This is a genomic window from Blautia sp. BIOML-A1, assembly GCF_009883055.1.
Taxonomy (GTDB): Bacteria; Bacillota; Clostridia; order Lachnospirales; family Lachnospiraceae; genus Blautia_A.
The window spans coordinates 121,396-169,132 of record NZ_WWVR01000011.1 but is presented as its reverse complement, the minus strand read 5'-3'; the positions used below and the strand labels follow the sequence as shown (position 1 = coordinate 169,132).

Sequence of the window (47,737 nt, the reverse complement as noted above, 5' to 3'; positions counted from 1 at the left end):
GCTTACATCCGCCAAGATGCAACTCAATCATACCTTGAGGTTCTTTTTTATTCAATTGGCGCTTTTAATGAATTACAGGAATGCTCCTTTTGCATCTTCAAATACATTTGTTGCTGCAGTATTATCTGATGCTCTTTTATTTTCTCCCTCATATACTACATCAGCATCTGCAGTATAAGTTTTCTGATCCAGCACAGTGTGTGAATCGCTGTTGATAGAGATCACATAATCGCCTTGTTCAAGAACATACGCTTTTGCATTATTCTCATCATAAGAGGCCATATCTTCTATACTAAATGTAACTGTAACGGTCTGAGATTTTCCCGGCTGAAGCAGCTCTGTTTTTGCAAACTCGATCAGATTTGCAGAAGATTTCTCAATTCCGCCATTTGTATATGGTGGATTATAATACACTTCTACTACATCTTTTCCGGCAACATCTCCGGTGTTGGTTACTTCCACATCTACAGAAATCTGTCCGTCTTTTTCCTCCAGTTCGCCCATTTTCTGTTCAAATTCTGTGTAACTCAGACCATATCCAAATGGATACTGTACAGTCTTGTCGTAATCAATCGCACCTTCCTGTGCAGCTGTTTCATAGTATTTATATCCTACATAAATACCTTCCACATAATTGGTAAATGCTGGAGCATACACCTGAGCAGTTCCTGCATTCATTCCCTCAACTGCCATATCTGCCAGATTTGTATACTCGATTTTTTCTGCATTATTCCACCACGGAGCAGTCGTCATATCATAAATAAATGTATCCGGTGTTTTTCCGGAAGGATTGACTTCTCCTGAAAAAACTTTACCAAGTGCATCAAATCCCACATTTCCAGTTCCGGGACACCATACAACAGATTTAATCTGTGGATATTCATCTACGAAACCAAGTTCAAACTGATTTGCTCCATTATAAATCACAATCACATTATCAAAATTTGAGCAAACCATATCCACCATATCTCTCTCAGTTTGTGAAAGCTGTAAATAATGCTCTCCCTCAGGAAAATCATCATATTCATCTGAATTATTATCATAGGCTGCTTTTTTTACATCCATAGGAATATCATTATGACCTTCACCTGCTTTTCTGGAAAGAACCACAACTGCCACATCAGAATACTCTTTTGCACCTTTAATAAGCTCATCACTATACGTATCTACAGGTGGCTCCGGTAATGTCCAGCTCTGTTTCTGGATAGACATTTCCGGATTATCTGCACCATAATTGTTATAAAAATCAACCAGTTCCTGGTTAATAGAAAATCCGGCATTTTCAAGTCCCTGATTCAGACTGACAATATCATACAGATCATTAATTCCACCGGAACCAGCTCCTCCGTAAGCCGGATTGATAGATTCCCAGCCAAAAATATTCAGTTTATTTGTTTCATTTAAAGGAAGCAGGCTTTCATTCTTCAGAAGAACAATTCCGTCTTCCATAATTTCTTCTGCCACTTCCGCAGCTTCTTCATTTGTTTCATCGCTTAAAGTTCCATTTCCCGTTGCAAGTCCAATCAACGTAGCCATTGGTCCAAAACAGATCATATTCACGCAGACAACAACTGCAAGAACCATTGCGATCGCAGCTTCCCTTCTTATCAGAAATCTTTTGTCCCTGGACATCCTGCGGCATGCGGTCATAATTACGATTCCAATTACAAGTGCAGCAATAATACCGATAATATACGGTTTGCATAATTGTAATACCGCCAGAACATCTTCCATTTCAACACTGATCATTCTCTTTTTCCTCCTTTGACTCTCTCGTTTTTTTCAGGTATCATTTCCTGTTGGCATTACTATAACATGGATATTATTTCGTGCCGCTTTTGGCACAAGATGCAGCAAATATGGCACAAAATACTAAAAAAGGTCCACCGGACCTTTTTGTCGTATGCTTGGCAACAAAAATACCCAGAGCATTACAATACTCTGGGTAAAAGAATCTTTAATTCAAACCAATTCTGCTGTACTCCAAATACTACAGAACCATCATATTTTTCTACAGCTGTACGAATACTCTTCAATCCAAAACCATGGTTTTTACTATCCTTTTTTGTTGTTGTAATCAGATCCTCCTCATTTTTGGAAATTTCTGCTTCACAATAATTCTCTATCTTGATGAACACAAATCCTTTTTGGGCGGATACTGTCAGATGGATCAGTCTTTTTTCCGGATCTGGAATCAAAATTACATGTTCAATCGCATTATCCAAAGCATTTCCAAATATAGAACATATATCGGTTACATGCATATGATCCAATAATTTTCCATCTGCCACACAGGTAATCTGTATATGATTTTTTCGACAGTGGAAAATCTTAGCTGCCAAAATCGTATCAAGTACCTGATTCCCCGTTCTGCTTATATTTTCAAAAGCAGCGATTTCATTTTCCATGGAATCAATCCATTTTTTTCGTTTCTCTTCATCTGATTCCGCACGAAGTCCCGTTATCTGGTGTTTCAGATCATGGTATTTCATTTGTATGAGATCCAGGCTGTCCTGATAATTTCGGTATTGTTCATACTGGCTTTTCAACATCACGTTCATCACTGAAAGTTCTTTCTCGGCAACATACTCACTTATCCTGCTCTGATAAGCATGCAGGATTGCAATACCTCCAAAATCAATCAGTGTTCTGATAGAAAAAATATCTGCACGTTCTCTGCTCGCAAATGGTGCATTTTCATTTAAAAAGCTCAGATTACTAAAAGCAAAGATTGCAACAGCCATGATTGCCGCCGCTGCTACTTCCTTTACTGTCATCTGTTCAAGATAATTCTGCTTCAGAAGATCTTTTTCTAAATAAATATCAATAGTAAAGCAGCCTCCAAAAATAACCATCGTGATCAGAATTTCAACCCAGATGCTCTGATTTCCCCATGTCTGTACACCAGATACCATCTGCCACTGCAGCGAAGCTGTAAACTCAGCAAGAACAAATGCGCGAGCACAGCAATAAGCCGCTCCCAGAGGCTTCATATTTCCTCCGACCATAAGAAATATATACATCATACCTGCAGCGGTCATCATACAGGGAATCCACAAAATTTCAGTTACATTGCCTGTTAAAGTCAGAAAGATACTCTGCATTGCCAGCATGAAAAGACTGCCTGCCAGAAAATGTACAGATTTCATGTTTTCTTTTTTTAGGATATAAAGATAAACCAGACATGATCCCCACTCTGCTATTGCCGTATAAATTCTCGGAATATCCTGATATAACATAGTATCCTCCATTTCACATGAAATCATTCCATATTGAGGTTTTGCAGAAGCAGATTCATGAATTCTTTTTTTCTGGTTCTGCTGACAGGTATATGTACATTATGAATCACACAATCAGAACCAACAAACCCCTCTACATGATTCATATTTACCAGATATCCCTTTGCACATCGAAAAAAATTATGTACTGCAAGTTTTTCTTCGAGTTCTTTCATTGTAATTCTTGAACAGTAATCTCCTCTCGAAGTATAATAGATTACATTATGTCTCTGCCCCTCAATATAATAGATATCTGCTATATCTATCTTTACAACTCCTTCTCCAGTCGGAATCGTAAGAAATTCTTTAACCTCAGAGCGCATACGTCCAACTGCTTTATCCAATTTCTGCGAAAAAGAAAAGTACTCAACTGGTTTTACTACATAATCCATTGCATCAACTTCATATCCACGTACTGCATATTGAATCATATTTGTAATAAACATAATAATTACTTTCTGATCCATCTGACGGATTTTTTCTGCAGTTGTCATACCGTCCATGAACCGCATCTGAATATCCATCAGAATAATGTCAAAACCACCACTGTAATTCTCAATGATATCTTCTCCATCACCAAATACCGTAACCTTTATTGATCTTCCCCTTTCCGTTTGATATTTCCGGATATACTCTGTTAATTGTTTTACGTAAATTTCTTCATCTTCCACAATTGCAATCTGTATCATCCTATACCCTCCACAAGAATTGCATTCTTTGTAACTGTTCAATCACACAATACAATTCCAGGTTTTTATTATTTTATAAATACCTTTTGTTTCAGTATATCACTGCTTCTTTCTTGCATCAAGCGGATCTAATTTTACAAATTACAGCTGTATAATCTGGTTATCTTTTATCATATATCCACATTAAATAGAAAGTAGAAATTCTGTTAAGTTTTCAATAGCATCTGGTTTTTCTGATAGTTCTTTCCCCATCAGTCCCTCTCCCATAATACCAGGATCCGCACCAAGAGATACAGCGACTCGACTTGAATTCCATACAGCTTCATACATCATTTCCTGATTCTCTTTTGTTACTTTATTGAAAACGTAATAAAATGGTTTTTGAATACTTTCCGATAATTCCCCGATTTTTTTGAAGTGTTCAATACCAGCCTCCATATCCATTAATGCAAATTGGTCTTCTGTAAGCCTAAGATTTTGGATAAATTGAGTCATAACAGTTCCCATAGCACATGAACACCCTTCATTTGCTTGATGAATTTTTCCACTGCTCATCAGTTTTACACCGTCCTTCAGACTATAATAATCTTCCGGTATATCATCTATAGTCCAGGTTTCCTCAAAAAACTGATGAGTAAATTTTGATAACATCATATCATTTAAAACATTTTGCTTACCACCGAAATAGTCTGTAAAATCTCTGGGAAGCTTCATACCTAGCTGTCGGTGTAGACCATAATTAGATTCATCGGAATCAATTACCAAAATTTCTTTTCCGCGTCTGGCTAAAGCCTTAGCCAAAAGACTGGTTACTGTACTTTTTCCACATCCACCTTTTCCGCAAACTGCTATTTTCATCTCTTATCTCCTTAAATGCTTCTTACTCCACTTCCTCCAGTTCTGTTCCTTCTGGAAGAATATATCCGCAGTTATCACATACTCCGTCCTCTGCAAGTATCCCGTCTTTCACAAAGGCTTCAATGCCTCCCGGTTCATGACAGCGTGGACAGTCTAATTCCTGTATCTTTTTCTGATTTCTTACATCCTGACAATTGGAAAATTCAATTTTACCCATAGTGATTCCTCCATTTTCATTCCATATCAATTTGTCTTCGCAAAAAAGTTCCTACTATACGGGAAAAATTGCTGATATTACGAATATAGGCGAAGTCTTTTCCATAGATTCTCTTTTCCACGGAAAGTTCTTCTTCATTCCCTACAAAAATACCAATTACGAAAATTCCCTGATTTCTGGCCCGACGCACCTCAGATGCAGTATCTTTCACAGCTCCTTCTCCGTCATAGATCTTGGGCTGGCGGGTTCCTGGTCGTTGTATGCTCATATCACAGGGTTTTCCATCACTTAATACGATTAAAATCTTATTTTTTTCCGGTCGCTCCATGAGAGAGGAACAGACTGTTTTCAGTGCAAGCCCATCTCTGTTATTGGCATACGCCCGAAATTGAAAGATTCTTTCATTTGTTTCCCTTGGATCTTCATAATCCCGAAATCTCTGAAGTACTGTATATCCCCAGAAAGCACAGTATCCTGTCACCCGATGAGGAATTCCTGCCTGGCTTAATGCTTCACTGATAATATATCCCTGAGCCGCTACCTGAGCCTGTCTGTCAGCCTGGGAACCACTGGAATCAATCAGGACGTCTATTACAAACTCAGAATCATCAGATCTTTTTTTTCTATTAAATAGCTTGTCATCGTCTGTTCTTCCAATTTTCCATAACCTCTCAGGAACAAGCTGCCCTGCATCAGATCTGCTGACAAAATCATCCTTTCGGATTATAAATGCCCGTTTCAGTGACTCTGCCAACACAGAAATATTTCTTTTGATGATCCAGTGATTATTTCCATAATAGGCTTTATTTTTTTCAAACTGCAGCTGAGAAAAACGGTATTGATTATTTTTTATCACAGGGCTCTGTAAAATTCCATCTGTAAGATACAGGATACAGTTTTTGTGGATTCCTGTACAAATTTTCCGGTTGACCCTGGCCTGCTCCGATTCACTTAGATACGATTTTCCGTAATTCAGTTCCACATATTCCCGTATCCGTCGCACTGCCTGTGGATTTATATTCTCCGAGCTTTTCGGAACTTCTTCATTTTCCGGCGAGAAATAAAATCTTTTTTTCTTTTTGTTTCTGATATCCAGACTCATCATCTTTTTTTTGAGATTAGAAAGATATTTTTGAATAATGTCTTCCATCTGTTCATCCGTCATGCATTCCTGCCACGCGTCATTGGCCAATGCCATATTCGGTAAATTCAGAATCTTCTCCAGATTTCCATTTCTTTTTTCAAAAGAGGGATCCAGAACATGATTATAAATCTCATCTATCACGTTTATGACATCTTCCGTATTTTCCGCATCCTTCAGAGAAAGAATCTTGTACAATGCAATCTCTGCCTGTGGATCCATTCCCTTATCGTCTGTGTTCTCCAGAACATGCCTTATATACAGAAGCCTAATCCTGTGAATCAGGTCTGTTCCAGCTTTGTCTGATACCTGCTCTTCCTCGGCCTTTTCCAATTCTCTGAACGCCTGTTCTCTGATTTCCTTTGTTCCCAAACGTTCTCGAATGATAAAACGATTCACTGCGGCATCCATGCATAATCCAGCAAGAGGCAACAGCATATCTTCTCCAGCAGAAAAATGTAATTTTTTCATCAAATACATGCCAAGTTTTTTCTGATCAAAATATCGTGCAAAGGCACCCTGCTTCACTGCCTCATACAGAACCGTTTGTTTTGAATAAACATATTTTTCTGTGTCCGGTTCAAATTCCGTATCATAATCACCACTGACTGTCCAAAAAAGATTTCTGATACGATTGCTGATCTCCAGACGATGTTCTTCCAGTTGTTCCGCCGGCCATCTGACATCCTCCATACAAGTTTACCCCCATATGTCTTTTCCGGTCCAGGAAGATGGGATTCTTGTAGAAACCACATCTTCTACGATTTCTTTTTCAAATACATCAAAACTTTTATTTATGATCCCCATCCGGACTGCATCAATTGGAGAAAGTCCGCTTCTTGTTGCTTTTACAGCAGAAACCAATCCTCTCAGGTCAAGAGATTTTGTTGAGATTTCTCCATGATAAGCTTTGATCTGCAAATCCAGAAACAGTCCTGCAAAAGCTTTCAGTGCACTTTTTTCCCCATCTGGAAAATGTTGTCTTAATACAAAAAGGACACTATCCTCATCCATTTCAGGCATATCAATTACCATAAACCTTGAAACCAATGCTTCATTTAGCTCTCTGGTACCTGCGTAACCATAATTCATCGTGCCGATAAATCGTGTTGCCGGATGAAGTAAAATCCTGTTATATCCTGGAATATCGATTCTGCGCCGATGATCCAGTGTGGCATGCAGTACAGAAACCGCATCATTTTTTGCCATATTGATTTCGTCCAGGATTCCAAATCCTCCAAATTCCGCGCATTGGTAGATGGGGCCTTTCCGAAGGCGAACCTCATTATTTATAAAGGTATCCGTTCCAATCAGATCGGCACTGTCCGTATTTACATGAAAAGAAATGTCGTATTCCGGTCTTCCGAATATCCATGCCAGTGTCTCACATAGTACATTTTTTCCTGTAGCTTTCGCACCGGAAAGTAACAGGTTATCTCCCTGAAGAAGCGTTGCTATTGACATTTCCAGAATCTTTTTCCCATAAAATAGGATATCCGGTTTTTCTACCCGTTCTTTTACCTGATTCTCTACCTCATAACGCATGTGAAAATCTCTCAGTTCTCCAATCAATTCCTGCGCTATCTTCTGGTCTTCTAAATATTTTTCTATTTCTGTCCAATGATTTCTCATGAAGATTTTCCTTTCTTTGCAATTGGTTATACCAAATCAGATGATATTTCTGCTTACTCAATCTTCATACTTTCAATCCTCCAACTCACAATCCTAACTTCTTTACAATTTCTCCCAGTGCACTTCTTACAGGAGAATCTTTCGGAAGCTGTATGATCGGCTTTCCATCACAGTCATACTGATATACCTGGTCATCATGTGGTACAACACCTAACAGTTCCAATCCCTGATTTCGGATTTCTTCCAGAGTTCCGGCATCCAGTTTTCCATCTGGAACACGATTCACAATTAATCCAGTTTTCTGTGGTTTAAAGTTTAATTCATTCATCAGCTTTGCAATACGTCCGGCTGCCTGAACACCTCTTCTGGAACAGTCACTCACAAGAATCGCAACTTCCATCATTGGCAGGATTCCTCTGCTGATGTGTTCCATACCCGCTTCGTTATCAACCACAATATATGGATAATGGCTTTGCAGTTTCTGAACCTGGGTCTGTACAAGACCATTTACAAAACAATAGCAGCCCTGTCCCTGGGTTCGCCCCATTACCATCAGATCATAATCATCTTCTTCCGCAATCGCATCAGAAAGACGCATTTCCAGATATGCCTGCTTTGTCATACCAGATGGGATCTGATATCGTGGATCTACGCCTGCCCGCTCAATTTCTTCTCTCAGCTCTCCAAGTGTGATCTCCGGCTCCACACCAAGCACTTCATTTAAATTGGCATTCGCATCTGCATCCACGGCCAGAACCGGACGTTTCCCACTTTCACACAAATACTGGATCAATAATCCACAAAGTGTAGTTTTTCCTACGCCGCCTTTTCCTGATATCGCAATTACATGTCCCATATTTTTCCTCCTAAAATTCTGAACAACCTGTTGACTTTTTCTTTAAATCTCATTATAGTTGTTACTATATAAATTACAATAATCAATCTGTGAGATTTGTATAGCTACTCAACACATCAAAAAAATTGTTGAGAAATCATATGATACCAAATAATACAGGAGGATATAATGTCAGAAAAAACGAGAAAACAAGATCGCCGTACCCGCTATACCAGGCAAACCATAAAAGATACGTTCTTAGAATTGTTAAAGCAGAAAAGTTTTACAAAAATTACAGTTACTGAGATCTGCAAAAATGCTGAAATCAACCGTGGCACTTTTTATCTTCATTACTACGATATCCATGATGTATTAACAGATATTTTTGACGATATGACTCAGGATATGTTAACAACTGTAGATCATTTATTCTGTCCTAATAAAAAAAGCTGTTCTTATCCATTCTGTCAGAAAATTCAAATGGAATCACAGTACAGGGCACTGTTCCTGGATGACACGATAGCTCCCATCCTTCTGGAAAAAATAGCAGAAAATACAAAAGAAGGCTATGTGACCTGGCTTATGTCACACAGCCTCCTGACCTTTGAACAGGCAGAGTCTGTCTTTTATTTTCAGATGAATGGATGCCTTTCCATAAACAGACTGATGCTTAGAAATCACTGCAATGACTGGAAACAGATTCAGACAACAATTGACAAATTTATCAAAGCCGGACTGGAAAGTTTTCTGATTCATGATCAGAGAGAAGAAAATGCTTCCGATAATTTTTGCAGCAAAATTTCTCCAACTGTTACCGCATCTTCTACACTCAGATAATGATCGGCATGATCCTGAAGAAATATTTTGCCAGATACAGGAAATTCTTCATCTGCAAACCATATCTTTAAAGTTACCGGATATCTTGGCAGAACTGGAAAAACAGCACACAGATCCGCCTTTGTCTCTGTGAATTCTGCACCCAGGTTTTTACATGCTTTCTGAATTTTCTCAGGATCTTTATCCTGCAAAAGCTTTTCCAGTTTCTGCTCTGCAGCCCGGTCAAACTTGGTTCCTCGAATCAATCCATCTTTCAGGTTACCAAAAGTAATGAGCTTCTGTGAGCCTTCTGTTCCATCGGCCATATCCAGATAATGCAGCAATATCAGATAATGCCATTCGTCCATTTTTGAGTTAATACGAAACTCAGGGAGTTGAATTTCAATCGTTTCATAAAAACTCAGTACTTCAAGCACATTTCGGCTGCTATGAAAAACAGCCCCACTTTTTGCTGCAAGATCCTCTCCGGAACGATTTTGCAGCCGTTTTACTGCTGCCTGCAACATTTCCTGAAATGCACGATTTTCTGTTTGATTTTTGTATTCCATAAACTCTCCTTTGTGAACATTTATAGTATCATATAATAATCAATGTTTATACAAGGATTTTAGTATTCTCATAAATCTAACTTTGTCCGGATCCTCTTTCATCCATTACCTCAGTCATAGTTTCATAATCTTTTCCCTGTTTTCACGATAATAAAGGTGATACATTTTTTTAGTCATATGTTTTTTGATTCTGGTGTATAAATAGCATATGATACAATCCTCCGTAAGTTTCATTACTGTGTTGACTTTTCCTTTAATCCCCATTATAGTTGTAATTATATTATTTACAATAATCAAACATTAAATTATTTTTTATCTCTTGTCAATATCTATATTTTTATACTTTCGACACGCTTCCTTTAATATTACTGTTCACTCCGTTCACAGCAACTTGACTATGACTCACGCCTCGGTTATTTGCTGCATTCCACTATTATCTTCTCACATCTGTCATATCCAAGCTGTGAACTGTTCAGACACAACGTATAGTTGCTGGCTTTTCCCCATTTCTGATCCGTGTAAAAGTTGTAATTTGTCATACGTCTTTTATCTGTATCTGCCATCATTTTGACAGCTTCCTTCTCTTCTACATTATATAAGCGAATGATACGCTGCGTTTTCTCTGGCATATCCCCATGGATAAATACATTCAGCACATCATCCCTGTCCTTCAGGATGTAATCTGTATTTCTTCCAATGATCACACAGGGTCCCTTCTCAGCCAGATCTAAGATAACTTTTCTCTGTGCCTCATATACCATATCTTCTACAGATTTCCCTGTGATGTCACGTCCGGCAAGTGCATATGCAAGTAAACCTTTCTTCGGAGATAACTCTGCATTTTCCTGAATATATTCCGGAGATAAACCAGACTTTTCTGCAATCTCGCTGATGATATTTTTATCATAATAAGCAATTCCAAGTTTTTTTGCAACTTCTTCTCCTATAAAACGTCCACCGCTTCCAAATTCTCTGCTGATCGTAATAATTCTTTTCGCCATCTCTGAATCCTCCTTAACGCAAGGCATTAACCTTATTTTTTCTGATTTTCTTTAAGAACATATATCCTACAAAGCATGAAATTATTTCAGTAATCGGAAATGCCCACCAGATCAGCGAAACTCCCATCTGACCATTTCTTACAAATATAGAAAAAATTCCCGCCAATGGTAAAATAATCACAAGCTGTCTCAAAAGTGAAATAACCAGCGATTCCATACCTCCATCCAGTGCCTGATAAATGCCCTGATAAGCAACATTGATTCCGGCAAATAAGAAGCTTACTGAGATCACTCTCATCGCACTGATAAAATATTCTCTTGACTGTCCCGCATTAAACAGATTGGCAAATGCTCCAGGGAAAATCTCTGTGATTGCAATTCCCAGAATCATTAATACAATTGTATAAATCAGACCATATTTGATTCCATCCTGGATTCTCTTTTTGCTTCTCATTCCATAAGCAAACGCAAGGATCGGGGTGATTGCATCTCGCAGACCAAATGCAAGGAAGAGAACAAACTGCTGTACCTTATAGAACAGGCCATATGCTGTCTGTGCTGATGGATTGAACTTCAGGATCAGGTTCATCACATAAACCATAATAGACATCAGAGCCTGAGCGATAATTGCCGGAAGTCCGATTGCATAAATTTCCTTGATAATTCCGCTATCTGGTTTCATGTACTTCGCCCCATGCTCAAATTCTTTATTCAATTTCATATGGAAAATGAATAATAAAACTGCTGATGCTACCTGACCAATTACGGTTGCGTAGGCTGCACCCTTCACGCCCATTTCAGGGCAGGGTCCAATACCATAGATCATGATCGGATCAAGGATAATATTTACAACCGCACCTACTACCTGACCAATTGTAGAATAAAGAGAACGACCTGTTGCCTGGAGTAACTTTTCAAATAGAGAAAAGAAAATAATTCCAAAAGAAATCACACAGCATATCTGCAGATAGCTGACTCCCATCTCCAGTACTTCTGCATCTACTGTCTGTGATGAAATATATGCTTTCACCCCAAAGATAGCAAATAATAAGCAGACCACATAAATGATCACGCCCAGGAACAGACTGTTACCTGCTACTTTTGCAGCTTTTTTACTATTCCCCTGTCCAAGTGTCCTTGCAAGAAGTGCATTCGTTCCGACACCGGTTCCGATTCCAACTGCTACCATAAGCATCTGAACCGGAAATACCAGTGTCAAAGCATTTAATGCCGCTTCACTGCCTTCTCTCATATTTCCTACAAATGCACTGTCTACAATGTTATAGACCGCCTGCAATGCCATGGATAAGATCATTGGGATTCCCATCTGAATCATCAATTTATTCACCGGCATATCCTTCATCTTGTTGCTTTCCGCCATTGTGTTTTAACTCCTCTCTTTTCTGCACAAAAAAAGTGCACACCCTGTCTTATAAGCTGGACTTACGCTGACAGGCTACACACTTTTTCATGACGATATTGTATTTTAATAAAATAAAAACGAGCAGCAGGTAAACTGGATTTACGCTTACTTGCTACTCGTTTGTTGTAATTATATTGCCTGTTATTCAAAAAGTCAAACAAAATTTTATTAGCAGTTGTCTGTAATGTACTCAATAATCGTCTCACATACTTCTTTTTTGGGTTTTCCAATAGCAGCTCCCAGTTCCATATATAATAAGTTTTCTGCTATCTGGAAATACCTTGCATCCGTTGCAGTACACTTTTTCCCCTGTGCAAGTCTTTTCTGTTTCCGCTGATAAATCATTTTTATGATCGCAACTAATGCTTCCGGATCATTCGCTTTTACTGCTTCTTTATAATTTTGCTCTCTCATTTTTTCATTGTTTATCCATGCTGTCGGAATCTCCGGAATTCGTTTGATCAGATTCCATGCTTCTTCTTTTGTCAGACATAATCTCAATCTTGAATCTGAATTTGAAACTGGAACATATATTTTATCCTTTTCATCTTCTATTGGCTTCATCAGATAATATAATTTATTGTTTTTTTCGTCCTGAGGAGTCAAATATAAAATATCTTCTATTTTACAGATACCTGTGACTGGTTTACTGACAAGATCTCCAATTTCATATTTCACAAAATTCTCTCCTTACTGACCGGTCCTTTTATTCCGTAAAAGTATATCGTACAAAAGAGCCGTTATTATCTCCTGTTACAATTACAACATCTCCACTCTCATTGCTTGTAGTTTCCAGAATTGGGAATCTTCCATTTTCTTTTACATAAGCTTCCGGGCTGGCTGCTTCTGCCTCTATCAATGTTTTTTTACTGTATTGTTCTCCACCACATGGATTTATATCCTCAATAAAAATTTCATACTCATGCATATGTGCTTCCTCCTGAAATTAATTTTATAAAGGCGAGTAACGTATATTTTGCTTTTCTGCATGATTACGCCACTCGCCGCTATCTTTATTATAAAACTATTTTATTCTGGTTGCAAAAGCAGTTTTTACTAAAAAAACACCTTCTGTTTTTGGTCATTATTACCATGAGTTTACATGTACGCAAACTTCCGTCTTCTATTCCAGTATTACCGTCTGCATCACTTTTCCAATACTTCTTCTGTAAATTCATACAGGCTCTCATAGATTCCATCAACAAACTTTTTTATCTCCTCTGACGGTGCCAGAACATCCGGAATCATAATTGCAGTACATCCTGCTGCTTTTCCGGCACGGATACCATTCTCACTGTCCTCAAAGACATAGCAGGTTTCCGGTGTACAATGGATTCTCTCTGCTGCGAGAAGAAGAATATCCGGTGCCGGTTTACCATGTTTAACCTCTTTGCCGCTGACAACTGCATCAAAATATTCTCTCATTCCCGCCAGTTTCAGATTACTTTCTATCTGCTCCGGATAACTGCTACTTGCTACTGCAAGACGTATGCCTTTATCACAAAAAGCCTTTACAATCCGCTCTGCTCCTGATTTCTTTGGCACATGAACCTTAAGTTTCTGTCGCACCCGCTTTATGCACTCTTCCATGATAACGCTTCCATCTGCAACTCCATAATGCTTCTCAATCACTCTGCACATATGTGCACCGCTGGTTCCACAAATATCACCAACAAAATCTATTCCAAGAGTCACACCATTCTCCGCTGCCAGCTCGTTCCACGTTTCCTGATAGATGTTCTCTGTATCAAACAACAGACCATCCATATCAAAAATTGCACCTTTCATTTCCATTTACTATCCTCCACTTTCTACATTCCGGTTCTTCTGTTATTTCGCTTATCCATGCAATTCAGGATTGCTCTTTTTATCTGGATATTTGCTCGTCATGTGTAACTCACGCTATTCTCTTCTACAACACCAAAGCCTCCATCACCGCATAATAACATTCCACTGCTCCATAAAGCTGTGTAAGTTCCACATACTCATCCACCATATGTGCCAGATCTTCTCTGGATGGACCAAGACCAATGGTTGGAATTCCTTTTTCACCGGCATAGTGACTGCCGTTGGTACAAAAGCTGTATTGGGTCAGTTCAGGATCGTAGCCTGCTTCCCGGATTTTCTGGAGAATTTGCTGAACATACTTCTCTTCCGGGGCATAGTACCATCCTGGAAAAAATCGCTCACCTTGAATTTCAGCACCTGTGTAACACCTCTCACTGCCTACGGAAAAAGAGGCCTTCGCAGAAAATTCCGAATCTTCTTTTTCCAGCGAATCGATCAGCTTCTGAATAGGAGCCAGAATACTCTCCCTGGTTTCTCCGGTAAGAAGTCTTCGATCCAGAGTTGCCCGACAATATTCAGGAACTACGGAGGCTCCGGGATATGGGGAAGAAATAATATCTGTAACTTCCAGAATTCCCTTTCCCAGCTGCTCATGAATCGGAGGCTGGATCCTGTCAATTTCACCAAGCAATTTACACATCTTCTTCACTGCATTGATACCCTTCTCCGGATTGGCAGAATGGGCTGCTTTTCCGAAAGTCTCCAGAATAATCTCCGCACGTCCGCGTTGTCCGGTTTTGATGTTCAGTTCAGATGCTTCACCAATCACCACATAATCCGGATTCACCAGCTCACTGATGTTTCTGGCAGCCACGCCCTCGAAACATTCCTCATGAACCACTCCTGCCGTATAAATTTCTCCGGCAAAATCTTTCCCATGGTCTTCCATAAAGTAAGCTACTGCACAGAAAAATGCAGCCACTGCACCTTTCATATCTGATGTTCCCCGACCGTATAATTTACCATCTTCCACTACCGGTACAAAGGGATCATGTTTCCAGGTTTCTTTATTATCTGCCGGAACAGTATCCATATGCCCGTCAAACAGAACCTTGTTTCCAGTCCTGTCGCCTTTGATCTTTCCGATCACATTACCATATTTATCTGTGCAAAAATCATCAAATTGCTTCTGACGCATAAAACATTTCAGAACATCGGCTACTGCATTCTCCTCACCGGAATAACTTCTGTTGGAAACCAGCTTTTTGCAGAGGGCAAGAACCTCTGCTTTTCTTTCTTCTGTTAACTTCATGGCGTTCCTTCCTTTTTTGATTTCACAAAATTCTCTCAAACATTTATTTGTTACATCCCCGCACTATCCTGCCGCTTTGAGGGTTCCTGTACTCGTCCTGTTTTACTGCAATCTCGCCGCCCACCAGCACATAATCAAATCCCGTGCAGTACTGATCCGGATTCTCAAAGTCAGCATGAACCTTCAGTTTATCCAAATGGAATATATTGATATCCGCCGGCATTCCTTTTTCCAGGATTCCCCTGTTTATTCCCAGAACCCCTGCCGGTTTCGCTGTCATTTTATATATTGCATCTTCAATGGAAAACACCTTTTTATCCCGCACATAATCCGTCAACAGCTTGGGAAATGCACCATATACTCTGGGATGATATTTTCCACCAGCCGGATAGATTGCATCCGAGATCAGATTTGCCCGGCTATCCTTCAGAAAATGCAGCATATCCTCTTCAGAAGCAATGGTATCCAGCATGGTAACCTGGCATCGTTCTGCAAGCAAAATGTCGTACAAAGTATCATATGGATCCTGTTTAAATTGTTCTGCGATTTTTGCAATGGACTGTCCTGCATAGCTTCTGAATTTCTCTGTATGCAAAGTACTGGCATAAATCATATCAAATCCAGCCAGTTCCACAATATTTTCAAAAATGTCTGAGGGCTGCTTCAGCACCTTTGTAATTTTTCCTCTGCAGGATTGGTCAGCCAGTCTGGCACAAATCGCCTCTGTACCGCCTTCCTGGAACTGTGGCGGAAGAAGATGTACCAGCTGGGTGGAACCTGTAAGATAAGGATACAGATCAAAATCTACTTTCACATCTCTCGCTGCTGCCTGATCAAAAAGCTGCAGTATTCTCACTGGTGTCTCACCCCAGTTTTTCTTTCCAATGCATTTCAGATGGCTTACATGCAGTGGTATCTTAAGTTCCTCTGCCACAGAGATTACCTCCTGCAGAGCCAAAAGAATCCCATCACCTTCATTTCGGATATGAACAGTTACAGGAATATCCGTTCTTTTCAGGGGCTGCAGTGCTTCTACCAGCCCACCCCTGTCATATTCAAATTCCGGAGCATAAGCAATTCCAAGGCTGATTCCAAGGACTCCGGCTGCCAGAGATTCCTCCACGGCATCCCAGACCTGGTGTACCTCCTCTTTTGATAGCTTTCCGGATGCATATCCCTTTACTCCGGCACGGATTGTGCCATTTCCTGCAAGCATTCCCGTATTGACGCTTCGCCCTTCTTTCTCTAAAGCGGACATATAGGAAGACATGGTTGACATAATCTCAGCTCCTCTGTTTCTTGAATCCCCTGTCACACTACTGAGAAATCCCGCGATTTCTTTCTCGAACTTTTCTCCGGCCGGAGCCACCGAAAGCCCACAGTTTCCATTTACCACAGTCGTCAGTCCCTGCCTGTTCAGAAGCTGGTCATCCCCATTCCCAAAGGCCTGCCAGTCTCCATGCCTGTGAATGTCAATGAAGCCGGGAGTTATATAACCACCGGCCGCATTCAGAATATTCTCTTTCGGAAAGTCCCCGGGAATCTCAATATGTGTTCCCACTTCCGCAACTTTTCCATTTTTTATTACCAGATCGCCATAAAAAGGTTTCTCCTTTTTTCCATTTACAATCCATCCGTCTTTAATAATGTAATCCATTCTGTATTATCTTTTCTCAACTTTCCTGATAAACTGGCGAATGCGCTCGTTTTTCGGATGCTCAAAAAATTCTTCCGGAGGCGCATCCTCCACAATAACTCCATCTTCCATAAACAAAATCCGGTCTGCTACCTCTCTGGCCCGGGTCAATAGCATGGATACCGGAACGTACTATCTCTGCAATATATTGCACCTGTATTCAATGACATGGAAAGTGTACCCGCCGTCATAGCACTGAGGGTAATACCCAGATTTGGCAATCCGAAGTAGATCAGAAATGCCTGTACCATCAGTGGGGTTCCTCTCCAGATCCAGATATACAACTGAGCGAGCCTTGCAATCACTTTTATGTGACTGTCCCTCATCAGTGCAAGTATCACTCCCAGAATCGTACCAAATATAAGTGTCAGAACCGATATTTCCATCGTCACCGCACATCCATGGAGCAGTGACGGTATTTTGTCAAATACAAGTGACCATTTTAATGTTACCATACTATTTTCCCTGTGACCAGTAATTATCGCCGGTTTATCCTTTCTTCCTTACTTTTCCGGTTACTGTTCACCTTGTTCACAGCAACTCGTTTCCTGAATAGAAGTATTTCTGCATCTCTGTTTTATTCAGCAGCCTTTGCATCTTCTGCTGCTATAGATTGATAAATGCCAGCAGGTCATCTTTGCCTTTCTGAACTGCGATGGCGTTCTCTGCATGAGTAAATGGGTCACATACAATCTTGGTTCCATCATATTCCTTGGAAAGGATCTTCTGGTTCAGAAGGTCGTTTACTACTACATCCACACGACCTGCCAGAAGATCGGAAACACAGCCAACTGTATCTTTATACTGAACAATCTCATAAGAAACATCCGGATTTTCATCCAGAAAACTCTGTGCCACATTGTAGGAAGTTGCACCCTCTTTTACAGCAACCTTCAAACCATCGCAGTCAGCCAGACTCTTAATTGTGTCTGCATACTTGGAATCCTCTTTTACAGCAAGAATCATACCACTGTCACAGTAGGATTTTGACATGTCTACAACCTCACATCTCTCGTCTGTCTTATACATTGCTGCGATGGAAAAATCATATTCACCATTCTGGATAGATGGAACAATTGACTGAAATTCCATGTCTGTCACTTCCATGTCGACTCCCAGCTTATCTGCAATGTACTGAGCCAGATCAATGTCAAAGCCTACGATATTATTATCATCATCACGATGTTCAAATGGTACATAGGTACCGGTGGCTACGGTGATCACACCTTTTTCCTCTCTGACTCTCGCCAGTGCAGATAACCTGCAATTACTGTTTACAGATGACGCTGTACACATTCCTGCAAGCATTATTTTCATCCGAATTTCCGGCTTTAATAAAGCAAAAAGAGCCGCCTTACGGCAGCCCTTTCTGCGTGATAGAAAAAACGGAGCAAACTACTTAATGAGTTTGCTCCGTTGCAACTTATGGCGAAACTATAACAAACAGATTCCTGCCTGTAAATCCATAAATCCAACAATTTTTTTGTATGGTTTTTATATTTTTTGTACATTTCGCAAATCAGTGGTCTTTCCTCTTTTCAGATCCTCTACGATTTCATTATAACGTTTTTTGTTTAATCTATAAAAGAACAAAACAATTGCCGTAACAATCCACAGAATTCCCGGAATTGTCGAAAATGCATGCTTCATGATTGCGATTACTGCCGAATTCTGTGTCTGATTTGCTGCATATCCATATTTTCCAAGCAGTGCTGCAAGAAGTGCTGTTCCAACTGCCATTCCGATTTTATTTCCAAGAGAAACAAAAGCATACTGAAATCCATCATTTCTAAGTCCAGTCTTCCATTCACCATATTCCACACAGTCTGGAATAATTGCGTAAATTGCCGTATTAAATCCAGAAAAAAAGAACTGCGTGATTCCGGCAAGAGTATAAAATACAACCGGCGATTCTTTAACATTAAAGAAATACATTGCCAGCATTGCGATACCAGTAAACAAGGCAAAGATAGATGCCGTTCTTCCTTTATTATTCAGCTTCCGAAATACTGGCTGAAAGCATGCCGCACCAATAATGGACGGAATGATAATACACATCGAATATGTTGTATAATAGGATGCATTTCCCTCTACATAAGTAAAATAATATAAGATATCTGCATTTCTTCCATATAATGTAAACCCAAACAACACCTGACCAACCAGTGCCAGAAGATATGGTTTATTCTGCATAACTGCTTTCAGCTGTACTTTAATTGAAATTTTTTCTTTCTCAGGAATTACTACCTGTTCTTTTGTCTTTGCAAAACAGAAGAAATGACAGGCAGCAAAGATGCATCCATAAATGATTGCAACGAACAAATATCCATTCTTTGCACTGCTGCTTCCCAGCTTACTGATCAGCGGTACTGTCACAATATTAATAATTCCAATCGCGATCATGGCTGACACCGATCGCGAGGTATTAATTTTGGCACGCTCATCAATATCCTGTGTCATAGCACCGCAGAGTGTTCCATATGGAATATTTACACAGGTGTATCCTAACACGAGAAGGCAATATGTTATTACCATATAAATAATCTTCGCTGTATTTGACCAGTCCGGATGTGCCCAAAAAGAAAGGACGAGAAGAATTGCTGTAATCGGAGCAGCTATAAGAAGCCACGGACGATATCTTCCCCATCTTGTATGAGTCTTATCTGTCAGACCACCTACGATCGGATCATTGATTGCATCCCAGAATCTTGAAAAAAGCATCAAAGCTGATACCGCTGCCATACTGATTCCAAACACATCTGTATAAAAAATCATCAGAAAATTACTGACAAACATCCAGCTGAAATTACATCCCACATCTCCAAACCCATATGCGACCTTACTGATCAGCGGTACTTTTCCATTATTACTTTCGTTCCCCATATTTTTCTCCCCTATCAGAATATTGCTGGAATTCTATTTTTCCTGAACATTAATAATTACTTTCATGGTTGTCTCGCGGTTGTCATCAATATACTGATATGCTCTCAGATAATCCTTAAATGCAAATGTTTTGGAAATTAAAGGTCTTAGATGTACCTTTCCATCATTTACAAGTGTAATTCCATCGATATAATCATCATGTCGGTACATCATCGTACTCTTGATATCCAATTCATGATCATTGGCAACTGCAAGATCAATCGATGCCATACCAGCAAATACAGCTACCAGAACGATTACGCTTCCTTTTCTTGCATACTTGATTGCCTGCCCCATTGTAATATTATTTCCTGCACAATCATAGATCACATCTGCTTTATCAGGGCCAAACGCTTCAATCATTGCCTCTCCAAAATCTTTCTCTTTTGTATTTACGCATACATCAATTCCACACTCTTTTGCTTTATCCAGACGAAGATCACTGACATCTGTGATCATAACGTTTGCTGCCCCCATTCCTTTCGCTGACTGAGCCACCAGATTTCCAATTGGACCTGCTCCGAGAACTGCAATATTCATTCCCTTTACATCGCCCATCTGTTTCACAGCATGTACTGCTACGGCAAGAGGCTCGATCATTGCACCTTCTTCATAAGACATCTCTTCCGGAATCGGTGTTACTTTAGATGCATCTACTGCAAAATACTCAGAAGCAGTTCCTGTTGTCTGGAATCCCATAACCTTCAGTTCTTCACAGAGATTGTATTTTCCATGACGACATGGATAACAGTGTCCGCAATAAACCTGCGGTTCAATTGTTACTTTCTGTCCTGTATGGAATCCTGAAGTATCTTTTCCTACCTTCACAATTTCTCCTGATACTTCATGTCCCTGTGTAACCGGATATTTGGTAAATGGATGTTTTCCATGGTATACATGAATATCGGATCCACAGATTCCAATGTTCATGATTTTAACCAGTACCTGATCATCTTTTATTTCCGGAACCGGTACTTCTCTGAAAATAATCTCTCCTGGATTTGTCATTACCTGCTGTAACATAATAAGTTCCTCCTTTATTTATCATCTTTTATTAAATGTTTTATTAAAGTAATTACATTATTATCCATCAAACTCAATTTGTCAATATATCTTTGTTAACTTCTGCCTATTGCACAAGATTATTTAAATGAATTTATGCATTTTGACAACAAAAAATCCAGAGAGAAAACATTTTTCCGTGTTTCCTCTCTGGATTATAAGCTCTTGATACTAAGATCATAATTATATGTTTTTTATAAACTCCTGCAGAAAATATTTCGCCACACCCACTGCAGAGGCCTCTTTCTTGTAAGAACAGGTTTTCAGATATCTCACATCATGATCAAATCCATTGTATTCCATTACTTTCTCTCCCAATGGTATCATATACTCTGACAGATATCCTCCGACTTCACCTCCAAGAATAATATCCATATCGTATGCCATTCGCAAATTCGATATCAAAATCGCCAGATTTTTCAGATACTCCTGCCAAATCTCTTCTGCACTTGCTTCCTTTTCTTCTAAATGTGCCATAAACTGTTCTAATGTCTGGTGTGTTTCATCTGTTAACACACTTGCTGCACAATAAGCATCTGCACATCCCAGCTTTCCGCAATAACATTTCTTTCCTCCCGGAACCAGGATCATATGCCCAAATTCTCCAGCCTTCTGATTCTCTCCCAGTATTAATTTTCCATCAATACAAAATGCTCCACCAAGAGTATTATTCAGTGACAGGTACAATGCATTTTTATATCTGTCTAAGTCTTCTGCCATCATTGCTGCATTAGCATCGTTTTCAAAGTATACTGGCAGTGAAAATGCCTGTTCCAGGAAACTGAGACTGTAATTCTCTAGTTGAAGTGCATGTGACTTGATCAGCATTCTCTCTCCTGACCTTATAATTCCTGGAACAGAGATACCGATTCCAAGAATTCTGTCCTGATTTTCTACATCTATCAAAAAACGTTTCAGTTCATCCCTGATCTGCGAATAGTAAGAAGCTTCTGTTGAAAATTCCATCCGGATTCTTTCATACTTTTCAATTTCGGATTTCAGATTTACAAGTACAAACCCTACATGTTTTGCAGTAATTCTAATTCCAACTGCATAGCGATATGCAGGATTAATACTGATCATTTTCGCTTTTCGTCCGCCGGTAGACTCATATTCTCCCATTTCAACTGCAATTCCACTGGCCAGCAGTTCATTTACATTAGACAAAACTGTCGGCATGCTGAGATTCAGATTCCTGGATAATTCTACTTTAGATGTTGCTTTTTGATTTATAATATAATTAATAATTTGACATTTTGTACTGTTTTTCTTTTCCGTTCCAGCCATCTCAAAGATTCCTTTTGTAAAGTATTTTATAAAAGAATCTTACCTTTTCCGGATGGATTTGTAAAGTCACTTTTGTACAAAAAACATTATACTCTGCTTATTCCTCTCCAAGATAATATCTGCCATATGCATCTGCTGCCTTGATCGCTGCAAATACACTCTCCGGTGTAACTGTGAATGGCATATTCTGGAGAGTATCACCTTCTGCACTTGCAGCCTTTGCAACTTCCATAAGCTGCTCATCTGTTACATTACCTGCTCCAAGTTCTTCAAGTGTGACCGGAAGTCCCACTTCTATGCACCACATAATAATTTCTTCCAATTCTTCATGTGGGACATTTTCCAGTACCAGCTGTGCCAGGGTTCCAAATGCAACCTTTTCACCATGATACATATGATGGCATTCTTCCAGTACTGTCAGACCATTGTGGATTGCATGAGCTCCTGCAAGTCCTGCACTTTCAAATCCAATTCCGGAAAGCAGAGTATTTGCCTCAATAATCTTTTCCACTGCCGGAGTACATACGCCTGCTTCCAAAGCAATTTTAGCCTTTACGCCTTCTTCCATCAGGGTATCAAAGCAAAGCTCTGCAAGTGCCATAGCAGCACCTGTTGTGTTTCCGCCTGCGCAGGAAGTTGCTTCACTTCTCTGGCATGCTCTTGCCTCAAAATAAGTTGCAAGCGCATCACCCATACCTGCTACAGTAAGTCTGACAGGAGATTTTGCAATGATCTCTGTATCCATCATAACAAGATTTGGATTAGCCGGAAGGAATAAATATTTTTCAAAAACGCCCTCATCCGTATAGATTACAGACAAAGCACTGCAAGGAGCATCTGTGGACGCGATCGTCGGACAGATGAACACCTGTGTTCCGGCATAATGCGCAACAGCTTTCCCTGTATCAAAAATCTTGCCGCCGCCAATACCAATTGTAAGATCACAGCCGTTGTCTTTAACTACTTTCAGCAGTCTGTCGATTTCATTGGTGCTGCATTCACCATTGAAATAATCAAAAACAAGTTCACAGTTATTTTCAGCAAAACTATCTTCGATCATTTTGCCGATTCTCTTATAACCACCCTGGCTGATCAGAACCAGTGCTTTTTTTCCTGCTGCTGCGGCATATTTGCCGATGTTTTTCATTTCTCCTGATCCCTGAACATATTTGGAAGGGCTGATTAAGATTTTTGCCATAAAAATACTCCTTTCTACGTTTCTATTGTTACACTTTTTACTGGTTTCCACACCTATTATACACACTTTACAAGGAATTCTGCAATCAATTCTATGCAGCCTTCCACATCTTTTTCATCGGCCACTTCCGCTGGCATATGCATATAACGCAATGGAATGGATACCAGTACCATCGGTATTCCCTGGTTGGAAAAATGAATTTTATCACCGTCTGTGTAAGTAAGTCTGCTTGCAGCTTCTCTCTGAACCGGAATTCCGGCTTCTTTTGCACATTCTTCCATTTTTGCATTCAAGGCTTTTACTACAATAGGACTGTTACACAGAACCGGACCTTCTCCCAGAAGAACAGTTCCCGTTTCAGCCGGATCCATTCCATTGTAATCACTTGCATAAGTCACATCGACAACGATTGCCATTGTCGGATTGATCCGTGTGCTTGTCCAGTAAGCCCCCGTCTTCGTTGTTTCTTCTCCTGTTGTTGAAGCACCGTAAACACCTGCCTTACATCCTCGTTCTTTTGCCCTCTTCATTGCTTCCATGATGATGTAAACACCAAGTCTGTCGTCAAGAGCACGGGCCGTAAATTTCCCGTTCGCGAGCTTACGGATGTGTGTATCCCGAACGATCGGATCTCCGAGATTTACATATTTCAGTGCATCCTCCCTGTCTTTTGCTCCGATATCGATCAGGAAATGTCTAGTCTCAAGTTTCTCTTCTTTAAACAGATTTCGATATGCCTCAACCACACCGTAAACTTCACCATTGGAAGTCCGGATCCTTACCTGCTGCCCCGGATAAGTTGCCGGAACAATTCCGCCTCTGTCGATCACCTGCAGCCTTCCGTCTTCTCTGATATTGGATATCATAAGACCGATTTCATCTGCATGTGCCGAAAGCATGATCTTCACATCACTGTCCGGATTCAAAACGCAGACCAGATTCTGCATTTCATCCCGGCGGATCTCATCCACATAGTCTTTCATCTCTTCTTCTACAATATCCTGTACCGGTTCTTCATATCCGGACACTGAAATACTGCCAAGAAGAGCATGCAAAAAGTTTTCGTTCATCCTGCCTGTTTTCCTTCCGCTTTCTACTGTATTTATATTATTACCGTTTTCCTGTGTTTCCTATTCTTTTATTATACACATTCTCCAAAATACTGTAAACTGTTCACAGATAATATCCCGCAACATACGGGTAACAAAGCCATCACCGATTCGGAACCGGATGATTTTTTCTGATAACAGCCGACAAACGATTGTCCAACTTTTACTTCCATTACAGCGTTTTTATGGTACGCTTAAGATACGGCAATTACTATATATCTTTTATTTATTGTAAGGGGGTTTATTATGCAGATTAAATTACAATCCAATGATTATCACGTACTTGTAAACACACTTGGTGCCGAGTTAAATTCCTATTCCAGCCCAGAGGGAAAAGAGTATATATGGAACTCTGATCCGACCTACTGGCTCCGCTCTTCTCCGCTTCTTTTTCCTGCTGTGGGAAATGTCCGAAACGGAGAAACTGTTATCAAAGATCATATATATCAGATGCCCAAGCATGGTTTTTGCAAGGAATCTGAATTTGAAGTAACAGAACAAACCGAGAATTCCATCACTTTTCTGCTGAAAGCAAATGAAGAGACACAAAAACACTATCCTTATCATTTTGAACTTCGTTTGGCTTATCATCTGAATGGCAGCACTCTGTCTATGGATTATAGAGTCACAAACAAGGATTCTGAAACTATGTACTACCACATTGGTGCACATCCTGGTTTTATGTGCCCGGTCAATCCTGGGGAAACTATTGAAAATTGTATTCTGAGATTTGAAAAAGAAGAAAATTTTATCTCCTACGAATATGACATTAAGAATCTGGAATTTAATTTTAAACACAAGGTACAGCAAAAAGCAGAAGGCAATACCCTTCCGCTCACAATTCCAATGTTTGATCAGGATGCTGTTTTCTTTGAAAAGACAAACTCACATCGCGTTTCTTTCTTAAATACAGTTACAGAGAAAGGTGTGTCCGTGTATTACCCTGATTTTGAATCTCTCGCAATTTGGACACCTGCCGGAGGAAAGGCTCCATTTCTCTGTCTGGAGCCCTGGAACGGTTCTGCCATCTTCCATCAGGATGATGATGTTTTTGCTCACAAGTATGGCATTATTGCACTGGAGGCAGGAAAAGAAGCAACCTATCACCTGGAGATTTCCCTGATAGAATAGCCTCTATTCTTCCGTTTTCAGATTCCACATGATCTGGATCGCACCCTCCATTACATGGAATTTTTCAAAATAGGCTTCCTCTTTTGGAATCCATATATTCTGAAATTGTTTTGCTTTTTCAAGACCATTACGTCTTTTTATATTGGCAATCTGATCTTCAGGAGAAATATTCATAAAGATACGGACATGATAAGGGTTCTTAAAGTATGGATGCATACTGTAGGAACCCTCTATTATATTCAGTCTCTTATAGGGGATTGGATATGCTTTTAGCAGTCCCCATTTCTGACAGCTGAATGGCTGATAGCATACCTGCTCTTTCTGAAGAAGCGGTCTTAAGACCGTCTCCTCAAACCGTTCATAATCTACATTTCCTCCGACCTCTCTTAAGCGCTCCGGAGTCCTCTGTTCCATCCGCAGAAAAAAATCATCCATCCGAAACAGATTGCAGTCAAAAATCTGTTTCAGATATTCCCCCAGTGTGGTTTTTCCACTTCCGCATCTTCCGTCAATCGCAGCCAGCAACGGTTCATCTGAACCCTTCTTCTCTTCCAGAAGCTGTCTGATGGCATCAACTGCCGGCTCAAATCTTTCCCGGCAATGGCTCTTTAATTCCATTCTAAGGTTCCTTCCATACAATACAGACGTTCTACCAGCACAGGGATCAGCATAAGCTGAATCATAATTCCAGGCAGAGCATTAACAAATCCCCCCATCAGAAACAGTTTCCAGGTAAAAATCCCGCCTGTAAGTGCATAAATTGCTGCCGAAGCCAGTCCCCATACGATTCTTCCACACAGCATTGCTGTTATCAGTGATACATACAGTGATTTTATATCTCTGTTCATTTTTTCCGATAAAATTCCTGCTACAAAGCCATATGTGGCAAGTTCAAATGCCATGCATACTGCATTTGGAAAAATTGCCGGCATCCCAAACAAAACTCCTCTCAAAAGAGGTGTGATGATCCCAACGATCAGTCCGTATGGCCATCCGCAGACATAACCGCATAACAATACCGGTATATGCATTGGACAAAGCATTTTTCCAACTGCCGGTATCTGCATCGTAATAAACGGAAGAATCAGTCCGATCGCAAGAAACAATGCTGCCAAAGTTGTTTTTCTTAAACCTGTGTTTTCCTTCATAAGCCAGTCTCCTTTATTTTTTAAGAAAAAACATCCCTGTCCAAAACATATAAATGACTCTGGACAGGGATGTTTTAAATTAACAGCAGCAAGGATGACGATGTCCGTATTCATCCATGCAGTCCTGTGCAGGATCTTTCATACAGAGATGTACAGCTGCTTTTTTGAACGTCATTGGCAGTGCCAGAATGTTTGGTTCCTGACCAACAAATTTCTTCTTGGCATCTTCCAGTGCTTCTTCAAATGTAGCTCTTGTTTTTAATCCCATTCCTCTTGCATATCCCGGTTCTTCAGCACCTACAATATAAATTGCGCTGGTGTTCATTTCTGCAATGTGTCCGCAGGACATCATAGAGAAGCCATGGAATGGATGGAATGCATTTGTAAAACGATATTTACGGATATATTCTTCATTTGTTGCAAAATACTCTCCAAGACGATTCATATCCGGCAGGGTATTCATATGATCGTGCTGGAACAGGTCATATAATTCTCTTAAATATGGCCAGCGCTCATCATGGAAATATCCATTACATGTAGATGCACAGATGATCACACAGTTATCGCTCATGACTCTCTTGAATCGAAGTACCTGAGCACTCAGAGCCTGCATCATCATAATCGGGTTGGTTCCCATTCCATCACCATAGTGGAATTTCTGCGGCATACCAAATACAAGAACATCATATTTTTTTTCTGCCCAGTGTACGTAAGTTCTCTTGTCTGCAAGCTTCCAGCTGATCGGCATCATTTCTTTTGCATAGCCGGAATAAATTGCAATCTGTCTGGACTGTGTATCCAGCACTGCATCACAGCAGAAGAAAGGATGTCCCATCTTTTCTTCCATATGCATACTGATCTCATCAAATTTATTACGCATAAGGCTTCCGCCGTTAACCGGTGTAAAATCATCTCTGTGCATAACAGACGGTACATGATGGCTTGCAATGCATCTCCAGTTTGTAATACCTGTTGCACTGTGTTTGTATCCACCTGAATATCCGCCATAAGGATTTCCCTGTACATGACCGATCAGAATCGGAATATCACAGTCAAATACATATTTATTCATGTATACCGGATCACCTCTGTGAGTGGTTCCAAGATATACCATATGTTCCTGATCTTCGCTGTCATGGCTGATGATCTGTCCTGTATGCCAGAATTCATTGAATAATTCCTCTCCAAAGATTGCTTTGGCATCAGATTCTTTGCTTCTCGGGTGCAGTCCGTTGGAAATAATGAACATAATATCTTTCTTCTCAACACCGGCAGCATATAATTCTCTTAAAATATATTTAATACTTAATTTTCTGTGACTGGTAGCCTGTTCTCCACCCTTTACACGGTCCGGAACAATAAAGGTAACTGTTTTGCCAGGTCCTGCCAGTTCTGTTAAAGTAGGCATTCCAATCGGATGCGCCAGACTTTCCAGATAAGCAGCCTCCAGCTGATCTTCCGGAATACAAGCCGGATCCTTTACTGTTTCTCCCGGGATAAAAATATCAGTATTATCCGGCAGTTCTGCTGCCATGGTTCCCTGTCCATACTCAAAATCAAGTTTCATAGTAAATCTCCCTTCATTATATTTAGTTTTGTTATTTACTTTCCCATATAAAGACGGATAATTTCAAGATACTCTTCCGGATAGTATCCAATCTCACCCTGGAATCTTGTCAGAGCGATCAGTCCACCATCGATTTCATCAATAGAAGCAAGCATTTCTGCATTATCCTGTTTTAGGCCGCCGCCATATACAATGTCCATGCCATTTGTCTTTTCTTTTACAAATTTTGCAATCTTGGTAATGTATTCTTTGCCGGCTGGTGTTTTTCCAGGTCCAATAGACCAAATTGGTTCATATGCGATAACAACCTTTGAGGTATCTACATCTTTAAGTCCGATCTCAAGCTGTCTTCCAAGTACTTCCTGCCACTGCTCCTGCTCTTCGCTCTTTTCACCGATACAGTAAAGAACCTTCATTCCTCGTGCAATCGCACATTTGATTTCCTGGTTCAGAAGACGATTTACAGCATCTGTATCTGTAACGCCTGCTTCTGCAAGAATTCCTGCCTTATCATTTCTTTCTTCGCAGTGTCCGATGATCGTAGTCTCACATCCTGCAGCCACCATAGCAGAAGCCGGTCTGTTTGAGGTAAACGCACCAAAGTTTCCGCCAACTGCGGTGTCTGCTCTGAACACACTCTGACATCCGATCTGAACAGGGCTTCCTTCTGTTTTGGCTGCAGCCGCATTCAGAAGATGCACCTCCGGAAAATACATGCCAAATTCCACTTCTGAAGGATCATATTTTTTTAATTCTTCCTGCGTATTCTTTACAATACAGGATGCCCAGTCAGCAACTGGAGCAAGACGGTTTACGCCTCCGAATTCCACTGGAACATCAAATCTTTTTAAATTCAGATAAATATGTTTCATAAGATTCTTACCTTTCTCTTAACAATATTAACAGATCAGTATATAGATCAAAGTCCTTTACGATAGCGCTCTGCCATCTCTTCCAGACTTGCCATTTCTACCAGCGGCGCTTTTCCATAAGAACCAAACTCTACGATCAGAGTACCGATGGCTTCTTTTACCCCCTTCTCAACAACAGCCATAAGAGCGGCAACATCTTCATCCGGAACAATTCCATACATAACTGTATCCATAATAGGTGTCAGGAATGCACGTGGATCAAACTGCTCTTTCTTTGCTTCCAGAAGACGATATACTTCACCGATAGACTGGCTTTCTCTCTTCTCCGGATGATTTGCAAAGAATTCTTTCATATTTCTTGTAACTGCAAGACGAATATCGGTATCTACATTGATCTTGCCAATACCACATGGAATTGCAGCTTTCAGTTCCTCAATGGAAATTCCATAAGCATTCTGGATATTTCCGCCCAGTGCATTGATCTCATCTACGATATATCTCGGTACAGTTGATGATCCATGAGATACCAGTACACCAAAGATGCCCTCATGCATCATACATTCTTTAATAGCAATCGCAATTTCTTTTCTTAACTTAACATTCTTTCCTTTGGAAGCACCATGCATGGTTCCATAAGAGATAGCCAGTGCATCGACACCTGTTTTCTTAAAGAATTCAACTGCTTTTAAAGGATTGGTATATGTAGAAGTAGCTGAGAACACATGATCCTCAACACCAGCCAGAACACCAAGTTCACCTTCTACAGAAACGCCTCTTTCATGTGCATACTTAACAACTTCGCGGGTCAGCTCCACATTTTCATCAAACGGAAGACTGGATCCATCGATCATAACAGATGTATATCCGCCTTCGATCGCTGCTTTACAGGAATCAAAGTTCTTACCGTGATCCAGATGAAGAACAACCGGAATCGGTGAATTTTCTGCATATTTCTTAACAGCATCTGCAATATTCTTTGCACCGATTTTTTTGTCTTCCAGAGTAGCATTCTGGAAGTCTGTTCTTCCACCCATAAATCCATTTGCAAGGTCTGCTCCCTGAAGGATTGCTGCGGAACGGAACATTTCATGAACTTCAATCGCTGCTTTTGCCTGAGCTACTGCATTCACATTAAATGCACCCTGAGCAAAATGATATTTATCTACAGTTTCCAGTAATGGTCTTAATGGTATTAACGGCATAATCTATTCTCCTTATACTTCTATTTTTTTACCTTTTACAAATGTATTAACGACAGAATACTCTTTATCCAAAATTACTACATCCGCATCTTTGCCTGCATCAAGGCTTCCGATCCTGTCATATACACCCAGCATTCTGGCCGGGTTGCAGGTAAGAAGCGGCAATATCTCTTCCAGAGATCTTCCTGTAAATTTAATCAGATTCTTAAGGGCACATCCTGTTGTCAGTGTGCTTCCGGCTCTGGAATCTCCATATTTCAGTTTTGCATCTCCATCCTTTACAACAACCGGATTAACCCCCAGCATGTATTCTCCATCCGGAAGTCCGGCTGCCATAATAGAATCTGTTATAGCAATTACTTTATCCAGCCCTTTCATCTTCAGCAGGAAACGAACCGTTCCAGGATGCAGATGTCGTCCGTCACAGATGGCCTCACAGTAAATATCTGATTCCAGAACAGCTCCCATAATGGCCGGAAAATGCTGATGCAGAAGTTTCATTGCATTAAAAGTATGTGTAGCTGCCACAGCACCCTCATTGATACATTTCCATGCAGTTTCATAATCTGCACCCGAATGTCCGATTGCAACCTTCATGCCAAGATCGATCATTCCTTTAATTGCTTCCGGTACACCTTTTACTTCCGGTGAAACCGTGATATAACGAATATTTCCACCTGCTGCCTCCTGATATTCCTTCAGAAGTTCCAGGTCGGGAGAGATCAGTAAATGCTCCGGCATAGCCCCTTTATACTCTGGTGAAAGAAACGGTCCTTCCAGATGGATTCCAAGAAGATCTGCACAGTTTTCATGTCCGTCCTTCTGTGCTTCCTGATGCTTCACCGCTTCCTTTATAGTCTTTAAGGTCTGCTCTTTTGAGTCCGTCAATATAGATGAGAGCCATGATGTAGTTCCCTGTGTTGCAAAAAAATGTCCGATCTTTTCAAAGCCCTGCTGGTCTGCCGCATTTACATCTACTCCGGCGCCACCATGAGTATGCACATCTATAAAACCCGGCACTACATAATTTCCTTTTGCATCATAGATTTCATCCACGTTCCCATCTTCGGCAGAAATAATCTTTCCCTCTTTCAGAACAAGTTCTTCTTCTGAAAAAGTTCCATTCTTATATACCTTTCCATTTATGATCCGAACGCTCATATTTTTCCTTCTTTCTGTTATCCGCTACTGTGCTTCTCAGTCAAGTGCTGCAACAAATTCTGTGATCTTCAGATTAATATCCGGATGTGATGTGAGAAGAGAAACAGGGAAATCAGAAGTTGCCTCTCCATATGCGGTTCTTCTCACAACTGCTCTGTGCCAGTTTCTGAAGCATCCCAGACGGATCTTCCTTGCATGAGAAATCTCATAGATTCCAATAGTCACACAGTAATGAGGCATATCTTCCAGTGCTCCGTTAAAATCACCGATCGCATTCGCTGTTCTTGTCTCCTTCGTAATCTCCAGCACACGGGTTTTCTGTGCAAGAAATTCTTCATTTGTAAGTGACGGGTCTGCCTCATTAAATGCCACATGTCCATTAATTCCTATTCCGCCAAAACAGATATCAACGCCACCCAGTTTTTCGATCAGTTCAGGAACATATTCCGGATGAATCGGATCAGGAAATACTCTGTGATCTTCCGGCATTACCAGTTCCGGACGGATTTTATCATAAACCGTACGCTGCATAAATCCTCTGAAACTCAACGGATGATCTTTGGAAACCCACTGTTTTTCATCGTCCAGATATTCATCCATATTGATAAACCACACATCTTTCAAACTGATATTCTGCTCATTAACCATATCCACAAAATACGGATACTGTCCTACAGGGCCTACCGGACAGATAAATACTGTCTTCTCTCCCTTTGCATTATGCATCTTAATCTCGTCCACCATTTCAACTGCCATAGAGTGAAATACCGCTGCATTATCCTCCATAACAATGACCGGAAGTTTCGGATCATTTCCCACCAGTTCTTCCTTCGTATAGTTATAATAACTATGTCCCATATCGCTTTCCTTCCTTTCATTTCTTCTTTATTTCGCTGCATTTATTGTTAATTCAATTATAGTTGATATCTTTTTTTTAATCAACAAATACAATGCAAATTTGATCTGAAAGTACACAAACGTTTGATTACTATACAGTTCCTATACAATGACCATATATACTCTATGAAATAAACATTGCCCTAAGGATTCCGGGGCATTCATACTGACGTTTTCCGGCACCAACCCCGGTTTTCTGGATCACAAATTCCTTCGGAAGCTGGTCTTTTGTTTTTATTGCTGCCGCAATAGCTGCTCCTGTAGGTGTTACAAGTTCACCCTCAACATCTGTTATTTTCATATTCAGATGATTTTCATTTACCACATTCACAACTGCCGGAACAGGTACCGGAAGGATTCCATGCTGACACCGGACAGTACCACAGCCCTCATGAAGGACCGGAACAATGACATCTGTAATTTCCAGATTATCCAGACAAACCGCAGCTGACACGATATCTACAATAGAATCAACCGCTCCAACTTCATGAAAATGAACCTGATCTGCCGGTACATTATGAGCTTTACCTTCTGCCGCTGCAAGAATTCCAAAGATTCTCAGTGCAGTCTTTTTTGCATTCTCTGTCATATCACTGTGCTCTATCATATGTGCGATTTCTTTCAGCCCCCGATGCTCATGATGATGATGTCCATGTGCAGATTCTGTGTCATGAGCATGTGTGTGTTCCTGTGTATGAGAATGCATATGCATCTCATCTGTACCATTCTCATGTGTATGGTGATGGGTGTCTGCCTCTGTATTTTCATGATGATGTCCGTGAAGATATTCCATATCATGATCATGGTTTTCATGTTTTTTATCCAGCATGACATCAAAATCACAGGCATCAATACCACCTTTTACGACCCTGCTGATTTTTGTCTGAAAGCCTGATACCGGAAGGCTTTTCAGTGCACTGTCCAGAACTGCCTGATCTGCTCCCAGATCAAGAAGTGCTGCAACTGTCATATCACCACTGATCCCGGAATAACACTCCAGATATAAAGTTTTTCCCATAATTTAAGTCCCTCCACTTCATCTTCTTTCGTTTCTTAGCTTATAAAAATTATATTAGTTTTTATTCTTTTTATCAAGAATTTACAAGCAACTTCTCTGAAAAAACACGCAAACGTTTTCCTTGTTTCGTTGATTTTTAACGTACTTTTATTGTTTTTTCGGCTTACTTTTATTGTTTTTTTTCTGACTTATTGTATAATTATCTATACAATCATAAATAAATGCCGGTATCCATTCAGAAGTTTTCGCGGACCTGTAAATTCCTGGATGCTTACCGGTACTCTAATCTTGTCAGAGATTAAAAACGTGGAGGTCATTATGACATTAAAAGAAATTGCCAGACAGGCAAACGTCTCTGTTTCTACGGTTTCCAGAGTAATAAACCAGAAAAACACAAAGGCGGCAAGTCCTGAAGTTCAGGAACGCATCTGGGAAATTGTACGCAAAAGCGGTTATACTCCCAATGCCACAGCCCGAAGCCTGAAATTGGGACAGAAAGCTCAGATCCAGAACATAACCCCAAAATCCATTGCCTGCATTTATGCAAGAAGCAATTCAGCCGTTTCTGATCCGTTCTTTTCCCAGATTGCAAAAGCGATCGAACAGGAAGCTTTCAAAAGCAACTATTTTATCCGTCACTCATTTACAGCCATGGATATTGCCAATCCGGACATAGCCAGACAGCTCTCTCAGTTTCCGGTAGACGGTATTGTGATCCTTGGTCGATATGAGAAGCAGCTTCTGCGCTTTTTTACTCAGAATTACAAAAACGTGATCTATACCGGTCTGAACCCGATAGGAGATCAGTATGACCAGGTGGTATGCGATGGAAGTGATATTTCCTATAATGCCCTTTCCTATCTCGTAGAGCTTGGACACACAAAGATTGGATACATAGGTGAGCAGAATAACGAAGTACGTTTCAGCGGCTACAAGGAAGCATTGACCAAGCTTGGACTTCCGTTTTTGCAGAAAAATACTGCAAACGTCCATCTTTCTGCCGATGGCGGCTATAAGGGTGCCAATATTCTGATGCACAATAAAGCTGATATTTCCGCAATTTTCTGTGCAAATGATACCACTGCAATCGGCGTCATCCACGCATTAAAAGAGCAGAATCTCAGAATACCTGAAGATATTTCTGTTATCAGTGTAGATGATATTGAGACCGCTCAGTATCTTTCTCCTATGTTGACCACGATCCACATTCCGCTGGAAGAACTTGGACGAGTGACAGCCAGAACCCTTATCGACCGCATTAATGGAGGCCATCGTCTTCCTATGCGTATCACACTGCCATTCTATATTGCCAAGAGAGACAGCTGTGGAAAACTCAGCCGGAAACGAAAAACTTTCGCTGATCTGATTCCGCAATAATGCAAAAAGGATCCCCGCCAGGAAATTCCTGACGGGGATCCTTTTTGTAATTTATTTTAATACAATAGCCTGGGTCAGATGTCTCGGGGAATCTGCATCCAGATTTTTGCTCTCTGCAATATAATATCCCAGCAGCTGTCCGATAAATCCGATGATCGCACTGTACTGCATATCATTCCAGCCTTTATCCATAGAGTATACATAATCAGCAATCTGATCAAAAGTATCACCCAGTTCTCCTCCAAGGACTGCAACTGTCGCACCATAGCTCTTCATCTGTTCCATAAGTGCCTTGTCACCATCTCTGCAGGCTTTGTTGCTCAGGCATACGATCAACGTATTTTCATCCACAAGACTCATTGGTCCGTGACGGTATTCCAGATCATAGTATCCCTCAGAATTGCTGAGTCCCATTTCTTTCATCTTATTCATGCACTCATTGGCAACACCATAATAAATACCCTGTCCAAGAATAATATAGAGATTCAGATTTTTATGCTCATTCATAAGTTTTGCAGACAGCTCATCCATTTCTTTCAGAACCTTCTCAGCATATGGAGCATAATCTTTCATTGCAGCAATCTCATCCTTCTTGCCACCTACATACATAGCCATGATAACAGCCATATATAACATACTTGTGAAGGAACGCGTCATAATAACACTGTCTTCCGCTGTATCCGGTGAAAGGATGTAATAGTCATTATATTTTTCACTGTCTTTATCACAGGTGATAGCTAAAGTAGTAACCTGAGGATAGGTACGAACTTTATCAATAGCCATTCTTACTTCTGTGGTATAGCTTTTTCTGGTAATTGGAAGAATCAGTACGTTTCTGCCTTCTTTTACATAAGTTTCCGGGAAATAATACAGTTCTGAGCACGGAACACCTTTAGATGGAATTCCTGTATATGTAGAAAATGCTGCTGCAGAAGCCTGTGCCAGGTAAAGAGATGTTCCACATCCTGTGAAGATCAGTTCATCATATTTTTTTTCACCAAAAAATACCTTGTCCAGAGTTTTGAAAATATCCTCCAGGGTATCATTTACAGCCTGGAAAGAAGCTGGCTGCTGATACATTTCTTTATAAGTCAGTTCACTGTTTTTTTTCATTTTTATATATCCTCCAAAATTTATTATCCTTACTGTTATTAATCTCAGGCTTTTCCTTCTGAGCCTGCAAGACGAATAATCTTTTTGATATCTTCTGTCAGTGCATCATTTGCCATCTGTGAAAGTTTCCAGGAATGGCCCTGATGATTTGTCTTTAATGCTTCTTCATAATGTTCTACATATTTATAACGGATCTCTGTACCAAAATTAATTTTCGCAACACCAAGTTTAATAGCTTCTTTGATGATGTCTTCTCTCATACCCGTACATCCGTGAAGAACAAATGGAACATCTGTAAATTTTCCTACCTCTTCCAGAACTTCCAGCTTGATATCCGGCTCACCTTTATAATATCCATGTGCATTTCCGATTCCGATAGCCAGAGAATCTGGCTGGCACAGATCCAGGAACTGACGAACCTGTTCCGGATTTGCCACATTTTTGTTCTCCATCTGAGCACCGGCTTCATCTAATCTTAAAAGTTCTCCAATCTCTGCTTCTACCGGAACATTGAAACATTTTGCTACTTTGATCACTTCATTTGTAAGTCTGGCATTTTCTTCGATCGGTTTTGTGGAGCCGTCGATCATCAGGGAAGTAAAACCGTTCTTTAATGATTTCATACAGATATCAAAACTATCACCATGATCCAGATGGATTGCGATCGGTACACTTACTTTGTTTGCACACCATTTGCATACTTCCACAAACCAGTCATCTCCTGAATACGCTCCGGTAGCCACATAATGAGCCAGAATTGCAGGTGAATGCATTTCTTCCGCTGCTCTGCAGATTGCCCAGATAATATCATAGTTTCCACCCTGTGTATTCATTGCCGGTACTGCATAATGTTCTCTGCGTGCCTTTTCCAGCATTTCCTTACTTGTAACTAACATATTTTCACTTCTTTCTCCTGCTCCCGGCAGGTTCTATTTATTGTTTTGTACTGTCCCGAATGATCAGTCTGGCTGTAATACTTATGTTTTTATCCGTTTTTTCATTTCGGATCAGCGCAAGAAGTGCTTCCATTGCAGATTTTGCCACTTCCTCTTTCCGAATCTCCACTGTAGTAAGGGCCGGACTTACATAATTACTTATAAAATCATTATCAAAGCCTGTCACCACCAGATCATCCGGAACTTTTCTTCCTATTCTTCGCGCCACCGAAAGTGCCACTGCAGCCAGCTCATCATATCTTGCTACTATTGCATCAACTGAAGGATTTTTTTCCAGCATCAACTGAAGTCTCTCCTCCAGTTCTTTTATATCTTCGCACCCGGAAATTCTCTGTTCCGGTTCAAAAACAAGACCTGATTCTTTTATCTGATCCAGAAATCCCTTCAGATGGATATCCCTGTCACAGGGCCTTCCTGTTTTATCCAGATAAATCAGATTCCTGCATCCGTTTTTTACAAGATGTTTTACGCACTCCCTGCTCCCTTCATAAAGTCCTGTGTCCACCAAAACAGTATTCTGAAAGTCGCTTTCTATTTCCCGGTTCAAAAATACCACCATCGGAACTCCCGACTTCGCCAGAAGCTTCAGTTCCCTGTCCGTCACCCCCGATGCACTGACAAATAAACCATCGAACTGTCTGCTTAAAATCTGACTTACAAATTCTTCCTCCCCTCTGCTTTCGCAAAGAGAGATCATATATCCCTGCTTGTAAACGTCGCGGCTCATCTGGCTTACCAGTTCAGGAAAATAACCACTACTCAGTTCTTCTGCTATAAAAAGAATCTGCCGGCTGCCTTTTCCATGAAGTGCCCTTGCTATATTATTAGGCTGATACTGAAGTTTTTCCACAGCCTCAAGAACGCGCTGTCTTTTCTCTTCTTTTACATAACGGTTTTTGTTAAGCACATAGGAAACGATCGTTTCTGATACCCCGGCTTCCCTCGCCACATCTTTTCTCGTTACTTTCTGTCGTCCGTTATACACTGTTTTGTTCCTTTCCCGGTACTTTCCTTTTTCAGCATACACACGATTCAAGAATGCCTTTTTAAAGATTACACAGACATTACTGCCTGTGTAATCAAACAGCCATATTAGTTATTCAGCGCAGGCTTCTTTCATTACATCCAGGAGAACATAATCCTCAACCGGAGTCTCTTCACAGTCACCACTTTCAACGAAAGATTTCTGCTGCAGTTCATAATATCCTTTAACTTCATCCAGATGATTTCTTATAAAGTCACTTGTTGTCCAGTCAGCTACATTTACCTGCTCAAGAAGAGTCTGTTTGTCAAGTTTGATCTTATCTGCGATCCATCCGCAGACTTCATCGTCATGACTGTGGTCTGCTCGATAGTCAAATCCCTTGTAAAGAGCTCTTGCAAATCTTACAAGCAGGTCTCGATTTTCCTCTGAATATTTTTTCATTACGATCCAGCTGTCAAGAGATACTGTATCTGCACGGAATGTTTTGTTGTCTGTCAGCTGTATAGCATCATCCACTTCCTGAAGAACCTTCAAAGAGTTTGGTACCCATGTTGCACAGGCATCAACACTTCCTGAAATCATTGCTGTTACAATATTAGTTGCATCCATATCAATAGCCGTAATATCATCCATTGTCATACCACCCTTGGCAAGGGTCTTTTTCAGGATATCTTCACTGGATGTTCCTGAAGAATATGCAATTTTTTTACCTTTCAGGCCTTCGATCGTATCTGTTCCTTTTTCTTTGCTTCCGATCACACCATCACTGTTGGATACGTGTGCAAGTGCAAAGATATCTGCTCTGCCATTGATGCAGAGTTTATGAGCGCCCTGTCCGATATATCCAATATCAATAGAGCCGGACTCCATAGCCTGAATAACAGTAGGGCCATCTGCAAATTCTGTAAGTTCTACATCAATATTTTCATCTTCAAAGTAACCCAGTTCAACTGCTGAGATCAGACCATTCAAGCTTGAATAATCCGGCATATAAGCTACATTTACCGTTACTTTTTCCGGTGTTTCTGCTGCTGCACTTACACTCATTGCTCCGCCACAGATTACCATAGATGCGGTCACTACCATTACCGCTAATTTTTTCCATGTGTTTTTCATTTCTTCCTCCCTGTGTACACACGTGTGTATATTCTTTTTAAAGATTACACAGACATTACTGCCTGTGTAATCTGAAGGTTATATTAATTATTCAGCACATGCTTCTTCCATTACATCGAAGAGAACATAATCGTCAACTGGTGTTTCTTCACAGTCACCGCTTTCAATGAATGTTTTCTGCTGCAGTTCATAGTAGCCTTTGATATCATCCATATTGTTTCTTACGAATTCACTTGTTGTCCAGTCAGCTACATTTACCTGATCAAGAAGAGTCTGTTTGTCAAGTTTGATCTTGTCAGCGATCCATCCGCAAACTTCGTCATCATGGCTGTGATCTGCACGATAGTCAAATCCTTTGTAAAGAGCTTTTGCAAATCTTACGAGTACGTCATGGTTTTCTTCTGCATATTTCGGCATTGCGATCCAGCTTGCAAGAGATACAGTCTGATCAATAAATGTCTTGTTATCTGTCAGCTGTACACCATCATCGCCAAGTTCCTGAAGAACCTTCAGAGAGTTCGGTACCCATGTTGCGCAGGCATCAACACTTCCGGAAAGCATCGCTGTTACAATGTTTGTTGCATCCATATCCATTGCTGTGATATCGTCCATTGTCATATCACCTTTTGCAAGGGTCTTTTTCAGGATATCTTCACTGGATGTTCCTGAAGAATATGCGATTGTTTTTCCTTTTAAGCCTTCAATTGTATCTGTTCCTTTTTCTTTGCTTCCGATCACAGCATCACCGTTGGATACGTGTGCAAGTGCAAAGATATCTGCTTTACCATTGATGCAGAGTTTGTGAGCACCCTGTCCGATATAACCAACATCGATAGAGCCGGACTCCATAGCCTGAATGATTGTCGGGCCATCTGCGAATTCTGTAAGCTGCACATCAATGTTCTCATCTTCAAAATATCCAAGCTCAACTGCTGAGATCAGACCATTTAAGCTCGCATAGTCAGGCATGTAAGCTACGTTTACCGTTACTTTTTCCGGTGTTTCTTCCGCTGCTGCACTTACGCTCATTACTCCGCCACAGATTGCCATAGATGCGGTTACTGCTATTGCTGCTAACTTCTTCCATGTTTTCTTCATTTTCTTACTTCCTTTCTTTTTTGGGTAGTATTTAGTGATTACGTTTATTCCGAACCGTTCCGGATTGAAAACGGTCAAAATTTATTATTTTCTTACTTCCAGATATTCCTGATATACCTGACTCCAGATATGATTCTTAAGCTCCATAAATCTTGGGCTCATTTTTGTTTCCTGATCACGCGGATACGGAATATCAATATCTACGATTTCTTTAATACGTCCCGGTCTTGCACTCATAACGATAACTTTCTGAGCCAGAATAATAGCCTCATCAACATCATGTGTGATAAAGAAGCATGTTTTTCTTTCACTTTCCCAGGTTTTCAGAAGTTCTGTCTGAAGCTGAGTTCTTGTCTGGGCATCCAGCGCACCAAACGGTTCATCCATAAGAAGAACTTCAGGTTTTACTGCATAGGCTCTTGCAATAGCAACACGCTGTTTCATACCACCGGAAAGTTCCTTCGGATAATGATTTACGAAATCTTCAAGCTGTACCATCTTGATATATTTCATTGCTATCTCTTTTGCTTCTGCATCGCTTTTTCCCTGCAACTTCAGTCCAAACATAACATTCTTCAGAACTGTCAGCCATGGGAACAGTGCATACTGCTGGAATACAACGCCTCTCTCTGTACCGGTTCCTTCAATTTTCTTGCCATCAATATAAACAGCTCCACTGGTTGGGGTATCCAGACCGGCAATAATGTTCAGTAATGTAGATTTACCACATCCAGAAGGTCCTACCACACAGATAAACTCATTTTCTTTAATATCAAGATTTACTCCGTTTAATGCAGTCATCTCACCATTACGGGTCTGATAAACCTTTTTAACGTTATCAATCTTAAGTTTTGTCAATCTCTCTTCTCCTGCCATCCTGTTACCCTTCTTTCTAAGTATTTAATGATTTTTTCCATAACCAGACCAATGATACCGATGATGATGATGTACATCAGCATACCTGCTGTCTCAAAACTGTTTGCCAGAGAACGGATTCTCATTCCCAGACCAGCAGTTGCTCCTGTTGTTTCTGCTGCGATCAGTGTTGTCAGCGCAACAGAAATACCAAGACGTACGGCAGTTAAAATAAAAGGTGTTGTAGCCGGGAAAATTACTTTAACAAAGATATCTCTGTCTTTTGCACCAAGAACTTTGGCTGCTTTTACAAGTGTGTTATCAATGTTTCTTACACCCTGATAGATTGTAACTGTCATAATCAGGAATGTTGCAATCCAGATAACGATGATCTGTGGTTTTCTTCCGACACCTGCTGTGATAACAACCAGCGGTACATAAGCAAGAGGCGGGATGTTACGAATAAACTGGATCCATGGTTCCAGGATTCCTCTTACCGGTAAATACCATGCCATCAGGAATGCGACCGGAACTGCTGTCACAAATCCAAGTGCAAAACCAGCCAGAATTGAAATCATAGAACTGCAGAAGTCCTGTGCAAGTGCACCGTTATCGACCATTTTTTTGGCCGCCTCAAGAATTGCCGGGATAAATGGGAAGCTTCGTGCTGTCTTCGGGTTGATAGATAATGCAAACCATAACAGAACAGCTACTGCAAGGGAAATCAGTACCCATGTCCATCCCGGGATAGACTGCAGTGCTCCTTTTTTCTTTTTGTCCATAGTTACTCTCCTTTCAATGGAACATATTCATTTTTATTTCGTTTTTAAAGGTAATCCTTGAAATTCAGGAATTCCGGAAGCGGCTCTCCGATCAGCGGACGACACCAGTCTACAAATTCCTGTGTCACATCATTACCTCTTTCATTTATGAAACTGTCAGGCATCTTTCTCTCATAAAGCATAACCTCTTTGATAGGAACAAGTTTGGTTTTCATCTGGTACACAGTTCCCGGAACTCTTTCAAATCCAACCATTACTCCGCTGTGTCCTTCTACTGCACTTTTTAATGCAGCTGCACCTGCCTGTCTTGCCTCTTCTCTGTCCACTGACGACTGAAGTGCTACAGAAGCTCTTCCGCAAAGACCAGGTTTCTCACTTCTTGCCTTAATTCCAAGTTTCTTGACTACCAGGTTCGCCAGATGAGAACTTACATCTCCATAGTAGACAGCTCTTTCTGATTTGAAGATCGGAGGAACGATAGATTCTCCATTTTTATCATGAAGTCCTTCACTTACCAGAACTACCACTCCGCCTTGTTTTTTCTGAAGTGCTGCCACATCTTCAAGGAACTCATCTTCGTTGAAATTTCGTTCCGGCAGATAGATCAGATGAGGAGCATCTCCCTGTTTTCTTCTTGCCAGTGCAGACGCTGCTGTGATCCATCCGGCATTTCTTCCCATGGCTTCCATAATACATACATGGATAGGAAGAGATTTTACATCTTCGCCAACCTCCTGGGTAGAAGCTGCAATGAATCTTGCTGCACTTCCATATCCCGGCGAGTGGTCTGTCATCGCGATATCATTGTCAATAGTCTTTGGAATTCCCACCACTTTGATATCCTGATCCTTACAGACTTCATAAATATGACCGCATGCATCCATGGTTCCGTTTCCACCATTCAGAAGGACATATTTAATATCATGCTTCTTAAAGATATCCACCATCTTTTCATAATCTTTTTCATACAAAGGATATCTTGAAGAGCCAATTGCCGAAGCAGGTGTATGCAAAAGAAGCTTTAATTTTTCATCATTAAACGAAGTTAAATCAATGAAAGTTTCTGAAAAAATTGCTCCGGTTCCTCCAATAGCACCGTAAACCTTTCCAACCTCCGGATTTCGTTTCGCTTCTTCAATCACACCATAAAGGGATGCATTAATGACTGCTGTAGGTCCACCACCATGTACCACTAATACATTTTGTGACATATTCCGCTTTCCTTTCTGTTGTCTATTGTGCATTTTACAATAAACTTTTTGTTTTTCATGAATGTGTTTTATTCACTTTTTACTTTGTAGTCTTATCTTAACATATTGACGCAAAAACAAAAGCACAATTAATGAAAACGTTGTCTATATATTTTGTATAATTTATCCCTTTGTTTTTTGTGTATTTTTACAAGATAGAAAGAAAAAAAAGAGGTCAAAAAGAATTTAATCTTTTCAACCTCGTTGTTGGTCATTGCTATTATTTTGTTTGAGCCTATAATAATCATTTTTTTATGTATTTGCAATTTAAGATTACTCAAACGTTTGCTTTTGTCTTGACATTACAAAATGCCCCGGCATTCCTGCGGCTATGCTCTCTGCACAGCACTCAGAATCACATTTGCCACACCACACAGAACCATTGCCAGTATAGGATTCAATTTAAATTTACGAAGCAGTACCATCGCGATCACAAAGAATACGATCATCTGTGCACATACATTCTGGCGGATAAGATTGACTGTTCCGTCCAGGAAAAATGCTGAAATCAGAATCGTCACTCCGGCTTTGGCGATCATGGCCACAACTGCCGGACGAAGTGATGACAATGTACCCTGAAGTAATGACATATTCCGATATTTCATATAGACATATGCAAGCAGGGTTACAATAATGCAGGATGGAAGAATACATCCCAGTGTGGCAATTACAGCACCCAAAATACCAGATATCTGCATTCCCACAAAAGTTGCTGAATTTACGGCGATCGGTCCCGGTGTCATTTCAGCAATCGTAATCAGGTTTGTAAATTCGCTCATGGAAAGCCATCCATGTAAATTCACCACCTGTTCCTGTATCAACGGCATTGCGGCGTATCCCCCACCAAAACTCAATGCTCCAACCTGAAGAAAACTTAAAAAGAGCTGAATATATATCATTTTTCCCTGCCTCCTTTTACTATTGTCCGTACCATTCCAAATGCGGCAACTGAGAGTATTATATAGATGATATTAATATTCAGGAAATAACTGAGACAAAAACTAATGATCATAATTACTACATTAATCCAGTCTTTTGATTTTACAACATTTTTTCCCATATCATACACTACAGACATAATAACAGCTCCAACCCCTGCAGTCATGCCTTTTAATAATGCCGCAATGTAATAATTAGAACAAAATGCATCATAAAATACAGAAATAACTGATAAAATTACCATCGGAGGGATGATTGCCCCTATAACAGATACCAGCATTCCAGGTATTCCTGCAAGCTTATATCCGACAATGATAGCTCCGTTTACTGCGATTGCTCCCGGTGAAGACTGAGCAATTGCAACCAGATCCAGCATTTCATCTTCTTCAATCCAATGATATTGATCTACGAATTTTTCTTTTAGCAAAGTAACGATCACATAACCGCCGCCAAAAGTAAATGTACTAAGATACAAACATGCAAAAAACAACTTTCGCAGTACATATCCTTTACTTTTTGGTTCTTCTTTCATTTTGCTTCCCCCATTTCCAATATATTTTAATCTCTGATTTTATCTTATCATGTACCATAAAAAAATCATTCTGTTTATCAGCAAACGTTTGCTCTATATTTCTTTATATTTCCTATATTATATCTGTTTTTTTGCATACAAATCAGTTATACTGATTTCAGTAAAATAATGTAACAAAACGGCACTCCTGTGCCGTCACAAATCCCGCAACAGGAAAGGAGTTCTCCCATGACACTGAAAGAAATTGCAGCAGAAGCAGGTGTATCGATTTCAACAGTTTCACGTGTGATCAACCAAAATGCCAACAGTCCTGTCAGTAAAGAGGTTAAGGAGCGTATACTGGAAATAGCAAAACGTACCAATTATGTTCCAAAACATGCAAAAAAAGGTACTGCTGAAGCATCCGACTCATCTCCTGCAAAACAATTACATTCTATTGCCTGTCTTTTTGCAAGAGTTCCGGATGGTGCATCTGATTATTTTTTCTCTACGCTCGCCAAAAGCATTGAACAGGAAGCATTTCGTCACAACTATATTTTGAAATATACATTTTCTGCCTTTGATATTGATGATCCCTCTACTTTACAGTTGATTGCCACTAATGATATTGACGGCATTGCTGTTCTTGGACGCTGTGATAAGGATCTTCTGAAATTTCTGAAGAAACATTTCCAGTATGTTGTCTACTCAGGATTGAATAATCTGGATGCAAAATATGACCAGATCATATGCGATGGTGCAGAGATCAGTCATGCTGTGGTCTCTCGTCTTATAGAACAGGGACATAACAAGATCGCCTACATCGGCGAATCGCAAAACGAGAATCGTTATATCGGATATTGCTCTGCTCTGGAAAAAGCCGGCATTTCCATTAATCCGGAATATGTTACGAATATTGTTCAATCCACAGAAGAAGGATATAACGGCGTCCGTGCTCTTCTTGCCAACGGCTGTGACGCAACCGCTTTCTTCTGTGCTGATGATATAACCGCTATCGGTGCAATGAAGGCAATCAAAGAACATGGTCTTCGCATTCCCGAAGACGTATCAGTTGCCAGCATTGATGATATTGATACCGCGCAGTACCTGACTCCTTCATTAACAACTACACATATTCCTCTTGATGAAATGGGGCAGATGGCAGCCAAAATACTGATCGACCGCATCGAAGGCGGCCATTCAAAACATGTAAAGATATTATTCCCTTATGATATCATAGAACGCAACAGTACTGCCGGACCAAAAAAGATCTGACTTCTGATGAAGTCAGATCTTTTTCTTCTATTACTCAATATTCAAAACCGTACACACTGGTGTACCTTCCAGATATTCAACCGTGACCTTGTCACCTTCCTGAAGTGTTACCACCTGAAGGAAGTCCTGAACCGGCACATCAAAAATTTCTTCATGATCATTCAGCACCAGATAGAAATGAGAGTTTCCATCGAGAACACTCTGTGCGATTCTCCGGATCGTACCTGTCATCTTTTTGGAATCACCTGTATTCCCTGATGTAATACCACTGGTATTCAACAGTTTTATATATGCATCCTGGCAGGCTGATACCGTATCTCCGATCGCAACATTCTGATATTTCTGAATATTGACCATCGCATATTTTTTTACAAGTCCTGCACTGTCCTTTAATGCCATAAAGTATGTCGGTTCATTTGAAATATTCAAAAGAATCGGGAAAGTAGCCTGATATCCGAGGTTCTGTACCTGTCCTTCTGCAGATCCCATAGCTGAATATTCTTCTGCACCATTTACTTTATAGTAGCGGGTTTCCCGGGTTCTCTGATTCATCAGAACAAATCCTACATTAGACTGATCCCCACTTACAGAAGTCACGCCGGTATATACCCACACATCATCTTCCATAGCCATATAATTATATCCATCTGTGGACTTCAGACATCCCTTCTGTCCAAAAATACTGTTGATATATCCATTTACCAGAGTTCCATAATAATTATACTGCTGGATCAAAAGATCAGCCGGATTGGCACGGTCCACCCATTCCGGACAGTCTTTCAGCGCATAATCCTGACATTCTCCTGTCTGTGCATTGCAAATGACAACTCTTCCTATGGTCGCACCGCCAAATAAACCGATGGTATAATCCCGTACCGGACAGATCCAGTAAGGAACTCCTTCATCATCAATTTCAAAGCTCAGCTGGTCAAAAATATATGTCGGATACTTGAAACGTAAGTGACGGTAAATATTTCTGTTCAGGTATTCCGCCTCAGAATATCGAATCGGTTTATCCAGTTTTACAAGACTGGTATCCTGAGTTGTCATATCGATCATAATATATGCCGGAATTCCCTGCGACTGGTTTGTCAGCCATTTCACCGGACTCGCATACACCAATGGAGTGACACGGATCGGTTTTTCCTGATAATTGATCTGGGAATACAGATCGCTGACCTCAAACTGAGACACCATATCAACCATGCTGCCCATCTTTCTGTTTCCCAGAATCGCTGCACTGTCTTTATCCAGCAATGGAATCTGACTGAAATTCACCGGCTGGATATCTTTTGAAAAATCACGTTCCTCAATTGTAAGAAGATTTCGATATTTTTTTGCATTTACAATTGGTGAGGATAAAATACTTCCCACTGCAAAAACAATCACCAATGCCACAAACAGAATGCCGCCGATTCTGAACACCTTGCTTCTTTTTGCTTCCTGAAAGCTGGTGAACCGCATCTTTATCCCGTAAGCTGCCAATAATAAAACGATCACGCTCAGAATAAATGTCCAGAAACCGGAAGCATGAATGTTGATCGCCGGTATCGTCACATAATAATAGATACCTGCGATCAGAATTACCAGAAATGTCAGGAATACTTTTGCCTTTCCTTTTTTCATTTACTTTTTCCTCCTTTGATAGCTG

At 40.4% G+C, this 47,737-nt stretch carries 45 protein-coding genes and 1 pseudogene; 4 read left to right on the top strand and 42 right to left on the bottom strand.

The window, feature by feature from the left end; genetic code table 11:
- Positions 1-72: 72 nt before the first annotated feature.
- The 8 genes from GT674_RS07440 to GT674_RS07405 all read right to left on the bottom strand — a co-directional run bounded on the left by GT674_RS07440 (position 73) and on the right by GT674_RS07405 (position 8,671).
- Positions 73-1,749: a glycoside hydrolase family 3 C-terminal domain-containing protein gene (locus GT674_RS07440; protein WP_243149073.1), complete on the bottom strand. Its 1,677-nt coding sequence runs from the start codon at positions 1,747-1,749 to the stop codon at positions 73-75.
- Positions 1,750-1,931: 182 nt separating this feature from the next.
- Positions 1,932-3,239 (bottom strand): ATP-binding protein, encoded by a 1,308-nt coding sequence (locus GT674_RS07435; RefSeq protein WP_161285129.1) that lies wholly within the window; start codon positions 3,237-3,239, stop codon positions 1,932-1,934.
- 23 nt (positions 3,240-3,262) lie between these two features.
- Positions 3,263-3,967: a LytR/AlgR family response regulator transcription factor gene (locus tag GT674_RS07430; protein WP_161285128.1), complete on the bottom strand. Its 705-nt coding sequence runs from the start codon at positions 3,965-3,967 to the stop codon at positions 3,263-3,265.
- 183 nt (positions 3,968-4,150) lie between these two features.
- Positions 4,151-4,825, bottom strand: coding sequence for an ATP-binding protein (locus tag GT674_RS07425; RefSeq protein WP_161285127.1), 675 nt, complete (start codon positions 4,823-4,825; stop codon positions 4,151-4,153).
- Positions 4,826-4,847: 22 nt separating this feature from the next.
- Complete coding sequence (locus GT674_RS07420) at positions 4,848-5,042, bottom strand: hypothetical protein (protein WP_015524507.1); 195 nt, start codon at positions 5,040-5,042, stop codon at positions 4,848-4,850.
- A 16-nt stretch (positions 5,043-5,058) separates the two neighbouring features.
- Complete coding sequence (locus tag GT674_RS07415) at positions 5,059-6,876, bottom strand: cobaltochelatase CobT-related protein (protein WP_161285126.1); 1,818 nt, start codon at positions 6,874-6,876, stop codon at positions 5,059-5,061.
- 6 nt (positions 6,877-6,882) lie between these two features.
- Positions 6,883-7,815 carry an AAA family ATPase gene (locus GT674_RS07410; RefSeq protein ID WP_161285125.1) on the bottom strand — a complete coding sequence of 311 codons (933 nt, stop codon included), beginning with the start codon at positions 7,813-7,815 and terminating at the stop codon, positions 6,883-6,885.
- Between the two features lie 85 nt (positions 7,816-7,900).
- On the bottom strand, positions 7,901-8,671 hold the full coding sequence (locus GT674_RS07405; protein WP_161285124.1) for an ATP-binding protein: 771 nt from the start codon (positions 8,669-8,671) through the stop codon (positions 7,901-7,903).
- A 168-nt stretch (positions 8,672-8,839) separates the two neighbouring features.
- Between GT674_RS07405 and GT674_RS07400 the strand changes: the two genes are divergently transcribed.
- Positions 8,840-9,487 (top strand): TetR/AcrR family transcriptional regulator, encoded by a 648-nt coding sequence (locus GT674_RS07400; protein ID WP_161285123.1) that lies wholly within the window; start codon positions 8,840-8,842, stop codon positions 9,485-9,487.
- On the opposite strand, the gene GT674_RS07395 is transcribed toward GT674_RS07400, so the two are convergent.
- From GT674_RS07395 to GT674_RS07320, 15 genes are all read right to left on the bottom strand, one after another.
- Positions 9,409-10,035 carry a DUF3786 domain-containing protein gene (locus tag GT674_RS07395; protein WP_161285122.1) on the bottom strand — a complete coding sequence of 209 codons (627 nt, stop codon included), beginning with the start codon at positions 10,033-10,035 and terminating at the stop codon, positions 9,409-9,411. The two genes, GT674_RS07400 and GT674_RS07395, sit on opposite strands and share 79 nt — an antisense overlap.
- A 413-nt stretch (positions 10,036-10,448) precedes the next feature.
- Complete coding sequence (locus tag GT674_RS07390) at positions 10,449-11,036, bottom strand: cytidylate kinase-like family protein (RefSeq protein WP_161285121.1); 588 nt, start codon at positions 11,034-11,036, stop codon at positions 10,449-10,451.
- Between the two features lie 13 nt (positions 11,037-11,049).
- Positions 11,050-12,417 (bottom strand): MATE family efflux transporter, encoded by a 1,368-nt coding sequence (locus GT674_RS07385; RefSeq protein ID WP_161285120.1) that lies wholly within the window; start codon positions 12,415-12,417, stop codon positions 11,050-11,052.
- Between the two features lie 210 nt (positions 12,418-12,627).
- Positions 12,628-13,137 (bottom strand): CarD family transcriptional regulator, encoded by a 510-nt coding sequence (locus GT674_RS07380; RefSeq protein ID WP_161285119.1) that lies wholly within the window; start codon positions 13,135-13,137, stop codon positions 12,628-12,630.
- A gap of 28 nt (positions 13,138-13,165) precedes the next feature.
- Complete coding sequence (locus tag GT674_RS07375; protein WP_117639141.1) at positions 13,166-13,387, bottom strand: hypothetical protein; 222 nt, start codon at positions 13,385-13,387, stop codon at positions 13,166-13,168.
- Positions 13,388-13,605: 218 nt separating this feature from the next.
- Positions 13,606-14,253, bottom strand: a complete 648-nt coding sequence (locus tag GT674_RS07370) for an HAD family hydrolase (protein WP_161285118.1) — start codon at positions 14,251-14,253, stop codon at positions 13,606-13,608.
- Positions 14,254-14,371: 118 nt separating this feature from the next.
- On the bottom strand, positions 14,372-15,559 hold the full coding sequence (locus tag GT674_RS07365; protein ID WP_161285117.1) for a YgeY family selenium metabolism-linked hydrolase: 1,188 nt from the start codon (positions 15,557-15,559) through the stop codon (positions 14,372-14,374).
- Positions 15,560-15,602: 43 nt separating this feature from the next.
- A complete protein-coding gene (locus GT674_RS07360; RefSeq protein WP_161285116.1) occupies positions 15,603-17,216 on the bottom strand; it encodes an N-acyl-D-amino-acid deacylase family protein in 1,614 nt (537 codons plus the stop codon).
- 146 nt (positions 17,217-17,362) lie between these two features.
- Positions 17,363-17,710 (bottom strand): ABC transporter permease subunit, encoded by a 348-nt coding sequence (locus tag GT674_RS07350; RefSeq protein WP_161285115.1) that lies wholly within the window; start codon positions 17,708-17,710, stop codon positions 17,363-17,365.
- A gap of 151 nt (positions 17,711-17,861) precedes the next feature.
- Entirely contained in the window at positions 17,862-18,572 is a 711-nt protein-coding gene (locus GT674_RS07345) for an ABC transporter substrate-binding protein (RefSeq protein WP_161285114.1), read from the bottom strand.
- A gap of 177 nt (positions 18,573-18,749) precedes the next feature.
- Positions 18,750-20,138 (bottom strand): MFS transporter, encoded by a 1,389-nt coding sequence (locus GT674_RS07340; RefSeq protein ID WP_161285113.1) that lies wholly within the window; start codon positions 20,136-20,138, stop codon positions 18,750-18,752.
- Between the two features lie 33 nt (positions 20,139-20,171).
- Entirely contained in the window at positions 20,172-21,200 is a 1,029-nt protein-coding gene (locus GT674_RS07335) for a zinc-dependent alcohol dehydrogenase (RefSeq protein ID WP_161285112.1), read from the bottom strand.
- 222 nt (positions 21,201-21,422) lie between these two features.
- Entirely contained in the window at positions 21,423-22,526 is a 1,104-nt protein-coding gene (locus GT674_RS07330) for an ROK family transcriptional regulator (RefSeq protein ID WP_161285111.1), read from the bottom strand.
- Between the two features lie 97 nt (positions 22,527-22,623).
- Positions 22,624-23,724 (bottom strand): glycerol dehydrogenase, encoded by a 1,101-nt coding sequence (locus GT674_RS07325; protein WP_161285110.1) that lies wholly within the window; start codon positions 23,722-23,724, stop codon positions 22,624-22,626.
- Between the two features lie 56 nt (positions 23,725-23,780).
- Positions 23,781-24,794, bottom strand: a complete 1,014-nt coding sequence (locus GT674_RS07320; protein ID WP_161285109.1) for a M20/M25/M40 family metallo-hydrolase — start codon at positions 24,792-24,794, stop codon at positions 23,781-23,783.
- Positions 24,795-25,079: 285 nt separating this feature from the next.
- Here GT674_RS07320 and GT674_RS07315 point away from each other — a divergent pair, with 285 nt between their 5' ends.
- Positions 25,080-25,964 (top strand): aldose 1-epimerase family protein, encoded by an 885-nt coding sequence (locus tag GT674_RS07315; RefSeq protein ID WP_161285108.1) that lies wholly within the window; start codon positions 25,080-25,082, stop codon positions 25,962-25,964.
- Positions 25,965-25,967: 3 nt separating this feature from the next.
- Here the strand turns inward: GT674_RS07315 and GT674_RS07310 are convergent, their stop codons facing one another.
- The 8 genes and pseudogenes from GT674_RS07310 to GT674_RS07275 all read right to left on the bottom strand — a co-directional run.
- The gene (locus GT674_RS07310) at positions 25,968-26,582 is read right to left on the bottom strand and encodes a hypothetical protein (RefSeq protein WP_161285107.1); all 615 of its coding nucleotides are present in this window, start codon (positions 26,580-26,582) and stop codon (positions 25,968-25,970) included.
- Positions 26,573-27,112: an ECF transporter S component gene (locus tag GT674_RS07305; protein WP_161285106.1), complete on the bottom strand. Its 540-nt coding sequence runs from the start codon at positions 27,110-27,112 to the stop codon at positions 26,573-26,575. Before GT674_RS07305 ends, GT674_RS07310 begins: the two co-directional genes overlap by 10 nt.
- 79 nt (positions 27,113-27,191) lie before the next feature.
- The gene (locus GT674_RS07300) at positions 27,192-28,679 is read right to left on the bottom strand and encodes a lactate racemase domain-containing protein (protein WP_161285105.1); all 1,488 of its coding nucleotides are present in this window, start codon (positions 28,677-28,679) and stop codon (positions 27,192-27,194) included.
- 35 nt (positions 28,680-28,714) lie between these two features.
- Positions 28,715-29,551, bottom strand: a complete 837-nt coding sequence (locus GT674_RS07295) for a triose-phosphate isomerase family protein (RefSeq protein WP_161285104.1) — start codon at positions 29,549-29,551, stop codon at positions 28,715-28,717.
- Positions 29,552-29,598: 47 nt separating this feature from the next.
- Positions 29,599-30,753 (bottom strand): class II fructose-bisphosphate aldolase, encoded by a 1,155-nt coding sequence (locus GT674_RS07290; RefSeq protein ID WP_161285103.1) that lies wholly within the window; start codon positions 30,751-30,753, stop codon positions 29,599-29,601.
- Positions 30,754-30,765: 12 nt separating this feature from the next.
- Positions 30,766-31,914 (bottom strand): N-acetylglucosamine-6-phosphate deacetylase, encoded by a 1,149-nt coding sequence (gene nagA, locus GT674_RS07285; RefSeq protein WP_161285102.1) that lies wholly within the window; start codon positions 31,912-31,914, stop codon positions 30,766-30,768.
- Positions 31,915-31,950: 36 nt separating this feature from the next.
- Positions 31,951-32,772: a glucosamine-6-phosphate isomerase gene (locus GT674_RS07280; RefSeq protein WP_161285101.1), complete on the bottom strand. Its 822-nt coding sequence runs from the start codon at positions 32,770-32,772 to the stop codon at positions 31,951-31,953.
- A 169-nt stretch (positions 32,773-32,941) separates the two neighbouring features.
- Positions 32,942-33,829, bottom strand: a pseudogene (locus GT674_RS07275) (LarC family nickel insertion protein); the annotation flags it as partial.
- A 318-nt stretch (positions 33,830-34,147) separates the two neighbouring features.
- Here GT674_RS07275 and GT674_RS07270 point away from each other — a divergent pair.
- Positions 34,148-35,206: a LacI family DNA-binding transcriptional regulator gene (locus tag GT674_RS07270; protein ID WP_161285099.1), complete on the top strand. Its 1,059-nt coding sequence runs from the start codon at positions 34,148-34,150 to the stop codon at positions 35,204-35,206.
- Positions 35,207-35,257: 51 nt separating this feature from the next.
- On the opposite strand, the gene GT674_RS07265 is transcribed toward GT674_RS07270, so the two are convergent.
- From GT674_RS07265 to GT674_RS07220, 10 genes are all read right to left on the bottom strand, one after another.
- Complete coding sequence (locus GT674_RS07265; RefSeq protein ID WP_161285098.1) at positions 35,258-36,319, bottom strand: SIS domain-containing protein; 1,062 nt, start codon at positions 36,317-36,319, stop codon at positions 35,258-35,260.
- Between the two features lie 44 nt (positions 36,320-36,363).
- Complete coding sequence (locus GT674_RS07260; RefSeq protein ID WP_161285097.1) at positions 36,364-37,215, bottom strand: class II fructose-bisphosphate aldolase; 852 nt, start codon at positions 37,213-37,215, stop codon at positions 36,364-36,366.
- Positions 37,216-37,252: 37 nt separating this feature from the next.
- Entirely contained in the window at positions 37,253-38,260 is a 1,008-nt protein-coding gene (locus GT674_RS07255) for a LacI family DNA-binding transcriptional regulator (protein WP_161285096.1), read from the bottom strand.
- Positions 38,261-38,371: 111 nt separating this feature from the next.
- Positions 38,372-39,376, bottom strand: a complete 1,005-nt coding sequence (locus GT674_RS07250; RefSeq protein ID WP_161285095.1) for an ABC transporter substrate-binding protein — start codon at positions 39,374-39,376, stop codon at positions 38,372-38,374.
- A gap of 87 nt (positions 39,377-39,463) precedes the next feature.
- A complete protein-coding gene (locus GT674_RS07245; protein ID WP_161285094.1) occupies positions 39,464-40,474 on the bottom strand; it encodes an ABC transporter substrate-binding protein in 1,011 nt (336 codons plus the stop codon).
- Between the two features lie 84 nt (positions 40,475-40,558).
- Complete coding sequence (locus GT674_RS07240; protein ID WP_161285093.1) at positions 40,559-41,350, bottom strand: ABC transporter ATP-binding protein; 792 nt, start codon at positions 41,348-41,350, stop codon at positions 40,559-40,561.
- The gene (locus tag GT674_RS07235; protein WP_161285092.1) at positions 41,329-42,111 is read right to left on the bottom strand and encodes an ABC transporter permease; all 783 of its coding nucleotides are present in this window, start codon (positions 42,109-42,111) and stop codon (positions 41,329-41,331) included. The genes GT674_RS07240 and GT674_RS07235 overlap by 22 nt, the downstream gene beginning before the upstream one ends.
- Positions 42,112-42,155: 44 nt before the next feature.
- Positions 42,156-43,322 (bottom strand): 6-phosphofructokinase, encoded by a 1,167-nt coding sequence (locus tag GT674_RS07230; protein ID WP_161285091.1) that lies wholly within the window; start codon positions 43,320-43,322, stop codon positions 42,156-42,158.
- Positions 43,323-43,690: 368 nt separating this feature from the next.
- Positions 43,691-44,260, bottom strand: a complete 570-nt coding sequence (locus GT674_RS07225; RefSeq protein ID WP_161285090.1) for a chromate transporter — start codon at positions 44,258-44,260, stop codon at positions 43,691-43,693.
- Positions 44,257-44,832, bottom strand: coding sequence for a chromate transporter (locus GT674_RS07220; RefSeq protein ID WP_161285089.1), 576 nt, complete (start codon positions 44,830-44,832; stop codon positions 44,257-44,259). The genes GT674_RS07225 and GT674_RS07220 overlap by 4 nt, the downstream gene beginning before the upstream one ends.
- A gap of 228 nt (positions 44,833-45,060) precedes the next feature.
- Between GT674_RS07220 and GT674_RS07215 the strand changes: the two genes are divergently transcribed.
- Positions 45,061-46,086 carry a LacI family DNA-binding transcriptional regulator gene (locus GT674_RS07215; RefSeq protein ID WP_161285088.1) on the top strand — a complete coding sequence of 342 codons (1,026 nt, stop codon included), beginning with the start codon at positions 45,061-45,063 and terminating at the stop codon, positions 46,084-46,086.
- Positions 46,087-46,116: 30 nt separating this feature from the next.
- On the opposite strand, the gene GT674_RS07210 is transcribed toward GT674_RS07215, so the two are convergent.
- Positions 46,117-47,712, bottom strand: a complete 1,596-nt coding sequence (locus GT674_RS07210; RefSeq protein WP_161285087.1) for a CvpA family protein — start codon at positions 47,710-47,712, stop codon at positions 46,117-46,119.
- Positions 47,713-47,737: the final 25 nt, after the last annotated feature.

What these genes read in the sequence shown, in the direction of transcription:
- GT674_RS07440 (WP_243149073.1), bottom strand. Translation starts at nt 1,749, where the DNA reads ATGATCAGTGTTGAAATGGAAGATGTTCTGGCGGTATTACAATTATGC.
- GT674_RS07435 (WP_161285129.1), bottom strand. Translation starts at nt 3,239, where the DNA reads ATGTTATATCAGGATATTCCGAGAATTTATACGGCAATAGCAGAGTGG.
- GT674_RS07430 (WP_161285128.1), bottom strand. Translation starts at nt 3,967, where the DNA reads ATGATACAGATTGCAATTGTGGAAGATGAAGAAATTTACGTAAAACAA.
- GT674_RS07425 (WP_161285127.1), bottom strand. Translation starts at nt 4,825, where the DNA reads ATGAAAATAGCAGTTTGCGGAAAAGGTGGATGTGGAAAAAGTACAGTA.
- GT674_RS07420 (WP_015524507.1), bottom strand. Translation starts at nt 5,042, where the DNA reads ATGGGTAAAATTGAATTTTCCAATTGTCAGGATGTAAGAAATCAGAAA.
- GT674_RS07415 (WP_161285126.1), bottom strand. Translation starts at nt 6,876, where the DNA reads ATGGAGGATGTCAGATGGCCGGCGGAACAACTGGAAGAACATCGTCTG.
- GT674_RS07410 (WP_161285125.1), bottom strand. Translation starts at nt 7,815, where the DNA reads ATGAGAAATCATTGGACAGAAATAGAAAAATATTTAGAAGACCAGAAG.
- GT674_RS07405 (WP_161285124.1), bottom strand. Translation starts at nt 8,671, where the DNA reads ATGGGACATGTAATTGCGATATCAGGAAAAGGCGGCGTAGGAAAAACT.
- GT674_RS07400 (WP_161285123.1), top strand. Translation starts at nt 8,840, where the DNA reads ATGTCAGAAAAAACGAGAAAACAAGATCGCCGTACCCGCTATACCAGG.
- GT674_RS07395 (WP_161285122.1), bottom strand. Translation starts at nt 10,035, where the DNA reads ATGGAATACAAAAATCAAACAGAAAATCGTGCATTTCAGGAAATGTTG.
- GT674_RS07390 (WP_161285121.1), bottom strand. Translation starts at nt 11,036, where the DNA reads ATGGCGAAAAGAATTATTACGATCAGCAGAGAATTTGGAAGCGGTGGA.
- GT674_RS07385 (WP_161285120.1), bottom strand. Translation starts at nt 12,417, where the DNA reads ATGGCGGAAAGCAACAAGATGAAGGATATGCCGGTGAATAAATTGATG.
- GT674_RS07375 (WP_117639141.1), bottom strand. Translation starts at nt 13,387, where the DNA reads ATGCATGAGTATGAAATTTTTATTGAGGATATAAATCCATGTGGTGGA.
- GT674_RS07370 (WP_161285118.1), bottom strand. Translation starts at nt 14,253, where the DNA reads ATGGAAATGAAAGGTGCAATTTTTGATATGGATGGTCTGTTGTTTGAT.
- GT674_RS07365 (WP_161285117.1), bottom strand. Translation starts at nt 15,559, where the DNA reads ATGAAGTTAACAGAAGAAAGAAAAGCAGAGGTTCTTGCCCTCTGCAAA.
- GT674_RS07360 (WP_161285116.1), bottom strand. Translation starts at nt 17,216, where the DNA reads ATGGATTACATTATTAAAGACGGATGGATTGTAAATGGAAAAAAGGAG.
- GT674_RS07350 (WP_161285115.1), bottom strand. Translation starts at nt 17,710, where the DNA reads ATGGTAACATTAAAATGGTCACTTGTATTTGACAAAATACCGTCACTG.
- GT674_RS07345 (WP_161285114.1), bottom strand. Translation starts at nt 18,572, where the DNA reads ATGAAAATAATGCTTGCAGGAATGTGTACAGCGTCATCTGTAAACAGT.
- GT674_RS07340 (WP_161285113.1), bottom strand. Translation starts at nt 20,138, where the DNA reads ATGGGGAACGAAAGTAATAATGGAAAAGTACCGCTGATCAGTAAGGTC.
- GT674_RS07335 (WP_161285112.1), bottom strand. Translation starts at nt 21,200, where the DNA reads ATGTTACAGCAGGTAATGACAAATCCAGGAGAGATTATTTTCAGAGAA.
- GT674_RS07330 (WP_161285111.1), bottom strand. Translation starts at nt 22,526, where the DNA reads ATGGCTGGAACGGAAAAGAAAAACAGTACAAAATGTCAAATTATTAAT.
- GT674_RS07325 (WP_161285110.1), bottom strand. Translation starts at nt 23,724, where the DNA reads ATGGCAAAAATCTTAATCAGCCCTTCCAAATATGTTCAGGGATCAGGA.
- GT674_RS07320 (WP_161285109.1), bottom strand. Translation starts at nt 24,794, where the DNA reads ATGAACGAAAACTTTTTGCATGCTCTTCTTGGCAGTATTTCAGTGTCC.
- GT674_RS07315 (WP_161285108.1), top strand. Translation starts at nt 25,080, where the DNA reads ATGCAGATTAAATTACAATCCAATGATTATCACGTACTTGTAAACACA.
- GT674_RS07310 (WP_161285107.1), bottom strand. Translation starts at nt 26,582, where the DNA reads ATGGAATTAAAGAGCCATTGCCGGGAAAGATTTGAGCCGGCAGTTGAT.
- GT674_RS07305 (WP_161285106.1), bottom strand. Translation starts at nt 27,112, where the DNA reads ATGAAGGAAAACACAGGTTTAAGAAAAACAACTTTGGCAGCATTGTTT.
- GT674_RS07300 (WP_161285105.1), bottom strand. Translation starts at nt 28,679, where the DNA reads ATGAAACTTGATTTTGAGTATGGACAGGGAACCATGGCAGCAGAACTG.
- GT674_RS07295 (WP_161285104.1), bottom strand. Translation starts at nt 29,551, where the DNA reads ATGAAACATATTTATCTGAATTTAAAAAGATTTGATGTTCCAGTGGAA.
- GT674_RS07290 (WP_161285103.1), bottom strand. Translation starts at nt 30,753, where the DNA reads ATGCCGTTAATACCATTAAGACCATTACTGGAAACTGTAGATAAATAT.
- nagA (WP_161285102.1), bottom strand. Translation starts at nt 31,914, where the DNA reads ATGAGCGTTCGGATCATAAATGGAAAGGTATATAAGAATGGAACTTTT.
- GT674_RS07280 (WP_161285101.1), bottom strand. Translation starts at nt 32,772, where the DNA reads ATGGGACATAGTTATTATAACTATACGAAGGAAGAACTGGTGGGAAAT.
- GT674_RS07270 (WP_161285099.1), top strand. Translation starts at nt 34,148, where the DNA reads ATGACATTAAAAGAAATTGCCAGACAGGCAAACGTCTCTGTTTCTACG.
- GT674_RS07265 (WP_161285098.1), bottom strand. Translation starts at nt 36,319, where the DNA reads ATGAAAAAAAACAGTGAACTGACTTATAAAGAAATGTATCAGCAGCCA.
- GT674_RS07260 (WP_161285097.1), bottom strand. Translation starts at nt 37,215, where the DNA reads ATGTTAGTTACAAGTAAGGAAATGCTGGAAAAGGCACGCAGAGAACAT.
- GT674_RS07250 (WP_161285095.1), bottom strand. Translation starts at nt 39,376, where the DNA reads ATGAAAAACACATGGAAAAAATTAGCGGTAATGGTAGTGACCGCATCT.
- GT674_RS07245 (WP_161285094.1), bottom strand. Translation starts at nt 40,474, where the DNA reads ATGAAGAAAACATGGAAGAAGTTAGCAGCAATAGCAGTAACCGCATCT.
- GT674_RS07240 (WP_161285093.1), bottom strand. Translation starts at nt 41,350, where the DNA reads ATGGCAGGAGAAGAGAGATTGACAAAACTTAAGATTGATAACGTTAAA.
- GT674_RS07235 (WP_161285092.1), bottom strand. Translation starts at nt 42,111, where the DNA reads ATGGACAAAAAGAAAAAAGGAGCACTGCAGTCTATCCCGGGATGGACA.
- GT674_RS07230 (WP_161285091.1), bottom strand. Translation starts at nt 43,322, where the DNA reads ATGTCACAAAATGTATTAGTGGTACATGGTGGTGGACCTACAGCAGTC.
- GT674_RS07225 (WP_161285090.1), bottom strand. Translation starts at nt 44,260, where the DNA reads ATGATATATATTCAGCTCTTTTTAAGTTTTCTTCAGGTTGGAGCATTG.
- GT674_RS07220 (WP_161285089.1), bottom strand. Translation starts at nt 44,832, where the DNA reads ATGAAAGAAGAACCAAAAAGTAAAGGATATGTACTGCGAAAGTTGTTT.
- GT674_RS07215 (WP_161285088.1), top strand. Translation starts at nt 45,061, where the DNA reads ATGACACTGAAAGAAATTGCAGCAGAAGCAGGTGTATCGATTTCAACA.
- GT674_RS07210 (WP_161285087.1), bottom strand. Translation starts at nt 47,712, where the DNA reads ATGAAAAAAGGAAAGGCAAAAGTATTCCTGACATTTCTGGTAATTCTG.